59 protein-coding genes are annotated in these 54,647 nt (G+C 70.4%); 31 read left to right on the top strand and 28 right to left on the bottom strand.

Annotated features, from left to right (window positions below; all coding sequences use genetic code 11):
* The first annotated feature begins 109 nt into the window (after nucleotides 1-109).
* From bla to VF330_RS34330, 3 genes are all read left to right on the top strand, one after another.
* A complete protein-coding gene (gene bla, locus VF330_RS34320) occupies nucleotides 110-937 on the top strand; it encodes a class A beta-lactamase (protein WP_414675526.1) in 828 nt (275 codons plus the stop codon).
* A gap of 118 nt (nucleotides 938-1,055) precedes the next feature.
* Nucleotides 1,056-2,750, top strand: coding sequence for a cellulase family glycosylhydrolase (locus tag VF330_RS34325; protein WP_330855885.1), 1,695 nt, complete (start codon nucleotides 1,056-1,058; stop codon nucleotides 2,748-2,750).
* 27 nt (nucleotides 2,751-2,777) lie between these two features.
* The gene (locus VF330_RS34330) at nucleotides 2,778-3,644 is read left to right on the top strand and encodes an NAD-dependent protein deacetylase (protein ID WP_330855886.1); all 867 of its coding nucleotides are present in this window, start codon (nucleotides 2,778-2,780) and stop codon (nucleotides 3,642-3,644) included.
* On the opposite strand, the gene VF330_RS34335 is transcribed toward VF330_RS34330, so the two are convergent.
* On the bottom strand, nucleotides 3,633-3,989 hold the full coding sequence (locus VF330_RS34335; RefSeq protein ID WP_330855887.1) for an RNA-binding S4 domain-containing protein: 357 nt from the start codon (nucleotides 3,987-3,989) through the stop codon (nucleotides 3,633-3,635). The genes VF330_RS34330 and VF330_RS34335 overlap by 12 nt on opposite strands.
* 7 nt (nucleotides 3,990-3,996) lie before the next feature.
* Entirely contained in the window at nucleotides 3,997-4,599 is a 603-nt protein-coding gene (locus VF330_RS34340) for a helix-turn-helix domain-containing protein (protein ID WP_330855888.1), read from the bottom strand.
* Between the two features lie 80 nt (nucleotides 4,600-4,679).
* On the opposite strand from VF330_RS34340, the gene VF330_RS34345 reads away from it, so the two are divergent.
* A complete protein-coding gene (locus tag VF330_RS34345) occupies nucleotides 4,680-5,645 on the top strand; it encodes an NADP-dependent oxidoreductase (RefSeq protein ID WP_330855889.1) in 966 nt (321 codons plus the stop codon).
* On the opposite strand, the gene VF330_RS34350 is transcribed toward VF330_RS34345, so the two are convergent.
* A complete protein-coding gene (locus VF330_RS34350) occupies nucleotides 5,635-5,976 on the bottom strand; it encodes an STAS domain-containing protein (RefSeq protein ID WP_330855890.1) in 342 nt (113 codons plus the stop codon). The genes VF330_RS34345 and VF330_RS34350 overlap by 11 nt on opposite strands.
* Before the next feature lie 280 nt (nucleotides 5,977-6,256).
* Here VF330_RS34350 and VF330_RS34355 point away from each other — a divergent pair, with 280 nt between their 5' ends.
* The 4 genes from VF330_RS34355 (at nucleotide 6,257) to VF330_RS34370 (ending at nucleotide 11,223) form a co-directional block, all read left to right on the top strand.
* Entirely contained in the window at nucleotides 6,257-7,927 is a 1,671-nt protein-coding gene (locus tag VF330_RS34355; RefSeq protein ID WP_330855891.1) for a heme peroxidase family protein, read from the top strand.
* 58 nt (nucleotides 7,928-7,985) lie between these two features.
* Nucleotides 7,986-8,447, top strand: coding sequence for a hypothetical protein (locus tag VF330_RS34360; protein ID WP_330855892.1), 462 nt, complete (start codon nucleotides 7,986-7,988; stop codon nucleotides 8,445-8,447).
* 59 nt (nucleotides 8,448-8,506) lie between these two features.
* Nucleotides 8,507-9,727, top strand: a complete 1,221-nt coding sequence (locus VF330_RS34365) for an MFS transporter (RefSeq protein ID WP_330855893.1) — start codon at nucleotides 8,507-8,509, stop codon at nucleotides 9,725-9,727.
* A gap of 92 nt (nucleotides 9,728-9,819) precedes the next feature.
* Complete coding sequence (locus VF330_RS34370; protein WP_330855894.1) at nucleotides 9,820-11,223, top strand: serine hydrolase; 1,404 nt, start codon at nucleotides 9,820-9,822, stop codon at nucleotides 11,221-11,223.
* A gap of 22 nt (nucleotides 11,224-11,245) precedes the next feature.
* Here the strand turns inward: VF330_RS34370 and VF330_RS34375 are convergent, their stop codons facing one another.
* From VF330_RS34375 to VF330_RS34395, 5 genes are read right to left on the bottom strand one after another with little or no spacing between them, the layout of a single operon-like run.
* On the bottom strand, nucleotides 11,246-11,836 hold the full coding sequence (locus VF330_RS34375; protein WP_330855895.1) for a nitrile hydratase subunit alpha: 591 nt from the start codon (nucleotides 11,834-11,836) through the stop codon (nucleotides 11,246-11,248).
* Entirely contained in the window at nucleotides 11,829-12,095 is a 267-nt protein-coding gene (locus VF330_RS34380; RefSeq protein WP_330855896.1) for an SH3-like domain-containing protein, read from the bottom strand. The genes VF330_RS34375 and VF330_RS34380 overlap by 8 nt, the downstream gene beginning before the upstream one ends.
* Entirely contained in the window at nucleotides 12,088-12,339 is a 252-nt protein-coding gene (locus tag VF330_RS34385) for a hypothetical protein (protein ID WP_330855897.1), read from the bottom strand. Before VF330_RS34385 ends, VF330_RS34380 begins: the two co-directional genes overlap by 8 nt.
* A gap of 1 nt (nucleotide 12,340) precedes the next feature.
* Nucleotides 12,341-13,261: an epimerase gene (locus tag VF330_RS34390; RefSeq protein ID WP_330855898.1), complete on the bottom strand. Its 921-nt coding sequence runs from the start codon at nucleotides 13,259-13,261 to the stop codon at nucleotides 12,341-12,343.
* A 47-nt stretch (nucleotides 13,262-13,308) separates the two neighbouring features.
* Nucleotides 13,309-13,713: a helix-turn-helix transcriptional regulator gene (locus VF330_RS34395; protein WP_330855899.1), complete on the bottom strand. Its 405-nt coding sequence runs from the start codon at nucleotides 13,711-13,713 to the stop codon at nucleotides 13,309-13,311.
* Nucleotides 13,714-13,761: 48 nt separating this feature from the next.
* On the opposite strand from VF330_RS34395, the gene VF330_RS34400 reads away from it, so the two are divergent.
* Together VF330_RS34400 and VF330_RS34405 are read left to right on the top strand one after the other, a co-directional pair.
* A complete protein-coding gene (locus tag VF330_RS34400) occupies nucleotides 13,762-15,009 on the top strand; it encodes an MFS transporter (RefSeq protein WP_330855900.1) in 1,248 nt (415 codons plus the stop codon).
* Nucleotides 15,010-15,161: 152 nt separating this feature from the next.
* Nucleotides 15,162-15,644, top strand: a complete 483-nt coding sequence (locus tag VF330_RS34405) for a hypothetical protein (RefSeq protein ID WP_330855901.1) — start codon at nucleotides 15,162-15,164, stop codon at nucleotides 15,642-15,644.
* A 53-nt stretch (nucleotides 15,645-15,697) separates the two neighbouring features.
* Here VF330_RS34405 and VF330_RS34410 read toward each other — a convergent pair whose 3' ends face one another.
* Entirely contained in the window at nucleotides 15,698-16,105 is a 408-nt protein-coding gene (locus VF330_RS34410) for a VOC family protein (protein ID WP_330855902.1), read from the bottom strand.
* Nucleotides 16,106-16,319: 214 nt separating this feature from the next.
* Here VF330_RS34410 and VF330_RS34415 point away from each other — a divergent pair, with 214 nt between their 5' ends.
* Complete coding sequence (locus VF330_RS34415; RefSeq protein WP_330855903.1) at nucleotides 16,320-16,769, top strand: DoxX family membrane protein; 450 nt, start codon at nucleotides 16,320-16,322, stop codon at nucleotides 16,767-16,769.
* Between the two features lie 65 nt (nucleotides 16,770-16,834).
* Here the strand turns inward: VF330_RS34415 and VF330_RS34420 are convergent, their stop codons facing one another.
* Both VF330_RS34420 and VF330_RS34425 read right to left on the bottom strand, forming a co-directional pair.
* Nucleotides 16,835-17,212, bottom strand: coding sequence for a PH domain-containing protein (locus VF330_RS34420; protein ID WP_330855904.1), 378 nt, complete (start codon nucleotides 17,210-17,212; stop codon nucleotides 16,835-16,837).
* A gap of 52 nt (nucleotides 17,213-17,264) precedes the next feature.
* Nucleotides 17,265-17,804, bottom strand: coding sequence for a DUF6886 family protein (locus tag VF330_RS34425; protein ID WP_330855905.1), 540 nt, complete (start codon nucleotides 17,802-17,804; stop codon nucleotides 17,265-17,267).
* An 18-nt stretch (nucleotides 17,805-17,822) separates the two neighbouring features.
* Between VF330_RS34425 and VF330_RS34430 the strand changes: the two genes are divergently transcribed.
* The 8 genes from VF330_RS34430 to VF330_RS34465 all read left to right on the top strand — a co-directional run bounded on the left by VF330_RS34430 (nucleotide 17,823) and on the right by VF330_RS34465 (nucleotide 26,756).
* Nucleotides 17,823-18,845, top strand: coding sequence for a hypothetical protein (locus VF330_RS34430; protein ID WP_330855906.1), 1,023 nt, complete (start codon nucleotides 17,823-17,825; stop codon nucleotides 18,843-18,845).
* Between the two features lie 6 nt (nucleotides 18,846-18,851).
* Complete coding sequence (locus VF330_RS34435; protein WP_330855907.1) at nucleotides 18,852-19,028, top strand: hypothetical protein; 177 nt, start codon at nucleotides 18,852-18,854, stop codon at nucleotides 19,026-19,028.
* A gap of 353 nt (nucleotides 19,029-19,381) precedes the next feature.
* On the top strand, nucleotides 19,382-19,531 hold the full coding sequence (locus tag VF330_RS34440) for a hypothetical protein (protein WP_330855908.1): 150 nt from the start codon (nucleotides 19,382-19,384) through the stop codon (nucleotides 19,529-19,531).
* Nucleotides 19,532-19,932: 401 nt separating this feature from the next.
* On the top strand, nucleotides 19,933-20,910 hold the full coding sequence (locus tag VF330_RS34445) for an ABC transporter permease (RefSeq protein ID WP_319973463.1): 978 nt from the start codon (nucleotides 19,933-19,935) through the stop codon (nucleotides 20,908-20,910).
* 16 nt (nucleotides 20,911-20,926) lie between these two features.
* Entirely contained in the window at nucleotides 20,927-21,904 is a 978-nt protein-coding gene (locus VF330_RS34450; protein ID WP_330855909.1) for an ABC transporter permease, read from the top strand.
* Nucleotides 21,904-24,033: an ABC transporter ATP-binding protein gene (locus VF330_RS34455; protein ID WP_330855910.1), complete on the top strand. Its 2,130-nt coding sequence runs from the start codon at nucleotides 21,904-21,906 to the stop codon at nucleotides 24,031-24,033. Before VF330_RS34450 ends, VF330_RS34455 begins: the two co-directional genes overlap by 1 nt.
* An 80-nt stretch (nucleotides 24,034-24,113) precedes the next feature.
* On the top strand, nucleotides 24,114-25,808 hold the full coding sequence (locus tag VF330_RS34460) for an ABC transporter family substrate-binding protein (protein WP_330855911.1): 1,695 nt from the start codon (nucleotides 24,114-24,116) through the stop codon (nucleotides 25,806-25,808).
* A gap of 69 nt (nucleotides 25,809-25,877) precedes the next feature.
* The gene (locus VF330_RS34465; RefSeq protein ID WP_330855912.1) at nucleotides 25,878-26,756 is read left to right on the top strand and encodes a hypothetical protein; all 879 of its coding nucleotides are present in this window, start codon (nucleotides 25,878-25,880) and stop codon (nucleotides 26,754-26,756) included.
* Here the strand turns inward: VF330_RS34465 and VF330_RS34470 are convergent.
* Together VF330_RS34470 and ligD are read right to left on the bottom strand one after the other, a co-directional pair.
* On the bottom strand, nucleotides 26,753-27,691 hold the full coding sequence (locus VF330_RS34470; RefSeq protein WP_330855913.1) for an ATP-dependent DNA ligase: 939 nt from the start codon (nucleotides 27,689-27,691) through the stop codon (nucleotides 26,753-26,755). The genes VF330_RS34465 and VF330_RS34470 overlap by 4 nt on opposite strands.
* The gene (ligD, locus tag VF330_RS34475) at nucleotides 27,681-28,625 is read right to left on the bottom strand and encodes a non-homologous end-joining DNA ligase (protein WP_330855914.1); all 945 of its coding nucleotides are present in this window, start codon (nucleotides 28,623-28,625) and stop codon (nucleotides 27,681-27,683) included. Before ligD ends, VF330_RS34470 begins: the two co-directional genes overlap by 11 nt.
* Before the next feature lie 60 nt (nucleotides 28,626-28,685).
* Between ligD and VF330_RS34480 the strand changes: the two genes are divergently transcribed.
* Complete coding sequence (locus VF330_RS34480) at nucleotides 28,686-29,327, top strand: maleylpyruvate isomerase N-terminal domain-containing protein (protein WP_330855915.1); 642 nt, start codon at nucleotides 28,686-28,688, stop codon at nucleotides 29,325-29,327.
* 10 nt (nucleotides 29,328-29,337) lie between these two features.
* Here the strand turns inward: VF330_RS34480 and VF330_RS34485 are convergent, their stop codons facing one another.
* Nucleotides 29,338-29,697, bottom strand: a complete 360-nt coding sequence (locus tag VF330_RS34485) for a DUF5997 family protein (RefSeq protein ID WP_330855940.1) — start codon at nucleotides 29,695-29,697, stop codon at nucleotides 29,338-29,340.
* Nucleotides 29,698-29,753: 56 nt separating this feature from the next.
* Between VF330_RS34485 and VF330_RS34490 the strand changes: the two genes are divergently transcribed.
* Nucleotides 29,754-30,449, top strand: coding sequence for a substrate-binding domain-containing protein (locus tag VF330_RS34490; protein ID WP_330855916.1), 696 nt, complete (start codon nucleotides 29,754-29,756; stop codon nucleotides 30,447-30,449).
* 6 nt (nucleotides 30,450-30,455) lie between these two features.
* Here the strand turns inward: VF330_RS34490 and VF330_RS34495 are convergent, their stop codons facing one another.
* Nucleotides 30,456-30,869 carry a YciI family protein gene (locus VF330_RS34495; RefSeq protein ID WP_330855917.1) on the bottom strand — a complete coding sequence of 138 codons (414 nt, stop codon included), beginning with the start codon at nucleotides 30,867-30,869 and terminating at the stop codon, nucleotides 30,456-30,458.
* A gap of 126 nt (nucleotides 30,870-30,995) precedes the next feature.
* Between VF330_RS34495 and VF330_RS34500 the strand changes: the two genes are divergently transcribed.
* The gene (locus VF330_RS34500) at nucleotides 30,996-31,388 is read left to right on the top strand and encodes a CoA-binding protein (protein WP_330855918.1); all 393 of its coding nucleotides are present in this window, start codon (nucleotides 30,996-30,998) and stop codon (nucleotides 31,386-31,388) included.
* Between the two features lie 78 nt (nucleotides 31,389-31,466).
* A complete protein-coding gene (locus VF330_RS34505) occupies nucleotides 31,467-32,357 on the top strand; it encodes a ParB/RepB/Spo0J family partition protein (protein ID WP_330855919.1) in 891 nt (296 codons plus the stop codon).
* Between the two features lie 7 nt (nucleotides 32,358-32,364).
* Here the strand turns inward: VF330_RS34505 and VF330_RS34510 are convergent, their stop codons facing one another.
* Complete coding sequence (locus VF330_RS34510) at nucleotides 32,365-33,477, bottom strand: helix-turn-helix transcriptional regulator (protein ID WP_330855920.1); 1,113 nt, start codon at nucleotides 33,475-33,477, stop codon at nucleotides 32,365-32,367.
* Nucleotides 33,478-33,587: 110 nt separating this feature from the next.
* Between VF330_RS34510 and VF330_RS34515 the strand changes: the two genes are divergently transcribed.
* The gene (locus VF330_RS34515; protein ID WP_330855921.1) at nucleotides 33,588-34,169 is read left to right on the top strand and encodes an NUDIX hydrolase; all 582 of its coding nucleotides are present in this window, start codon (nucleotides 33,588-33,590) and stop codon (nucleotides 34,167-34,169) included.
* Between the two features lie 107 nt (nucleotides 34,170-34,276).
* Here VF330_RS34515 and VF330_RS34520 read toward each other — a convergent pair whose 3' ends face one another.
* Both VF330_RS34520 and VF330_RS34525 read right to left on the bottom strand, forming a co-directional pair.
* Nucleotides 34,277-34,528, bottom strand: a complete 252-nt coding sequence (locus tag VF330_RS34520) for a hypothetical protein (protein ID WP_330855922.1) — start codon at nucleotides 34,526-34,528, stop codon at nucleotides 34,277-34,279.
* On the bottom strand, nucleotides 34,510-35,469 hold the full coding sequence (locus VF330_RS34525; protein WP_330855923.1) for a hypothetical protein: 960 nt from the start codon (nucleotides 35,467-35,469) through the stop codon (nucleotides 34,510-34,512). Before VF330_RS34525 ends, VF330_RS34520 begins: the two co-directional genes overlap by 19 nt.
* 239 nt (nucleotides 35,470-35,708) lie before the next feature.
* Between VF330_RS34525 and VF330_RS34530 the strand changes: the two genes are divergently transcribed.
* Nucleotides 35,709-37,532 carry a S8 family serine peptidase gene (locus VF330_RS34530; protein WP_330855924.1) on the top strand — a complete coding sequence of 608 codons (1,824 nt, stop codon included), beginning with the start codon at nucleotides 35,709-35,711 and terminating at the stop codon, nucleotides 37,530-37,532.
* A gap of 10 nt (nucleotides 37,533-37,542) precedes the next feature.
* Here VF330_RS34530 and VF330_RS34535 read toward each other — a convergent pair whose 3' ends face one another.
* Both VF330_RS34535 and VF330_RS34540 read right to left on the bottom strand, forming a co-directional pair.
* On the bottom strand, nucleotides 37,543-38,163 hold the full coding sequence (locus tag VF330_RS34535; RefSeq protein WP_330855925.1) for an L-threonylcarbamoyladenylate synthase: 621 nt from the start codon (nucleotides 38,161-38,163) through the stop codon (nucleotides 37,543-37,545).
* Nucleotides 38,164-38,182: 19 nt separating this feature from the next.
* On the bottom strand, nucleotides 38,183-38,314 hold the full coding sequence (locus tag VF330_RS34540; RefSeq protein ID WP_330855926.1) for a hypothetical protein: 132 nt from the start codon (nucleotides 38,312-38,314) through the stop codon (nucleotides 38,183-38,185).
* 162 nt (nucleotides 38,315-38,476) lie between these two features.
* On the opposite strand from VF330_RS34540, the gene VF330_RS34545 reads away from it, so the two are divergent.
* Together VF330_RS34545 and VF330_RS34550 are read left to right on the top strand one after the other, a co-directional pair.
* The gene (locus VF330_RS34545) at nucleotides 38,477-40,123 is read left to right on the top strand and encodes a glutamate--tRNA ligase (RefSeq protein ID WP_330855927.1); all 1,647 of its coding nucleotides are present in this window, start codon (nucleotides 38,477-38,479) and stop codon (nucleotides 40,121-40,123) included.
* A 591-nt stretch (nucleotides 40,124-40,714) separates the two neighbouring features.
* A complete protein-coding gene (locus VF330_RS34550; RefSeq protein ID WP_330855928.1) occupies nucleotides 40,715-43,327 on the top strand; it encodes an exo 1,3/1,4-beta-D-glucan glucohydrolase in 2,613 nt (870 codons plus the stop codon).
* 62 nt (nucleotides 43,328-43,389) lie between these two features.
* Here VF330_RS34550 and VF330_RS34555 read toward each other — a convergent pair whose 3' ends face one another.
* Nucleotides 43,390-44,439, bottom strand: coding sequence for an aldo/keto reductase (locus tag VF330_RS34555; protein ID WP_330855929.1), 1,050 nt, complete (start codon nucleotides 44,437-44,439; stop codon nucleotides 43,390-43,392).
* Between the two features lie 108 nt (nucleotides 44,440-44,547).
* Between VF330_RS34555 and VF330_RS34560 the strand changes: the two genes are divergently transcribed.
* Together VF330_RS34560 and VF330_RS34565 are read left to right on the top strand one after the other, a co-directional pair.
* Nucleotides 44,548-45,366: a helix-turn-helix transcriptional regulator gene (locus VF330_RS34560; RefSeq protein WP_330855930.1), complete on the top strand. Its 819-nt coding sequence runs from the start codon at nucleotides 44,548-44,550 to the stop codon at nucleotides 45,364-45,366.
* 2 nt (nucleotides 45,367-45,368) lie between these two features.
* A complete protein-coding gene (locus VF330_RS34565) occupies nucleotides 45,369-46,592 on the top strand; it encodes an MFS transporter (RefSeq protein ID WP_330855931.1) in 1,224 nt (407 codons plus the stop codon).
* A gap of 10 nt (nucleotides 46,593-46,602) precedes the next feature.
* On the opposite strand, the gene VF330_RS34570 is transcribed toward VF330_RS34565, so the two are convergent.
* The 5 genes from VF330_RS34570 to VF330_RS34590 are packed head-to-tail and all read right to left on the bottom strand — an operon-like array spanning nucleotide 46,603 to nucleotide 50,359.
* Nucleotides 46,603-47,202, bottom strand: coding sequence for a YigZ family protein (locus VF330_RS34570; protein WP_330855932.1), 600 nt, complete (start codon nucleotides 47,200-47,202; stop codon nucleotides 46,603-46,605).
* 18 nt (nucleotides 47,203-47,220) lie between these two features.
* Nucleotides 47,221-48,279, bottom strand: a complete 1,059-nt coding sequence (locus VF330_RS34575; RefSeq protein ID WP_330855933.1) for an ATP-dependent DNA ligase — start codon at nucleotides 48,277-48,279, stop codon at nucleotides 47,221-47,223.
* Nucleotides 48,280-48,294: 15 nt separating this feature from the next.
* On the bottom strand, nucleotides 48,295-49,404 hold the full coding sequence (locus tag VF330_RS34580; RefSeq protein ID WP_330855934.1) for an MAB_1171c family putative transporter: 1,110 nt from the start codon (nucleotides 49,402-49,404) through the stop codon (nucleotides 48,295-48,297).
* A 1-nt stretch (nucleotide 49,405) separates the two neighbouring features.
* Nucleotides 49,406-49,918: a hypothetical protein gene (locus VF330_RS34585; RefSeq protein ID WP_330855935.1), complete on the bottom strand. Its 513-nt coding sequence runs from the start codon at nucleotides 49,916-49,918 to the stop codon at nucleotides 49,406-49,408.
* Nucleotides 49,919-49,921: 3 nt separating this feature from the next.
* Nucleotides 49,922-50,359, bottom strand: a complete 438-nt coding sequence (locus tag VF330_RS34590; protein ID WP_330855936.1) for a helix-turn-helix domain-containing protein — start codon at nucleotides 50,357-50,359, stop codon at nucleotides 49,922-49,924.
* Between the two features lie 124 nt (nucleotides 50,360-50,483).
* Between VF330_RS34590 and VF330_RS34595 the strand changes: the two genes are divergently transcribed.
* Nucleotides 50,484-50,930: a hypothetical protein gene (locus VF330_RS34595; RefSeq protein ID WP_330855937.1), complete on the top strand. Its 447-nt coding sequence runs from the start codon at nucleotides 50,484-50,486 to the stop codon at nucleotides 50,928-50,930.
* On the opposite strand, the gene VF330_RS34600 is transcribed toward VF330_RS34595, so the two are convergent.
* Nucleotides 50,909-52,138, bottom strand: coding sequence for a ThuA domain-containing protein (locus tag VF330_RS34600; protein ID WP_330855938.1), 1,230 nt, complete (start codon nucleotides 52,136-52,138; stop codon nucleotides 50,909-50,911). The genes VF330_RS34595 and VF330_RS34600 overlap by 22 nt on opposite strands.
* A gap of 104 nt (nucleotides 52,139-52,242) precedes the next feature.
* Entirely contained in the window at nucleotides 52,243-53,085 is an 843-nt protein-coding gene (locus tag VF330_RS34605; protein ID WP_330855941.1) for a lytic polysaccharide monooxygenase, read from the bottom strand.
* A 101-nt stretch (nucleotides 53,086-53,186) separates the two neighbouring features.
* Between VF330_RS34605 and ilvA the strand changes: the two genes are divergently transcribed.
* Nucleotides 53,187-54,422 (top strand): threonine ammonia-lyase IlvA, encoded by a 1,236-nt coding sequence (gene ilvA, locus VF330_RS34610; RefSeq protein ID WP_330855939.1) that lies wholly within the window; start codon nucleotides 53,187-53,189, stop codon nucleotides 54,420-54,422.
* Nucleotides 54,423-54,647 lie beyond the last annotated feature (225 nt).

Genomic DNA, 54,647 nt, shown 5'->3' on the forward strand with positions numbered 1-54,647 from the left:
TGATCTCCCGCGCGTCCTGGCATGTGGAGAGGTTTCCGAAGAAGGGGACAAGACGTTGAGTTTCAACCGACGTGCGGTGCTCGCGCTGGGTGCTGGAGCGGCACTGGCCATGGCCGTACCCGCCACGGCGCAGGCCTCACCCACCACCGGCAGGCTGCGTGAGCTCGAACGGCAGCACAACGCGCGCCTCGGCGTGTTCGCGACCGACACCGGAACCGGACGCACGGTGCTGCACCGGGCGGACGAGCTCTTCCCGATGTGCTCCACGTTCAAGACCATCGCCGCGGCCGCGGTTCTGCGCCGTGACACCGACGGGTCGTTGCTGCGCAAGGTGATCACCTACACGCAGGCCGACATCGAGAAGTCGGGCTACGGCCCGGTCACCGGTAAGCCGGAGAACCTCGCGAACGGCATGACCGTCTCGGCCCTGTGCGAGGCGACCATCACCTACAGCGACAACTGCGCGGCCAATCTGCTCCTCACCGAGCTCGGCGGCCCTACGGCGATCACCCGGTTCAGCCGCTCGATCGGCGACCCGGTGACGCGTCTCGACCGCTTCGAACCGGAGCTGAACTCCGCGGAGCCGGGCCGTGTCACCGACACGACGTCGCCGCGCGCCATCGGCCAGAGCTACGCTCGCCTCACGCTGGGCCACGCGCTCGACCGCGCGGACGCCGCGCAGCTCACGAACTGGCTGCTGGCCAACACGACCGGCGGCAAGCGCATCCGCGCCGGGCTGCCGGTGGCGTGGGGCTGGGGTGACAAGACCGGCACCGGCGAGTACGGCACGACCAACGACGTCGGCATCGCGTTCCCGCCGGACCGCGCGCCGATCGTGATCGCGGTGCTGTCGACGCGGGAGAGCGAGCCGGAGGGCGCGGCCGACGAGGTGCTGCTGGCCAAGACGGCGGAGCTGGTCGCGGCGACGTTCAGCTGACGTGACAGGGCGGCCCGTCCGAACGGGCCGCCCTGTGCGTGCGCTCGGCCCTAGCCGGAACGGGCCGGTGCCGTTACCGTCGACGTGAATCTCGTTCACGTTCCCAAAGGCGGCGGCGATGCGGCGAGCGGTTCTCCTGACGGTCCTGTTCCTCCTCGCGCTGGTGGTCACGCCCGCGAGGGCGGACTTCGACGGCACCGAGCTGCGGGTCTCGGGCGGGGTGTTCCGCGACGAGCACGGCCGCGAGGTGGTGTTGCGCGGCTTCAACGTCTCCGGCACGGCGAAGCTGGCCGAGAACCGCGGCCTGCCGTTCGCGACCGTCGCCGACGCGCGCAGGTCCGCGCAGGCGATGAAGCAGCTGACCGGGGCGAACGCCGTGCGGTTCCTGCTCACCTGGGCGTGGGTCGAGCCGCAGCGCGGCCGGATCGACCACGCCTACCTCGACGGCGTCACGGCCCAGTTGCGCGCGTTCACCGGCCTCGGCATCCGCGTGTACCTCGACTTCCACCAGGACCTCTACTCGCGGCACCTGTTCAACAAGGACAGCTGGTACACCGGCGACGGCGCACCCGCGTGGGCGGCGAGCGGGTATCCCAAGGAGTCGTGCGGGCTCTGCGTCCACTGGGGCCAGAACATGAAGAACAACAACGCCGTCACCGCCGCCATCTACGACTTCTGGCACAACCGCGACGGCGTGCAGGACTCGTTCGTCGACGCGGCCGGCGAAGCCATGAAGCACGTGCGGGAAGCCTTGCCCGCCACCGAGTTCAAGCTCGTCGTCGGCGTCGACCCGCTCAACGAGCCCTACGCCGGCAAGTACGACAGCGGCCAGACGTCGCAAACGTGGGAGCGCGACCTCCTGATGCCGTTCTACCGGCGCTTCCGGGCGGAGATGGACGAGGCGGGCTGGGCGGCGAAGCCCGCGTTCGTCGAGCCGCTGGTGTTCTGGAACCAGAACGTGGACTTCTTCGCCGAACCCGGCGGCCTCACGCTGGTGCCGCCGCTGGGCGAGCGGTTCGTGTTCAACGTGCACTTCTACGACGGCAAGGCGCAGTCCGGGATCCTCATGCCCGGCAAGGCCGCGGACGGCCAGTACGCGCAGGCGTTCGGCACGATCCGCGAACGCGCGAGAACCCTGGGCACGACCGCGATCGTCTCCGAGTTCGGGCATCCCGTCTCGGGCTTCACGTCCGACAAGAACCCGTCCGTGCTCAAGGCGATCTACCAGGGCCTCGACTCGGCGGCGCCCGGCTCGCGCTGGTGGTCGGCTCCGCGCGGCACGGTGGTCTCGGGCAGCCAGTGGCACTGGGACACGAACTACGGCCGCCACCGCGAGCTGATGAACGACAACCCCGACAAGGTCAAGACCGACGGCGACGCCATGAACGACGAGCACTTCTCGGCCGTCAAGCTCCACGCGTCCGGGGCCCCCGTGCTGAACGTCGAACGCGCGGTGGTCGACCGCGTCTACCCGCAGGCCGTCGCGGGCACCACGCTCGCGTTCACCTACGAGGACCGCGTCCACCAGACCTGGCAGCAGATCCCGCTCGCGAACGTCCGCGCGGTGGTCGGGCCGGCGCAGTTCGCCGTGCTCGTCTGGGACTCGAACGGCGGCACTGCGCCGACCGAGCTGCACCTGCCGGAGACGCTGCGTTCGCCCTTGGTGATCAGCTCGGCGTCCTCGGCGGTGCAGGGCGACCGGCTGCTGCTGAGCGGCGGCACCGGACGCCAGTTCGCGCTGGTCACAGCCTCGTCGGGCGGCAACACCGCCGCGGCGGAGGCGGAGCTGCGGCAGTGGCTGCGCACCTGGTGACTTGCGACTGGTACGTAAGCTGGTGAAGTGCGAACAAGGCCCACCCTGAGCTGGACGAACCCGGGCCCGCCGCTGCCGCGCACCGACCGCCTCGACGACGTGGTCCCGATCGTCGCCGAGGGCGGCGTCCTGGTGCTCAGCGGCGCGGGCCTGTCGACGGAGTCCGGCATCCCCGACTACCGCGGCGAGGGCGGGTCGCTGCGCAAGCACACCCCGATGACCTACGAGGAGTTCACCACCGACGAGGCGGGCAGGCGGCGCTACTGGGCCCGCAGTCACGTCGGGTGGCGCACCATCGCCCGCGCGCACCCGAACGCGGGCCACCACGCCGTCGCCCGGCTCTCGCCGAAGCTCGCCGGTGTCATCACGCAGAACGTCGACGGTCTGCACCAGGCCGCGGGCTCGCGGGACGTCGTCGAGCTGCACGGCGGCCTCGACCGGGTGATCTGCCTGGACTGCCGGCTGCTCTCGCCGCGCGTCGAGCTGGACCACCGGCTGCGCGCGGCGAACCCGGACTTCGCCGTGACCACCGACGAGATCAACCCCGACGGCGACGTGTTCCTGCCGGAGGAGCAGGTGCGCGGGTTCGAGGTCGTGCCGTGCGCGGACTGCGGTGGCGTGCTGAAGCCGGACGTCGTGTTCTTCGGTGAGAACGTGCCCCGGCCGCGCGTGGAGCAGTGCTACTCGCTCGTCGACAACGCCCGGTCGTTGCTGGTCCTCGGGTCGTCGCTGACCGTCATGTCCGGACTGAGGTTCGTGCGGCGGGCGTTCGAGGGCGGCCTGCCCGTCGTGATCGTCAACCGCGGCGAGACGCGCGGCGACCCGTTCGCGTCAGTGCGCGTCGACCTGCCGCTGGGGAAGTCGCTGACGGAGCTCGTCGACCTAGTTCTGTGACCGGAACTGGTCCAGCACGCGCCGCTCCCGCTTCGTCGGGCGTCCCGCGCCGCGGTCCCGCCGCGCGATGGGGATGTCCGGCGGGGGCGGGGGAGTGCGGTCGATGAAGCACGTGGCCGCGTCCGCCGCGCCGACCCGCTTCTGGATCACCCGCACGACCTCGACGATCTTCGTCTTGTCGCCGACGCGGGCGCGGACCTGGTCGCCGGGCACGACGGTGGTGGAGGGCTTCACCGGCTTGTCGTTGATGCGCACGTGACCGCCGCGGCACGCCTGGGCGGCGTCCGGGCGGGTCTTCGTCAGCCGGACCGCCCACAGCCAGCGGTCGATGCGCGTGGACTCCACCCCGCCATCATGGCACCTCGGAGAGCGCGGAGCCGCGCGCGGGCGGCGGGTGCGGCAACGGGTGCGCGCCCTCCGGCCGCAGGCCGTCGAACAGGATTCCCAGGTAGCGCTCCCACAGGTCCGGTGCCGCGCCCGGCAGGTGCTTGACGACGTCGTTGGGCACGCACATCAGCAACATCACGTCGGTGCCCGTGACATCGGACCGCAGCGCGCCCTCGGCCCGTGCGTGGTCGACCAGCGCACCGATGGACCGCGCCATGTGCTCCTGCGCCTCGGCCACCTCGGCGCCCAGGTCGCCGGACAGGAACGACAGGTCGAGCTGCTGGCGTTGCCGTGCGGCGTGCCTCAGGAACTCCAGGACCGCGCCGCCCGCGTCCGGCGCGCCGCACAGGTCGTCCGCGAGAGCCGCCAGCCTGGTCACGCGGTCCAGCACGATGGCCGCGACCAGGTCGTCCTTGGTGGGGAAGTGGCGGAACACCGTGCCCTTCCCCAGCCCCGCCCGGCGGGCGATCGCCGAGACGGGCGCGTCCACCCCCTGCAGGGCGAACTCCTCGATCGCCGCCGCGAGCAGCAGTTCGCGGTTCCGGACGGCGTCGGCACGCTGGGACACCGCCGCAGCCTAACAAGTTGACCGCGCGGTCCGTTTCGTGCAGGCTAAGATGACCAAGCGGTCCGTTTAGAGGGGGAAGCATGAGAGCTGTGGTGGCGAACGACTACGGTCCGCCGGAGAGCTTCGTGGTGGCCGACGTGCCGGTGCCGCGTCCCGGGCCGGGACAGCTCCAGGTCCGCATCGCCGCGGCGTCGATCAACCCGGCCGACGTCGTGCTGCCCGGCGGGGAGTACCGGACCGCCGGTGTGCCGCTGCCGTTCCCGCACGTGCCCGGCAACGACTTCGCCGGCACGGTCACGGAGGTCGGTGCCGGGGTGACGGCGTTCCGGGTGGGTGACGAGGTCTTCGGCCAGGCCGTGCCGCGCGTGCTGCGCCCGATGGCCGGCGCGACGAGGCCGTCGCTGAGCACGGGGTCGCTCGCCGAGTACGCCGTGTTCGAGGCGGACACGCCGTTGCTGACCCACCGCCCGCCCGGCCTGGACGTGGCCGACGCGGCCGCGCTGGCGACCGCCGGGCTGACCGCGCGGGCGCTCCTCGTGACGGCGCGACCGGAGCCGGGCGGGACCGCGCTGGTCGTGGGCGCGACGGGCGGTGTCGGCACGGCGCTCGTGCCGTTGCTCGCGGCCGCGGGCGTGCACGTCGTCGCCACGTCGACCGCCGCCGACGACGCGCTGCTGCGCGAGCTCGGCGCCGCGGAGACGATCGGGTACGCGGACGCCTATCCGGAGGGCGTCGACATGGCGTTCAACGTCGTGCTGCGGGGCGACCGGCTCGGCGCGGTCGCCGCGGCGGTCCGTCCTGGCGGGCGGCTGCTCACGATCACCTACCCGCCACCCGGTCCGGACCGTCCGCGCGACGACGTCGACCTGGAGTTCGTGCTGGACCTCGACGGCGCGCTCGGCGGCATGCGCGAGGTCGCCGACCTGGCCGTCAGCGGCGTGCTGCCCGCGACGATCAGCCGCCGCTACCTCCTGGACGACGGGCCGCGGGCCTGCGTCGACTTCGTGCGCGAGCACACCACGGGCAAGCTCGTCGTCACGACGTGACGGCGTCCACCGGGTCCGCTGTGGGCTTCAGGCCGAGCATCCGCGCGAGCCCCGAGAGCTCCAGCACCTTCGTCACCTGCACCGATGCCGCCGAAAGACGCAGTCCGCCCGCCGCGGCGGAGGCGCGTGCGTGGCCGCGCACGAGGGCGCTCACGCCGCTGGAGTCGCAGAACGTGACCGCGGACAGGTCCAGCACCACGTAGCGGTGGCCGTTGTCGAGGAGGCGGTCGAGGCGGGCGAGCAGTCGTTCGGAACCGGATCCGGCGAGTTCACCTGAGACGGTGACGAGGGTGGACGCGGGTGACGACCGAGTCACCGTGACTTCGAGCATTTCGGAGCAGTACCCAGTCCGCACGGGCGTGAAACCACCCTGTCGCCGTCGCCCGGCCGTGTCCTCCTGGCAGCGGTGCGTGAATTCGACGGCCGCATTCGAAGATCAGCCTTCAGTCGGTTCTCAGGAATGGTTTTCGCGCTTTCGTATCCGCGGTCCTTCGACGTTTTGGTTGTGGTCGAAAGCTTCGACGGTATTTTCGTCCGTCCGGAGACTGGCGGTGGGAGCAGGTGTCCGTCGGGGAGGACGGCCACCTGCGAAGGGACCGACAGGGGGACTCATGAGAAGGCACGTGCGCGACAGCTTCTTCGTCGTGGGCGAAGGTGTGCTGGAATTCGACGAGAAAGGTGAAGCCGTTACGCGTCCGCCCTCCACGACGGAGGAGCTGCGCCGGTTCCGGTTCTCGCGGCTGGGGCCGAAGGGACCGAGGACGGACGAGGAGACGCGGGTCGCCCTCGCGACCGCGATCACCGCGGCCGGCGCGCAGCCGGACGCGCCGGGCGTCCCGGCGGGGTTCACCTACCTCGGCCAGTTCGTCGACCACGACCTCACGATGGACCGCACCGGCACGCAGCTCGGCCAGGACGTCAACCTCGACGAGCTGCTCCAGGGCCGCTCGCCCGCGCTGGACCTCGACTCGGTCTACGGCCGGGGCCCGCGCGACAAGGACGACCAGGTGTTCTACGCCGAGGACGGCGTGAAGCTCAAGACGGGCACCACCACGCCCGTGCCGTTCCCGGACGAGGGCACCAACGTCCCGTTCGAGGGCTTCGACCTGCCGCGCCGCGGCGGGACGGCGGGCACGGCGGCGGAGCGCAGGCTGCCGCTGATCCCGGACGCCCGCAACGACGAGAACCTCGTGGTGGCGCAGACGCACCTCGCGTTCATCCGCTTCCACAACCGCGTGGTCGACGAGCTCGCGCTCACCGGCCTCACGGGCGACCGGTTGTTCCGCGCCGCCAAGGAGCTGGTGGTGCGGCACTACCAGTGGGTGCTGAAGACCGACTTCCTGCCGCGGGTCGTCGACCCCGCGATCGTGGAGGACGTCTTCACCCACGGCCGCAGGTTCTTCGAGGTGCCCGGCAGGCACTGCAGCCGGGACGACTCGCCGACCATGCCGGTCGAGTTCGCGGTCGCCTCGTACCGCTTCGGGCACAGCCAGGTCCGCGGCGCGTACCAGTGGAACCGCGTGTTCAACTCGACCGGTCCCGGCGGCATCGCGTCGTTGTTCGCGCTGTTCACGTTCACCGGCGTGGCCGGCAACTTCGACCCCGGCTCGCAGACGCCCGGTGACCTCGACGACGTCGACCGCGGCCCGCTGTTCACGTTGCCCAGCAACTGGATCGCGGACTTCCGGCGGCTCTACGACTTCACCGAGGCCGGGCGCGAGGACCTGGTGGCACCGGAGCAGTTCGGCGGCGGCAACGTCACCAAGCGGATCGACACGCTGCTGGTCGACCCGCTGACGCAGCTGCCGGCGGGCACGTTCGGCGGCCGCGGCACGGCGTTCCGCGAGATCGAGCGCAACCTCGCGTTCCGCAACCTCACCAGGGCCTCGATGATGGAGCTGGCCACCGGTCAGCAGATCGCCGAGCTGCTCGGCGCGGAGCCGCTCACCGCGGAGCAGATCCTCGACGGCGACGGAGGTGCCGTGGTCGAGGGCCTGTCCGAGGAGCAGCGGGAGCGGCTCGTCGAGGCGACGCCGTTGTGGTTCTACGTGTTGCGCGAGGCGGAGATCGGCGGCGGGCGCCTGGGCCCGGTCGGCGGCCGGATCACCGCCGAGGTCTTCCACCGCGCGATGGAGGGCAGCCGCATCTCGATCGTGCGCTCGCCGTACTGGCGGCCGACGCTCGGACCGGACTCCAGCACGTTCCGCATGGTCGACCTGCTGCTGTTCGGGTTCGAGGGCAAGGCCGACCTGCTGAACCCGCTGGGGGACCCGCGGTCCTGATCGCCCTCGCACGTCCTGTCTGACCGGGTGGTGGCAGTCAGGCAGGAGAGGGAGATCGATGTCGCGTCCAGAAACCACACGTCGCCCGAGTGCGGGCCAGCGCCTCACCCGGCTGGCGGGTGAAGCGGGGATTCCGTTGCTGCGCATCGGACTGGGGGTCGTGTACCTCTGGTTCGGCGTGCTGAAGCTGTTCCCCGGCGCCAGTCCCGCCCAGGACCTCGTGGAGCGCACGGTGTCCGCGCTGACGTTCGGGATCGTCCACGGGGACCTGGCCAGGATGAGCGCCGCGATCACCGAGATCGGGATCGCACTGGTGGTGCTGAGCTTCCGCGCGCCGGGGTGGTGCGCGGTCCTGCTGGCAGGCCACGTCGTGCTGGTGTCGACACCGCTGGTGTTGTTCCCCGGCGAGATGTGGTCCGCGCCGCTGCGGGCGTCCTTCGAAGCCCAGTACATCCTGAAGAACCTGGTGACCGTCGCCGCCGCGGTGGTCATCGCGTCATCGCGCAGGGGGGAGCGGTGACCGGGAGCCGCCCGATCGTGTCGATCGGGCGGCTCCCGCGCGTTGTACGGTGCCTGGACATGGGGGAGATGTTCGCGCCGTTGGCGCATCCGGCTTTCCGCCGTCTGCTGGCGGCCCAGGTCACCACGGTCACCGGCAACGCGATGGCGCCGATCGCGCTGGCGTTCGCGGTGCTCGACCTGACCTCGTCGGTGACGTCGCTCGGCCTCGTCGTCGCCGCCCGGTCGGTGACCAACGTGGTGTTCCTGCTGTGGGGCGGGGTGGTCGCGGACCGGTTGCCGCGCCAGTTCGTGCTCGTCGGGTCGTGCGTGGTGAGCACGGTCAGCCAGGCGTCGATCGCCGTGCTCGTGCTGACGGGGTCGGTCTCGGTGCCGTGGTTCGCGGTGTTGTCGGCGGTCAACGGGATGTCGAGCGCGTTCGCCCTGCCCGCGGCCTCGGCGCTGGTGTCGCAGACGGTGCCGGCCGAGCTGCGGCTGCGGGCGAACGCGGTGCGGCGCCTCGGGGTCAACTCCGCGAACATCGGCGGGGCGTCGCTCGGCGGCCTGCTGATCGCGTTCACCGGCCCCGGCTGGGGACTCGCGGTCGACGCGCTGTCGTTCGCGCTGGCCGGCGTGCTGTTCGCGTTCGTGCGCGTGCCCGTCACCCGTGCCGGGCGCAAGCCGCCGGTGCTGTCCGAGCTGAGGGCCGGCTGGACGGAGTTCGCGTCGCGGCAGTGGGTCTGGCTCGTGGTGGTGGCCTTCTCGTTCGTCAACGCGGCGCACGTGGGCGGTCTCATGGTCCTCGGCCCGGTGCTCGCGGACACCACGTTCGGGCGCGAGACGTGGGGTTTCGTGCTGGCCTCGCTGACCGCGGGCATGGTCGCCGGCGCGGTCGTCGCGATGAGGACGAAGGTGCGGCGCCTGCTGCTGTTCGGCGTGGCGTGCGTGGGGGCGTTCGCGGGGCTGCCGCTGGTCATGGTCGTGCATCCGGAGCCCTGGTTGCTCATGGTCACGGCGTTCGTGTGCGGGCTGGGGCTGGAGCAGTTCGGCGTGGCGTGGGAGACGTCGTTGCAGCAGCACGTGCCGGCGGACAAGCTCGCGCGCGTCTACTCCTACGACATGGTCGGGTCGTTCGTGATGGTTCCGGTGGCCCAGCTCGCGGTGGGACCGCTGTCGCACGCGTTCGGCATCTCCGCGGCCCTGCTCGGGTGCGCGGCGGTCTACCTGCTCGCCACCGCGGCGATGCTGGCCTCGCGCTCCGTGCGGTCGGTCGGCACCGACGTCGAGGCGCGAGTTCGGTGACCGGGGCAACCTCGTTCGGCTCCGCTGCGTCACCACTCCACGTGGGGCAAGATCAGTTTCCACAAGGGCCATCGCACTCACTGGGGAAGTGGATGAATCTGAAGCGGTTGACCGCGCTGTGCGCGGTGCTCTCGATCACCGGTGCCGCTCTGGCACCCTCGGCCAGCGCGGGAGGGGAGCAGCACCGCCCGCTGGCCGAGCGCCTGCGGGAGGCGATCGTCGCGCAGGACTTCAAGGACGTCATCGACCTGACGCCACCGCAGACCGGCGCCGCGCGGTCGGCGGGACAGCGCGAGAAGTACGACCCGAGCCCGGCGGAGCTCGCCGCCAAGGCCAGGACGCTGGCGGTCCAGGCGGGGAAACCGTTGCACCAGACGCCGAACATGGACGCGGCGATCATCGAGCTCGACCCGGCGGGACGCCCGGCGGCCGTGGCGAACGTGCTGCTCAGCCCGCAGTACCCGAACGGCGTCGTCGTGCCGGTCAAGCACGGGTCCCTGTCCACGGACCAGGTGCGCTACCGCTGGTGGGACGACGACGAGTGGGACGCCAACGGCGGCAAGGGCACGCGCGACGTGCTGGCCGGCAGGGAGAACGCGCCGATCGACTTCTCCTCGCCGTACCCGGCGTCGGTGTTCAAGCTGATGGTGGCGTTCGGCGTCCTGCGCCTCGCCGACCAGGGCAAGGTCGACCTCGACGCCGACTACGTCTACGACCCGGACCCGGTTCGCGAGGCGTGCGGCGGCAAGTCGACGAAGAAGGTCCGCCAGCTCTTCGACGAGATGATCACCAAGTCGCAGAACGAGTCCACCTGCGCGCTGATCAAGATGATCCACGACCTGAACTCGTGGGACGCCGTGAACTCCAGCTTCGCCGACCTCGGCATGCCGACCCTGATGGTCACCGGGACCATCCCCGGCAACGGCGGCCGCTGGATCGGCTCGAACATGAGCGGCCTCGACACCGCGAAGCTCCTGCTGCTGGTCAACGGCGGCGCGGGCGTGCTCTGGACGACGGACGCGGGCAAGCAGGTCACGAACACCGAGCTGTCGGCCTCGTCGCGGGCGTTCTTCCAGCAGACGCTGGCCGGCCAGGGCCACAACGAGATGCTGTCCACTCCGAACTGGTGCGGCCGCGACTACCCGGTGCAGGGCATCCCGCAGCAGGTCCCGGCGCGCTGGATCCAGGCGGACGGCACCGTGAAGGTCGGTGACGCCGTCTACGACCGCGACGTGCGCCCGTGCAACGAGGCCGCCGAGGTGACCTTCGCGCACAAGACCGGCTGGGTCGACACCACCGGTTCCGACGCGGGCATCGTGAAGGCGTTCCGCGGCAAGGACAAGCGCAACTACGTCGTGGTCGTGTTCTGCAACCTCGGCACCGACTACGTGGACGCCGACCGCCCGGCCGACCCGCCCGGCGTGTTCCCGGTGCTGTACACGCAGAAGTACGCGAAGCTCGGCAAGGCGATCGACACCATCATGAAGACCCTCTAGCGGGACCCGGCACCGCGGTCGCTCACACGGCCGCGGTGCCGATCAGCCCGTTGCGCGTCACCCTGCCCGCGAGCTCCTCCTCGGTGAGGTGCCCGGTGTCCTCGGGGCGGCGCGGCAGCACCATGTAGCGTGACTCGGCGTTCGCGTCCCACACCTCGATCGCGGTGGACTCGGGCAGCACGAGCCCGAACTGCTCCAGCACCTCGCGCGGGTGGCTGACGACCTTCGAGCGGTAGGCGGGGCTCTTGTACCAGGTGGGGGACGGGCCGAGCAGCGAGAGCGGGTAGCAGCTGCACAGCGTGCACACGACGACGTTGTGCACGTCCGCGGTGTTCTCGACGACGTGCAGCCGTTGCACCTGCAGACCGCCGCCCATGGACAGGCCGAGCTCGGGCAGCGCGTCGTTCGCGTTCTCCAGCAGGCGGTCCCGGAAGCCGGGGTCGGTCCAGGCCCGTGCCACGACCCGGAAACCGTTGGCGGGCTTGGCCTTCGCCGTGAACGCCTCCAGCACCTGGTCCAGCTCGCGCGGGTCCAGCAGGCCCTTCTCCTCCAGGAGCGCTTCCAGTTCCCGGACCTGGGCGGCGATCGGGGAGTCGTCGTGGTCGTCACTCATCGCCGAGGTAGTCCTCCCAGAGGGACAGCGTCACGTGGTGGTCGCCGCGGCCGAACAGTTCGCGTGCGGGGAACCGCACGAGGTACACCTGTTGTGGTTGCAGGATTCCCTGCGCGCGGAGGTCCGCGAGCGGGTGGACGCCGTCCTGTCCGACGACCGTGCCGACCCGGCCGCGCGCGTAGTGCGGCAGCCGCGTGTGGTGCTCGGGGTCCACAGCGGACGTCCGCACCCGGTCGCCCGTGCGGTAGCGCTCAGACAACGCCCTTCTCCTCGAGCAGCGTCCGGATCGCCCGGAACCAGTTCTCGTAGTAGGACGACTCGTGCGACATCGTCCGTTCGACGGCGTCGCGGAACTCGTCGAGGTTGTAGACCCGCTGCTTGATCAACGCCCGGTTCATGGCCATCACGTGCGCCTCCCAGTCGGCGTGGAACGGCGGTTCGTCCAGTTCCTCGACGACCGGCCCGAACCCGTCCAGCCCGCCCACGTCGTTGGTCCTCGGCATGTCACCTCCTGCGCTCAGCCAGATTCTGCGCCGCTTCCCGCCAGTTCGGGAACCCGAACCCGAACCCGGCCCCGGTGAGCCTGCCCGGCACCACCCGGCGGCTCTTCAGCAGCAGCTCGGTGTCGGTGCGCAGCGCGAACGCCCCGATCTCCGCCATCCAGCCGGTCGCGGGCAGCCCGGCGGGCCTGCGCCACGCCCGGCGCAGCTCGCGCATGAAGTCCCGCTGGGGCAACGGGCCGGGTGCCGCCAGGTTGACCGCGCCCTCGACCGGTTCGGAGATCAGGAACTCGACGGCGCGCACGAAGTCCTCGTCGTGGATCCACGACACGTACTGCCGGCCGCCCGCGACGGGCCCGCCGAGCCCGAGCCGCGCCAGCCACGACAGGTAGTCGAACACGCCGCCGCGGTCCGGGCTCATCACCATCGCGGCCCTCAGCGCGACCTTGCGGGTGTCCGGGGTGACGGCCTCCTCCAGCTCGGCCTCCCAGCGCTTGGCGATCTCCACGCTGTAGGCCCAGTAGCCGGGCACGTCCTTCTCGCGGCCGCCGAGGATGCCGGTCCGCTCGTCGTTCGGCGAGGTGAACCGGTGCGCGTAGATCGTCGCCGTGCTCATCTGCAGCCACACCCCCGGCGGGTTGTCGGCCTTGGCGATCGCCTCGCCCACCACCCGTGCCGAGTCGACCCGCGACCGCATCATCTGCTGGAGGTTCTCGGCGGTGTACCGGCAGCTCACGCTGCGTCCCGCCAGGTTGATGACGACGTCCGCGCCGTCGATCTCGTCCGCCCACGGGCCGAGCGTCCGGCCGTCCCACCTCACGCCGCCGCTGCGGCTGATGACCACCACCTCGTGGCCCGCCGCTGTCAAAGCGCGCCGAAGCACGGTGCCGACCTGACCGGTGCCGCCTGGAATCACGATCTTCATCTCGCCCCCTCGCGCCCGAAGCTAGCCGCCTCTTCCTGAGAGTCGTGTCAGCTGAGCGGGTGCCGCGCGACCAGCACCATCGCGTCGAGCAGCCGCCACCAGTCCTGCTCGCCCGCGTCCACGACCTGGCCGACGGCGGCGAGCGCGGCGACCACGGCCTCCGGCTCCGCGCCGAGCAGGGCCACCGCCCGGCGGAACCGGTCGGTGCGCCGCAGCTTCACCAGCGACGGCGGAAGTGCGGGAGGGGCCGGGTCCGGCTCGCCGAACGAGACGCGCAGGTCCGTGCCGAGGGCGGTGGCCAGGCGGGACAACGCGCCGGTCGTCGGGTTGCCGCGACCGTTCTCGAGGTTCGCGATGTACGGCACGGACAGGCCCGCGTCGGCGGCGACCGAGGCGACGGTGCGGCCGCTCGCCTGGCGCAGTGCGCGGATGGTCGGTCCCAGTGAGTCCACGTCGACTATCTTGACAGAACACAGGACGACTGTCTTTATCTTGTGAGTATGGGTGCCTGGGGGATTCGGGACTTCCGGTTGCTGTGGGGTGGCAGGGCGGTCAGCCAGCTCGGGTCGTGGTTGCTGGTGGTGGCGGTGCCGGCGCACGTCTACGCGGTGACGGGGTCGGTGTTCGCCACGGGGCTGACGCTGGCGGCGGAGTACCTGCCGGCGTTGGTGCTGGGGCCGGTGGCGGGGGTGCTGGTCGACCGGTGGGACCGGCGGCGGGTGATGGTCGCGGCGGACCTGCTCCGGGCCGCGGCCGTCGCGGTGATGCTGCTGGGCTCGCCGGCAGCGATCTACGCGGCCGTGGTGGCGGAGAGCGTGGGAGCCGTGCTGTTCCGGCCCGCCGCGCAGGCCCACGTGCCCGCCGTCGTGGGGACCGGACCCGCGCTCGCCGGCGCGAACTCGTGGAACGCCGCGACCGACGGGGTGGTGGGGCTCGTTGGGCCGCCGCTCGGCGGACTGCTGTTCGCGTGGGCCGGGTTCGAGGTGCTGGTGGTGCTCGACGTCGTCAGCTACCTGCTGTCGGCTGTGGCGATCTCGTTGACCCGCAAGCGGCCCGTGGTGGCTCAGGAGAGATCGGGGTCGCGGGCCGGGATCGAGGCGTTGCGGGAGCTGCCACTCGTGCGGGCGTTGCTGCCGTTGAGCGCGGTGTTCCTGGCGGCGAACGCGGCGTTGAGCGCGCTCCTCGTGCCGTTCGGAGTGCGTCACCTGGGTGGGAGTGCGCAGGTCGGGATCGTGTTGTCGGCGCTGGGGCTGGGGTTCCTCGGCGGGGCCGTGCTGGTGAGGTGGCTCGACCGGGCGCAGCCGCGGACGGTCCTCGCCGCGGCGCAGCTCGGCACGGCGGCCGGGTTCGCCGGGTTGTTCGGCGCGCGGGACCTCCTGGCCGCCGTGGTCGCGGCCGTGGTGATCGGCGTGTTCGGGTCGGTCACGGTCGTGACGCCGAAGATCGCCGTGCAACGGCTGGTGCCGAACCACCTGCTCGGCCGGATCAGCGCGCTCTTCCTCGTGGCCGAGGCGGCGGCGACGCTCGCCGGGGCGGTCATGGGCCCGTTGCTCGCGGAGGCGGTGTCGCTGCGCTTCGCGGCCATGACGGCGGCCGCGGTGGCCGCCGCGGGTGCGCTGGTCGGCGCGGTGACCGTTCCGCGGGTTGTGCTCCCCGCAAAACGCTCGAACGAACAGCTGGGCGCTGCACCTCTACCCGGCGCTCGACGCCCACCTGGACGGCCGGCCGGTCACGACGCACCTGCGTGAGCACCTCGACAGCTTCGCCCTGCTCCTCGGCGCGTCGAGAGCGTCACGGCCGACTGGGACGCACGGGCCGCGGAGGTGCTGGCGGCGACCTTGGACGCGCCGGGCTTGCCCTGATCGGGGTAACGCGGCGGAGGCAGGCTCGATGTAGGGGTGTGCGCCTCACCCTCCTCGCCGCCGCCGCGTTCCTGCTCGCCGCCTGCACCTCCACCCCGGAAGCGGCGCCGGAGCCCGTCCCGCAGGCGCCGACGACCGTCGAGCAGCCCGCCGGCACCGGCCCGACCTGCGCGAACGCCAACTCGTCCGTCGTGGGCAAGGCGCTCGGGCTGCGGCTGCAGGGTCAGCGCGAGACGGTCGACAAGGCCGTCACGACCTGCACGTACGTCGGTTCCGGCATGCCCGTCGAGGTGCGGTTCACGACGAACGCGACGGCCGCGGCGGTCGCCCAGGCCAAGCCGGAGGGCGCCAAGGCGATCACGGGCTTCCTGGACGAGGCCTGGGAGACGACGGCCGGCGGGTCGGAGACCACCCAGCACATGGTCGCCGCGCGCAAGGGCAGGACGCTGGTCGAGGTGAAGTCGCCCGCGGGCGTCGAGCCGTCGAAGAAGCTGATCACCGACCTGCTCAGCAGGATCTAGGCGGCTCGTCGAAGAACGACAGCACGCGCGCGCCGACGCCAGCCACGTCCGCGTCAGCCCTGACCGGCGAGGTTGACCATCCAGCTCACGCCGAACCTGTCGACGAGGTCGCCGTACTCGTCGCCCCACATCTGCTTCTCCAACGGGGTGCCGACCTCGCCGCCCTCGGCGAGCTTGGCGAAGTACTCGCGCAGCACCTCGTCGTCGCCCGACAGCGACACCGTGATGGCGGAACCGGACCTGAGCTCCATGCCGGGCGGCGTGTCCGCGGCCATGATCGTGTAACCGGCGTCGGTCTCCAGCTGGGCGTGCATGATCTGGTCGGCCTGCGGCGTGTCCCGCATGCCGAAGTCGCCGAAGGTGTTCATCTTCAGCTCGCCGCCGAAGACCGACTGGTAGAACTCCATCGCCTGGCGGGCCTGGCCGTCGAAGCTGAGGTACGGGTTGAGGCGAGTGGCCACCGGAATCGCTCCTTCGCGGAAGACGGGCCCGCATACTCGCAAACCCCCGGCAGGCCGACAACTCGAACTCCCCGCCGTGACCTCCGGGTCACCGTGAGCTACCTGACCTGCGCAGACGGGATTCTTCGAAGAATTCCTGGCCGTCGTGTCGATCCGGGCGGGTGCCCGTTCGACGCATCAGTGGAAGGACACGACAGCCCAGGAGGAACACGACATGACCGCGACCGTCACCACCACTGCCGCCGCGACCGCCCCCGCCGCCCGCAAGTCCGCTTTCGCCCGTCACGCCACGGCCGCGACCCGCGTGCTGACCGGTCTGCTGTTCACCGTGACCGGCCTGAACGGGTTCCTGAACTTCATGCCCGCACCGGATCCGAGCACGATGGCGCCCGCCGGCGTCGCGTTCACGGCCGCGCTCTACGCCACCGGCTACATGCTCCAGCTCGTGGCGGGCGTCCAGCTGGTCGCCGGCGTGCTGCTGGTCGTCGGCCGGTTCGTGCCGCTGGCACTGGCGATCCTCGCGCCGATGGTGGTCAACATCTTCCTGGTCCACGTGTTCCTGGAGCCGTCCGGACTCGGCATCGCCATCCTGGTCGTGCTCGCGGAGATCGGGCTGGCGTGGGCGTACCGCGACAGGTTCCGCCCGATGCTGCAGGCCCGCTAGGCACTGCGGCCGAAATCCCCCGCCGGGCCACCGGCTCGCGGGGGATTCGCGTTGTGCCGCAACGACTACCGCGCGACGAAGGTGGCGAGCAGCGCCTGCACCTCGTAGACGTCGACGCCCTTGCCGAACTGCTTGGAGATCGGCACGTCGTTGCTGGAGACCCAGATCTTGAGCTCCGCGTCCAGGTCGAAGTGCCCGGCGGTCTCGACGCTGAACTGCGTGATCGCCTTGTAGGGGATCGAGTGGTACTCGACCTTCTTGCCCGTCATGCCCTGCTTGTCGACCAGGATGAGGCGCCGGTCGGTGAACACGAACGAGTCGCGCAGCAGCTGGTACGCCGCGTGCACCGGTTCCCCCTGCGCGAGCAGCCGGCCGAACTCCTGCGCGGCCGCCCTCGGGTCGAGCTTCGACGCGTTCCCCATCATTCCGCTGAGAAGTCCCATACGTCCACGTTTACCAGGCTTTCCGGGTCCGCGGCAGGCGGTCGCGGTCCGGTCATCGCGCCGGGCGCGGCAGGGCGTTGCGGAGCCGGATGCCGCTCCAGCCGAGGGAAGAGCGCACCACCTCGTCCCAGAACGGCCACAGCCGCGGCAGCACGCGCAGCGCGATCCCGGCCTCCTCGTGCAGCGCGAACAGGTCGCCGACGCGGTCCGCGGGACCCAGCGGCCGCACCGGTTCCGTCGCCACCACGGCGACGCCGTCGTCCCCGAACGGCCGGAACGCCGCCGCGTCGAACCGGTACGCGTACAGCTCGACGGTCCGCATGCGTTCCAGCCACCCGTACTCGACGGCGTGCCCCCTGTCGCCGCAGCCCGGTCCGATGATCCGGTCGCGGTCCTCGTCCGACGACTCCGGTGTCGTCCAGGCCATCGCCCGCGGGCACTGCCGCGGGAACCAGTAGTCGGGCGCGCGGTCCGCGTCGACCGCCCAGACGTACTCGTCGGGCTGCCGCGCGGTCGCCGCCCGGTGCGGGACGAACCGCGTGATCGACGGATCCTCGGAGAAGTGCAGCACCTGACCTGGTTCCGGCCTCATGTGGTCATACTGGCCCGCATGCGGAGGCTGACGCTCGCGGTACTGCTGGTCCTCACCGGCTGCTCCTCCGGCGGCGCGGACGACGCCGCCGGGTTCACCGCCGTCGACCTGACGGCGACGCCCGAGACCTTGGCGACCCACGGCGACGCGCTGCTCATCGGCACGCGTCCGTCCGACCACCCGGAGCTGGTGCTGCGGAGCGAGGACGGGTCGCTGAGCAACTCGCGGCTGACGCCGACCACCCCGTACGGCAAGGAAGCGCACTGGTACGGCATCACCTCCGACGGCACGACGATCACCGGTGTCGGCGGCGAACGCGGTGGCGCGCACGGCAACGTCCGGTGGAGCGCCTGGACCGGGGACGCGCGGCAGATCGTCGAGAAGCCGCAGGCGTTCAGCACGTTCGGCGGGTACGGCGCGGGCGAGCTGATCGGGCCGGTGAGCACGAAGCAGGGACCGCTGGTCATCGGCACGTGGCAGAGCGCCAAGGCCGGGCTCGACATCGCCGTGTGGACCTACGCCGCCGACACGTGGAGCCGCCAGCCGTCCGAGGGCACGGTGCTGGAGAGCTCGCAGGACCTGCTGCGCTTCCCGCTCGCGGTGGCGCCGGACGGGGACGGCGCGATCGTCGTCGGCTGGCAGATCGCCAAGGGCGCCGTGAGCGCCGCGGTCTGGCGGTTCGACGGCAAGGCGTGGACCACGGCGACCCTGCCGGACGGCGACGCCGCGCTGGCCGCCCGCTGTTGGGACGGCACCTGCCAGGTCGTGGGGCGCAGCAAGGGAAAGCTCGCCTGGTGGTCCGGTCCGGAGTGGAAGAAGCTGGAGACCCCGGACGTCCCCGTGGACGACAACCGGAACCTCGCGGCACCCGTGCCCGTCAACGGCGTCCCGACGCTGTTCGTCGACCACGGCGGCGTGAAGATGGTGTCCGGCAAGGACGAACGCCCCGTCGACGGCCCGAGCGGTGAGGTCGTGGCCGCGGAGGCGGTGGGCGGCCAGGTGTTCGTGATCGCGGGCGGACGGCTCTGGCGCCTCAGGTAGGAGGCGATGATCGCGTCCGCTCGTGACGGCGTTCTGCGGGTGTTGCGGGCCTCCCGCGACGCGGGGGTGAAACGGGTCGTGCTCACCAGTGCGTTCGGTGCGGTCGGCTACGGCCATCCGCCCCGCTCGGGCCGGTGCTGGGGCAGGACGACCCGCCGTCGCTGCGCCTGGTCCGCGGCCTGATCGAGGGCGGCTGCCCGCGTGCCCGCCGTTCGGCTGCGCGCAGGTCGACGTGCGGGACGTCGCGGACCTGCACCTGCGGGCGATGACCGACCCCGCCGCGGCCGCAGCTGGGCCGCGACTTCGAGGCGTCGAGCGCCAAGGGGGAGCGGGTGCTGGGCTGGAAGGCCCGTCCGGTCGAGGACACGATCGCGGAGACCGCCGAAAGCGTCCTTGCTCAGCCGCGGTGACCCGGCGAAGAGCAGGCCAACGGGGACGAACCGCGCTTTCCGGACCCTGCGGCATTTCTCACAAGCGAACCGAACCCCCACCTCACATTCGGACACGGATTCCGGTTCTGTGCGGGTGCTCCACTCGTGCGCGTCGAACTGGTGGAGGTGTTCCGAGCACTTGTGACGCGCTTCACGACATTCGGGCTAGTCGTGGACGTCGCGGAACTGCGTCCGGGGAAGGAACAGCTGGTCTGCGGGGTGGCGGAGCCGCCGGTGCGCTGGACGGTGGCCTGAGCTGCTCCGCATCGATGCAGTAACAGCGCCGACATGAAACGCTTCGCTGCGTGAGGATCTGATTCCGATCTCATTGCGCTGCTTGTCCCACGTCTTCCGGTCTTTGCATTCACCCGGATGCGTCAGGGGCATCCGCGCCTCAACAGAACTTCGCGGCGAATACAGCGATCCGGACGCACAATGGTCACGCTTGGACACACAATTGACGAGAGTCAACTGTTGATGTGACTGTTCGCCCCGCCAATCGCCCACTCATGGGTGACTATGGCCCGGTCAGTGGGCCCCCGCGCAATGGTGGGGGTGGGCAGCGGTCCGCCGGATCGGCGGTTAATCTCTTGCAACTCGTCCACTGCAATCCAGTGCGCCGACGTCGCAACCACCGGGGAGAGGACTGAACACGGGTGGCCGGATTTCTGTTGCGGCGGTTGGTCAACTACGTGGTGCTCGCCCTCGTGGCGACGTTCCTCGCGTTCACGTTGGCCTCCGCCACCTTTGACCCGATCGGGGTGTTGCAGCAACGCAACCCACCGCCGCCCGCGGCGTCGATCGAGGCGAAGAAACGAGACCTCCACCTCGACCAGCCGATCCCGCAGCGGTTCGTCACGTGGATGGGCGGTGTGGTGCAGGGCGACTTCGGTCGCACGATCACCGACCGCCCGATCACCGACGAGCTCGGCCGGCGCATCGGCGTGAGTCTGAGGCTGTTCCTGCTCGGCATCACGATCGGCATCCTGTTCGGGGTGCTGCTCGGCGTGGTGAGCGCGATCAGGCAGTACAAGTTCAGCGACTACTTCGCGACCCTGTTCAGCTTCATACTGCTGTCCACGCCGGTGTTCGTGCTGGGCACGCTGCTGAAGATGGGTGCTCAGGGGATCAACGACTCGATCGGCTCGAACGTGCTGATCTTCGTCGGTGAGACCACACCCGGCTTCCAGGGCAACTGGTTCGAGCACCTCGGCGACCGGCTGCAGCACCTCATCGTGCCGACGCTCGCGATCGCACTCGGCCAGATCGCCTACTACAGCCGCTACCAGCGCTCGTCGATGCTCGACGTGCTCGGCAGCGACTTCCTGCGCACCGCCCAGGCGAAGGGCCTGACGCGCCGCAAGGCGTTGTTCAAGCACGGCCTGCGCACCGCGCTCATCCCGATGGCGACCCTGTTCGCGTTCGGTTTCGGCCTGCTCGTCGTCGGTGGCACGTTCACCGAGCGGATCTTCGGCTGGTTCGGCATGGGTGACTGGCTCGTCACCGGCATCTCGGCGCAGGACACGAACATCACCGCCACGGTGACGCTCTTCGTCGCGGTGTGCGTGCTGTTCTCCGGCTGGCTCGCCGACGTGCTGTACGCCGCGCTCGACCCCCGAATCCGCGTGAACTAGGCAAGGTGACGACGACGTGACCGTGATCCTCAACGAGGGCGACGCCGCCGGAACCACCGGCGCCGCCTCCGGTGGCCCCGTCGACGCGGCGCCCGAACCGGGCAAGGCGATGACGCGCGGCAGGCTGGTGCTGATCCGCTTCGCCCGGAACAAGCTGGCGCTGGTCGGCCTGGTGATCATCGTCGGGATGTACCTGATGGCGTTCGTGGGCCCGCTGCTGTCGAAGTGGACCTACGACCAGCAGGACTACTCGGCGTTCCTGGAGCCCCCGTACGCCGAGCACATCTTCGGCACCGACAAGATCGGTACCGACATGTTCGCGCTGACCATGCGCGGACTGCAGAAGTCGTTGATCATCGGCCTGCTCGTGGCGCTGATCTCGACGACCGTCGCGGCCATCGTCGGCGCGGCGGCGGGCTACTTCCTCGGAGTCGCCGACAAGGCGCTCATGTGGCTCGTCGACCTGCTGCTGGTGCTGCCGTCGTTCCTGATCATCGCGATCCTGAGCCCGTGGTTCCGCGGCAAGTCGTGGTTCCTGCTGGTGCTCATGCTCGCGGCGTTCCAGTGGATGATCACCGCCCGCATCGTGCGCGGCATGACGCTGACGCTGAAGGAGCGCGAGTTCGTCAAGGCGGCCAAGTTCATGGGCCAGCCCGCGCGCAAGATCATCGCCAAGCACATCGTGCCGAACATGGCGTCGCTGCTGATCATCGACGCGACCATCAACGTCGGCTCGGCGGTGCTCGCCGAGACGGGCCTGAGCTACTTCGGGTTCGGCGTGCAGTCGCCCGACGTCTCGCTCGGCACGCTGATCGGCGGCAACGCCGAGTCCGCGACGACCTTCCCGTGGCTGTTCCTGTTCCCGGCGGGCTTCCTCGTCGTGTTCGTGCTGGCGGTCAACTGGGTCGGCGACGGCCTGCGTGACGCGCTCGACCCCACCTCCACGCGCGTGCGCCGCAAGGAGAAGAAGGACACCAAGGAGAAGGCCGCCTGATGACCACCTCGGAGCTCCAGTTCGACACGCCGTCCGACCGTGTCGTCGAGGGACCGGTTCTGCAGGTCGAAGACCTCCACGTGTCCTTCCCCAGCGAGGCCGGCCGCGTGCGGGCCGTGCGCGGCCTGAGCTACCAGGTCTCGCCCGGCGAGGTCCTCGGCATCGTCGGCGAGTCCGGCTCGGGCAAGTCCGTGTCGTCGCTCGCCGTCATGGGCCTGCTGCCGTCCTCGGCGCGCATCACCGGCTCGATCAAGTTCCAGGGCCGCGAGCTCATCGGCCAGAGCGACACCGACCTGTCGAGGATCCGCGGCCGCCGCATCTCGATGGTGTTCCAGGACCCGCTGTCCGCGCTGACGCCGGTCTACACCGTCGGCGACCAGATCGCCGAGGCGATCCTGGTGCACAAGAAGGGCTCGGTGTCGAAGTCCGCCGCCGCCAAGCGCGCGGTGGAGCTGCTCGACCTCGTCGGCATCCCGAACGCGGCCGAGCGCGCCAAGGCGTTCCCGCACGAGTTCTCCGGCGGCATGCGGCAGCGCGCGGTGATCGCGATGGCGATCGCCAACGACCCGGACCTGATCATCGCCGACGAGCCGACCACCGCGCTCGACGTGACGGTGCAGGCCCAGGTGCTGCAGCTGCTCGAGACCGCGCAGGAGGTCACCGGCGCGGGCATCGTGATCATCACCCACGACCTCGGCGTCGTCGCCGGGTTCGCGGACCGGCTGATGGTCATGTACGCGGGCCGCGCCGTCGAGACCGGCCTGGTCGACGACATCTACCAGCAGCCGCGCATGCCGTACACGCTCGGCCTGCTCGGCTCGATCCCGCGCCTCGACGTCAGCGAGAAGCAGGCGCTGGTGCCGATCAAGGGCCAGCCGCCGTCGCTCACGGACCTGCCCCCGGGCTGCCCGTTCGCGCCGCGCTGCCCGATGGTCGTCGACGCCTGCCACACCGCCGAACCGCCGCTCGTGGACGTGGACGGCTCGGCGGAGCACCACGCCGCGTGCATCCGCACCAACGAGATCGCCGCGACCGACGCCGAGGGCGCCGAGGCCGCGGTCGAGATCTTCGGTGCCGAGGTGGCCGACGAGCCCGAGGTCGCGAAGATCCCGCGCGAGCAGCGCGAGGTCGTGCTGGGGCTCGACCAGCTCGTCAAGGAGTACGCGGTCAACAAGGGCGTGGTGTTCAAGCGCCGCGTCGGCACCGTGCACGCGGTCGACGGCATCACGTTCGACATCCGCGAGGGCGAGACGCTCGGCCTCGTCGGCGAGTCGGGCTGCGGCAAGACCACGACGCTGATGGAGATCCTCAATCTCCAGAAGCCCATGGGCGGCGAGATCTCCGTGCTCGGCACGAAGTCGTCCGAAGTGGACGCCAAGCGCCGCTTCGCGATCCGCCGCGACATGTCCGTGGTGTTCCAGGACCCGATGGCGTCGCTCGACCCGCGACTGACGATCCACGACTGCATCGCCGAGCCGATGCAGGTCCACGGCTACTCCAAGGACGACATCAACCGGCGCGTGCCGGAGCTGATGCGGCTCGTCGGCCTGCGCCCCGAGCAGCTCTCGCGCTACCCCGGCGAGTTCTCCGGCGGTCAGCGCCAGCGCATCGGCATCGCGCGGGCGCTCGCCCTCGAACCGAAGCTCGTCGTGCTCGACGAGCCCGTGTCGGCCCTGGACGTCTCCATCCAGGCGGGTGTCATCAACCTGCTGGAGGAGCTCAAGTCCAAGCTGGGCCTGGCCTACCTGTTCGTCGCCCACGACCTGTCGGTGGTGCGGCACATCGCGGACCGGGTGGCCGTCATGTACCTCGGGAAGATCATCGAGATCGGCGAGGTGGACTCGGTCTTCGAGTCGCCGCGCCACCCGTACACGCAGGCTCTGCTGTCGGCGATCCCGATCCCCGACCCCGTGAAGGAGCGCCAGCGGGAGAGGATCATCCTCACCGGCGACCTGCCGAGCCCGGCGAACCCGCCGTCCGGCTGTCGGTTCCGCACGCGCTGCTTCCTGCACGCGCAGCTGCCGCCCGAGAAGCAGCGCACGTGCATCGAGGTGGAACCACCGCGCGAGGTCCAGGCCCCCGACCACGAGGCCGCCTGCCACTTCGCCCAAGTCCGTCAGGTCCTCTGATGCATCCGTCGCTTCAGAAGACCTACGAAGGAACAGTGTCCCCGGCAACTGGTGTCCGGGCACGAGGGAGGTTCACGACAGTGAGTCGACGTACCACGGTGGGAGTGTCCGCGCTGGCCGCGGTCGTCCTCACGCTTACCGCGTGTGGGGGGCCCAGCAACAACAACGGCAACTCCGGCCTGAAGGGCGCGGACAACACGATCGGCCAGGCGGACATCAACCCGCAGGACGCGTCGAAGGTCAAGGACGGCGGCGAGTTCCGCTGGCCGGTCGACCAGTTGCCGGACAACTGGAACTACAACCAGCTCGACGGCACCAACGCCGACGGCCGCCGCATGATCGACACGGTGATGCCGAACCTGTTCAAGCAGAAGCCGGACGCGACGTTCGAGGTCAACAAGGACTACCTCGACGACGCGAAGCTCGCTTCCAGCGACCCGCAGGTCCTCGAGTTCAAGATCAACTCGAAGGCCAAGTGGTCGGACGGCACCGCGCTGTCGTGGCAGGACTTCGAGGCGATGTGGAAGTCCCTCAACGGCACCGACAAGACCTTCGAGGTCGCCGGCAGCACCGGCTACGAGGACATCGAGAAGGTCGAGAAGGGCGCCACCGACCAGGACGTCAAGGTCACCTTCAAGAAGAAGTTCGCCGAGTGGAAGGGCATCTTCTCGCCCCTCTACCCGAAGGCGATGTCCTCCTCCGCCGAGGAGTTCAACAAGGGCTGGGCCGACGCGCCGAAGATCACTGGTGGCCCGTTCAAGATCGGCACGATCGACCGCACCGGCAAGACCGTGACGGTCGTGCAGGACCCGGCGTGGTGGGGCGAGAAGCCGAAGCTCGAGAAGATCACGTTCCGCCAGGTCGACCGCACCGCGCTCGCGGACGCGCTCGCCAACGGCCAGATCGACTTCTTCGACATCGGCTCGAGCGTCGACAACTTCGCCAAGGCGAAGTCGATGCAGGGTGTGACGATCCGCCAGGCGATCACGCCGGACTACTCGCACATCACCTTCAACGGTGCGGACTCCTCGATCCTCAAGGACCCGAAGCTCCGCGTCGCGCTGACCAAGGGCATCGACACCAAGGTCATCACCAAGGCGCTGCTCGGCCAGATGCTGAAGGGTGACGCGCAGGTCACCGGCAACCACTTCTTCCTGCTCGGCTCCGCCGGCTACAAGGACAACTCGTCCGTCGCCGCGTTCGACAAGGAAGCCGCGAAGAAGCAGCTCGACGACCTGGGCTGGAAGCTCGAGGGCGAGACCCGCAAGAAGGACGGCAAGGAGCTCGTGGTCCGGTACGTCATCCCGACGCCGAACCCCGTCTCGGACCAGATCGCGAAGCTCGTGCAGTCGCAGCTCAAGGAGATCGGCGCCAAGGTCGACATCAACGCCGTCCCCTCGACCGACTTCTTCAAGCAGTACGTCAACGTCGGCAACTTCGACATGACCGGCTTCCGCTGGCTGGCCTCGGCCACGCCCGTCTCGGACAGCAAGGGCATCTACTACCTCGACCCGGCCAGCACCAACCAGAACTACGGCCGCATCGGTTCGGAAGAGGTCAACAAGCTGCTCGACCAGGCCGTCGGCGAGCTCGACGACACCAAGCGCCTGGAGCTGGCCAACGAGGCCGACAAGAAGATCTGGGAGCTGGGCCACCAGCTGCCGCTCTACCAGCTGCCCGGCGCGGTCGCGGTGAAGAGCAACGTCGCCAACTTCGGTGCCGTGGCCTACGCGAACCGTCCGTACGACTACATCCACATGGGCTTCACCGGATGATGTTCGGTTAGCTGTCGAACGGCCCGGCGGGTCTCCCGCCGGGCCGTTTCTTTCTGTCTGGAGCTCCTCGTGCCGCGTTCCCGGGTCCGTGCGTTGCGCCACGGCGTTCTCGCCACGGCGATCGTGCTGTTCGTCTGCCTCGTCGTGGCCGTGCTGTCATGGCTGTCCTATTCGGACGGTCGCGCGCGGCTGTCCGCGTTGACCTCACGTGATGTCGGCTCTGTGGTGTCGTTCGCCGACGGCGCGGTCGAGGTGCGGTGGCCGTCGGGGTCGGCGCGCGTGCCGTACGAGAACGGCGCGCGGTTCGTGGGGCGGCAGACCCAGGTGGCGTTCGACCCGGCCGACCCGTCGCGGGCGGTGATCCCCGGTTCGGACCTGTTCCTGGAGATCGACCGGTCGCTGGGCGGCGTGACGTTCTCGATCGCGGTGGCGCTGCTGGTGCTCGTCGCCGGCGGGGTGCGGGTGCTGCTGGCGCGCAGGTCGGTGCGGGCCCCGGCGGTCACGGCGTCCGTGCGGCGGATCCGGTTGCAGTCGGGCCTGATGGTGCGGTCGTGGCTGGAGATCGAGGGACGCACCGAGCGGTGGCTGCCCGTCTACTACGACCCGGTGCTCGTGACGTTGCCGTCGCCGGTGACCGTGGAGCTGCGCGGTGACCGAGTGGCCGTGGTAGACGGCGTGACGCTCTACCCGTCCGGTCGCGTCGTGACGAAGCACCCGCGCGGCCGGCGGCTCGACAACCCCGCGCAGCCCGACCCGGAGACGCGCGCCCCGCGCGGCCTGCTGGCCCAGCTGCGGGTCGACGCGGTGTTCATGGTGCCCGCGCCGTTCGTCGGCATCTTCTGGGCCTACCTGGACGGCAGCGGGTTCACCGGCTGGATCACCGCGACGGTGATCGCCGCCGTCCTGGGCCTGTGGTGGGGCGCTTTCCGCGGCTCCGACCCGTCCTAGCTCTGCTCCTCCGCCTCTTTCGCGCGCTTGCGGCGCTTGCCCTCGTGCATCGCGACGACGCGGGCGACCGGGATGGTGTGGCCCTCGGCGACGAGGTCGGCCGGCAGGCGTTGCGGCTTCGGCATGAGCTCGGTCCACGGGTCGCCGTCGAACCGCGTCCTGATCGTGAAGTCGGCCGGGGTGACGTCCCGCAACGACTCCCACGGCACGGGGAACGAGATCGGCAGGCCTTCGCGCAGCCGCGGGCTGTAGGCGGCGACGACGGTCGCGCCCCAGGCCCTGGTGGAGTCGAGGAAGACCTTCCCACCGCGTTCGGTCTTGATGTAGGCCGTGGTCGCGAGGTCGGGACCGAGCTTCTCCGCCCGCGCCGCCACCGCGCGCGTCGCCGCCGCCACGTCGTCGGGGGAGTGCTCCTCCAGCGGCACGAAGACGTGCACGCCCTTGGCACCGCTGGTCTTCACCGCGCCCTCCAGGCCGGCCTGCGCGAGCGCCTCGCGGATCAGGTGCGCCGCGCCGACCACGACGTCGAAGCCGGCGCCCTCCGGCGGGTCGACGTCGAGGACCATGTGGGTCTGGTGGTGGTCGTCGCCGAAGTGGTCGCCCAGGTAGAGCGGCACGTGGTACTCGACCGCGCGCTGGTTCGCGAACCACATCAGCGTCCGCTCGTCGTCGCAGATCGCGTACCTGATCTTGCGGTGCGAGGCCTCCGCCCAGACCTCGACGGTCTTCACGAAGGACGGCGTGTACTTCGGGACGTTCTTCTGCATGAACGGGTCCTGGCCGCGCAGGATCCGCCACACCGACAGCTGCCGCCCGGCGAGCACCGGCACGAACCGGTCGGCGACGAAGTCCAGGTACTCCACCAGGTCGCCCTTGAGCAGCCCGCCGAACAGCGGCTGGTCGAGCGACGAGAACTTGACCGGGTCACTGCTCATCGGGCACCTCGAGCTCGTCGCGGGCGGCCCACTCCAGCAGCGGCTCGATCGACCAGACCGCGTCGTCGATCCCGGCGTGCAGGTCGCCCAGTTCGGCATAGCGCTTCGGCACGGTCGCGATGGTGAACTCGCGCGGGTCGACGTCCGGGACCTCGTCCCAGCGGATCGGCGTCGACACCGTCGCCTCGGGGACGCCCCGCACCGAGTAGGCGCTCGCGATCGTGCGGTCACGCGTGTTCTGGTTGTAGTCCACGAACACCAGCTCCGGGTCGCGGTCCTTGCGCCACCACGTGGTCTCGACGTCGTCGGGCGCGCGCCGTTCGACCTCGTGCGCGAACGCCAGCGCCGCCTTGCGCACGTCCTGGAAACCGTGGTCCGGCCTGATCCGCACGTAGATGTGCAGCCCCTTCGAGCCGGACGTCTTCGGGAACCCGGTCGCGCCCAGCTCGGCCAGCACCTCCTGCACCACCAGCGCCACCCGCCGGACGCGGTCGAACGAGCACTCCGGTCCCGGGTCGAGGTCGATGCGCCACTCGTCGGGCTTCTCGGTGTCGGCCGCCCGCGAGTTCCACGGGTGGAACTCCACAGTGGACATCTGCACGGCCCAGATGACGTCGGCGAGGTGCGTGACGCTCAGCTCGTCGGCATGGCGGTTGTAGCGCGGGAAGTGCACGCGCACCGTCCGCACCCACGGCGGCGCGCCGTTCGGCAGCCGCTTCTGGTGCACCTTCTCGCCCGTCACGCCCTCGGGGAACCGGTGCAGCATGCACGGCCGCTCCCGCAGCGCCCGGACGATGCCGTCGCCGACGGACAGGTAGTAGTGCGCGAGATCCAACTTCGTCTCGCCGCGCGCCGGGAAGTAGACGCGGTCGGGGTTGGAGATCCGCACGACGCGGTCCTCGACCTCGAGCTCGACAGCCGGAGACTTGCCCATGCGGCCCAACCTAACCCGTTGCAGGCGTTTTCTCAGTGCAACGCCGGGTAGGTTGCGATCGTGGACCTGTTCTCGCGCTCGTTGTCCGATCTGCTCGACACGGTGTCCGGCCTGACCGACGACGACTTCGTGAGACCGTCCGGGTGCGACGGCTGGCTGGTGCGCGACCTGGTGTGCGACCTCGTCGTCGACGCGCAGGACGTGCTGATCACGCTGGTGACGCCCACCGCCGACCCCGTCACGCACGACGCCGTGAGCTACTGGAAGGTCGCGCACGAGCGGTCCGAAGACCCGCTGGCGGCGCTGACCGTGCGGCTCGCTGCCGCCTACGGCGAGCCGTGGCTGCTGAAGCACCACGTCGACGACGTGGGCAGGGCGGCGGTGCGCGCGGCCCAGCTGGCCGACCCGACGCTCAAGGTGAGCACCCAGGACATGGTGCTGTGCACGTCGGGCTACCTCGGCGCCTACGTGTGGGAGTGGACGCTGCACCACCTGGACCTGGTGGCGCACCTGCCCCACCTGGCCGGACCGCCCGCAGACACGCTCGCCCGGTGCCGCGAGATGCTCGACCGGATCGCCGGGCCGTTCCCCGCGGCGTGGTCCGACGTGGACGTGCTGCTCGTGGGAACGGGACGGCGCGCCCCGGCCGAGCGGGAGCGCGCCGCGCTGGGAGACCTGCGGGTCCCCGTCGTGCTGGGCTGATCCTCCCGGGTCAGTCCTGCTCCTCGGCGCGCGCCTTCTCCGCCAGGCGCGCCTCCTCGGCCTTGAACTCCTTGTAGGTCGCGCGTTCCTTCACGAGCCAGTCCGGGTTCTCGTCCTTGATCGCGTTGATCTGCTCGGTGGTGAGGGCCTCGGTGAGGCCCGCGCGCACGAGGCCCGACGTGGAGATGCCCAGCTTCTGCGCGATCAGCTGCTTGGGGTGCGGGCCGTTGCGGCGCAGGTCGCGCAGCCACTCCGGCGGGTCGGTCTGGAGCTCGGTCAGCTCGTCGCGCGACACGACGCCCGCCTGGAACTCCTCGGGGGTGGCCTCGAGGTACACGCCCAGCTTCTTCGCTGCGGTGGCGGGTTTCATGGTCTGCTGCGACTTCATGCGAAAAGGGTAACGGGCTCGTCCGGTAGCCTCGGCACGTGACCGGATCGTTCACGCTCGCGTACGTCCCAGGCGTGACGCCGGGCAAGTGGGCGCGGGTCTGGCAGGAACGCCTGCCGGAGACCCCGCTGACCCTGGTGCAGGTGACCGCGGCCGAGGCCGCGGAGAAGGTGCGCTCGGGCGAGGCCGACGCCGCGCTGCTGCGGCTGCCCGGCGACCGCGAGGACCTGCACGCCATCCCGCTCTACACCGAGACGACCGTCGTCGTGCACCCGAAGGACCAGGAGCTCGCGGACGACCTGTCCGTCGACGACCTGGCCGGGCACGTCCTGTGGCAGCCGCTCGACGACACGCTGGAGTGGGCGTCGCCGCCCGGTCAGCCGCCGGTCGAACGGCCGGCGACCACCGCGGACGCCGTCGAGGTCGTCGCCGCCGGGGTGGGGCTGCTCGTGGTGCCGCAGTCGCTGGCCCGCCTGCACCACCGCAGGGACCTGGCGTACAAGACGCTCACGGACGCGCCCCAGTCGCGCGTGGCGCTGTCGTTCCCGATCCGCGACGAGAACCCCGAGCTGGTCGAGCACCTGATCGGCATCGTCCGCGGCCGCACGGTCAACAGCACCAGGGGGCCGCAGCAGGAGCCCGCGAAGAAGCCCCAGCAGCAGCGGCGGGGTTCCGCACCCCGGCAGCAGCAGAAGCCGCCGCCCAAGCGCGCGAAGGCCCGCCGCGGTCGCTGAGCCGCCTCACTGCCCGAGCTGCTCGCGCAGGCGCTCCTCCTGGGCCTGGGTCTCCGGCGTCACGACGCCCTCGAACGCCTCGGGGCCGTGGATCTGGCGGATCTCGACCTCACCGGTCTGGAACGGGGCCTTCTTCAGCCACTCCACGGCGTCCTGCAGCGACGGCAGCTCCCAGATCCAGAAGCCGGCGATCAGCTCCTTGGTCTCGGCGAACGGCCCGTCGGTCACCGTCGTGGCGCCCTTGCCGTCGAACGCGACCCGCGCGCCCTTCGCGCTCGGGTAGAGGCCGTCGCCCGCGAGCATCACCCCGGCCTTGACGAGCTCCTCGTTGTAGTCGCCCATCGCCGTCAGCTCGGCGGCGGTGGGCAGCACGCCGTTCTCGGTGTCCTCGTTCGCCTTGACGATGACCATGAACCGCATCTCGATCTCCTCTGTCCGGATGTCGTCCGTTTCCACCCACGCGTCGATCGGCCGGGCGGGCTTTCGACAGGCGAGTCGTGATTGTGACCGGCGTCACAAACCGACGTGAGGACTACGCTCGGGGACATGCGCGAAGACGTCGACTGGATCCTCGAGAACTGCCAGGTCTGGGCCATCGTCGGGCTGTCGGACAACCCGTCCCGCGCGGCCCACGGCGTCGCCCGGTTCCTCCAGGAACGCGGCAAGAAGATCGTGCCGGTGCACCCGTCGGCCGAGACCGTGCACGGCGAGCAGGGCTACGCGACCCTGGCGGACATCCCGTTCGAGGTGGACGTCGTCGACGTGTTCCGCCGCTCCGAGGACGCGGGCCAGTTCGCCGACGAGGCCGTCGCGATCGGCGCGAAGGCCGTGTGGTTCCAGCTCGGCGTGGTCGACGACGACGCCTACCGCCGGGCCAAGGACGCCGGGCTGCACATGGTGATGGACGTCTGTCCCGCGATCGAGTGGCGCACCCGTTGAACGACTGGCTAGCCTGACCGGATCGTCCGCGGACAAATGGGGGTTTCGCGGACAGTCAGCCTGGGGGCTTGGTTTCGCATGCTCGTCGACATCAAAGCGTTGCGCCCGGCGGAGTCGCCACGACTCAGCGGCTGCGACGAGGAGTTCGTCCGTTCACTGGCGTCGTCCGGCGCCCACCTGCCACCGATCGTGGTGCACCGCGCGACCATGAGGGTCGTCGACGGCACCCACCGCCTGAAGGCGGCCGCGTTGCGCGGATGCCGGTCCGTCGAGGTCGAGTACGTCGACGGACCGGCGGAGGACGTCTTCCGCCTGTCCGTGTCCCTGAACCTGCCGACGTTGTCGACCGCCGACCGCGAGGCCGCGGCACGGCGGCTGCTGCGGTCGCACCCGCGGCGGTCCGACCGCGCCATCGCGGCCTCGACCGGTCTGGCGGCCAAGTCCGTCGGCGTGCTGCGGCGCGCGGTGGGCGGCCAGGCCGCGGTGCGGGTGGGCCGCGACGGCAAGGTCCGCCCGGTCAACTCCGCCGCGGGCCGCCGCCTGGCCGGGCAGGTGATCAGCGAACGCCCCGAGGCCTCGCTGCGCGACATCGCCCGGCTGGCCGGGGTGTCGCCCGGCACCGTCCGCGACGTGCGGCGCCGTCTGGACGCGGGCCTCGACCCCGTGCCGGAACGGATGCGGGCCGCGGAACGCGCCGAGGTGCCGGCGCCGCGGACCGGGGTGCGCACACCCGAGGCCACCCTGCCGGTGCTGCGGCGCGACCCGTCGGTGCGCTTCACCGAACACGGGCGGGTGGCCCTGCGGTGGCTGGAGGTTCACGCCGTGTCGCAGGGGGAGTGGGGCGCGGTCGTCGCCGGGATGCCGTCGCACTGCCGGGAGCTGGTGGCGGACCTGGCCCGCGGGTGCGCCGAGGCGTGGGTGGAGATGGCGGAAGCGCTGGAACAGGAGAACCGGCGCACCGCCGTCTAGAACTGTTCTAGGAGAACAGGATCTCCCTGATCTCACCCGCCACCTCGCGCCCGGCCGCCGGACGCAGCCGCGACAGCAGCTTGCTGAACGCCGTCAGGTCGATGTGCACGGTCGCCGACTGCACCTGGCGGATGTCGTCGAGCAGTCCGGCGGCCAGGTCGCACGCGTGGTCGACCTCACCGGCCTCGGCGTGGGCGAGCGCGCGGCGCAGGCCGAACCGGGTGCGGGCGCGCAGGGCGGTGGGGGCGATCAACGGCAGCTGGACGTCCAGGATCTCGGCCGCTTCCGCGTGGCGGCCGAGGTCGTGGAACGCCCAGGCGCGCGTGATCGCCACCTGGTCGACCAGACTCGTCGACCCGTAAGGGGATTCGCTGACCGTCCGGCTCAGCTCGGCCGCGCGGTCGAGGGCCTCCTCGCAGCGCAGCTCGTCGCCCGCGAGCGCGTAGCCCTGTGCTTCCCGTTGCGCCGCACCGGCTTGCACGGCGGGGGAACGGGACTTGCCCGCCAGTCGCGAAAGCCGGACCGTCGCGTGCGCGTCTCCCTTGTACAGGGCGAACTCCGCCTGGCGCACCAGCGCCCACGCCTCCAGCTCCCGGTCGCCGCCCTTCGCCGCGTAGAGGACCGCGCGCCTGGTCAGCTCGGCGGCGGAGGCGTCGTCGCCGCGTTCCTGTTCCATCCAGCCCGCGTACTCGGCGAACTTGGCCGCCAGCAACCACAGCGCCCGGCCGAGAGACAGGTCGTCGGCCGAGCGCGCCAGGTCGCTCAACGCGTCCAGCTGCGGGCGCAGGCCGGCGAGCACCACCTCCGGGCTGAGCCGGTGCCCCAGGGTGCGGTGGCCGTCGAACATCGAGTCGAAGGCGAGGAGCGTGGTGTGGTCGCTGGGAATCGGCCTGGCAGGGGCGTCCGCGAGCGCGATGAGCCGGCCGCCGGCGCCCAGTGCGTCGTCGAGGACCCTGGCCATTTCGGGGTTCGGCGCGACGTGGCCGTTCTCGATCTTGCTGAGGTGTCCCTTGCTGTAGGGGACCCTCGTGGTCATCTGATTGAGTGACAACCCGCGCTCGTTGCGCAGGCGGCGAACCTCCTGTGCGAACGTGGGCGACAACGGCTGCACCCCCTCCACGGCAGTGTGGAGGGGAAGAAACAACGAAACGGCGAATGTCCACGAATTGGCAATTCATTGACGATCAACTGGGGCCAACTGAAGCGGTGCGCGATGGTTCCATGTGAGTCATGGTGATGACGCGGTTCGACGAGGCGGCTGGTGTGGTGATGGTCTGGCAGCGCTTGACGACCAACGTGGTGCACCGGTCCCCGTGGTTCGAGGTCCGCGCGGACGACGTCGTGAGACCGGATGGCGGACACGGCACCTACACCCACGTCGTGGCGCCGGGTTCGGTCACGGTCCTCGCCATCCAGGACGACGACCAGGTCGTCCTGACCCGGCAGTGGATCTACACCCACGGCGGCACGGAGTGGCGGCTGCCCGGCGGCGCCGTCGACCGCGCCGACGCCGACCCGCTGGCCGCGGCACGTCGCGAGCTCGCGGAGGAGACGGGGCTGCGCGCGCGGTCGTGGGAGAGCCTCGGCCAGATCCACGGCGCGGACAGCCTCAGCAACCACGTCGACCACATCTTCCTCGCCACCGGCCTGACCCAGGGCGAGGCGGCCCTGGAACCGGGTGAGGCCGACCTGTGCGTGCGCACGATGCCGTTCTGCCGCGCGCTCGACCTGGTCCGCCAGGGCATGCTCCCGCACGCCGGCAGCTCGCACGCCCTGCTCGTGATGGCGCTGCGCCGCACGACCCAGAAATAGGGTTTTCCAGGGTTTCCTCATTTCGCTGGAAACAGGAAACCCGTTCTCATTCGACTGGCGGAGAGCCATTCTTGGTGCAACGGCGAGAACAACAGCCGGAAAGCCAGTCAGAATGAGAAGGTGAATTTCTCGATGAGAATGATCTGCTCACTCGCCACCGTCGTGAAGGTTGCCGCGATCTGCCTTTTCGTGGGATTCGTCGTCGGCACTTTCTTCATGGTCTCGGTGATCTGACGCGCATTCCGGACTGCGGTTCTCCCTGAGTCACCGAGGGAGGTGTCAGCCGTGGAACCGCACTTCTGCGAGAACTTCTGATCCTTGAGCTCCTGATCGTGAACGGTCAGTCGCGAGGCGTCCACTGCACGCCGTAGCCGCGGCCCTGACGAGGATGCGGGAACGAGACGTCGATCTCGCCGATCTCGTCGATGGGCAGCGACTTCGGCCAGGGCGTCAGATCATCGGTGTCGCGTGCCAGAGCCTCTTCGACGCGCCACACCGCTCCTGGCAGGTCGTCCCGGTCGAAGCGGACCCGCAACCGGAACGACTCGCACATCCGCTCTGGCCAGAACACGTAGGTGGGACGCATCGACTGTCCCCGCGGTACCCGCACCTCGAGTGCGAACTGGTGTGTTTGTCCCGCGTCGAGGGGGCGGGGCAACCGCAGCTTCATCAGGAAGCGCCGCGGGGACGGCCGTTCGTGGCCGATGAGCTCGACCCCGTGCAACACCTCCACGTCCAGATCCCCGGGAGCACCCTCGGGCGTGGGGGCCGGGATCGTGATGGACCACGCGATCTCGTTGACACCGTCGGTGTCGGCCACCACGGTCCGGCGCTCCGTGCACGCGGGCGTCGGACCGTCCAGCTTCAGCAGCGCGTCGAACTCCTTGACGTGCCAGAGTTCCGACGGCGCCACGTGCGTCGTCGAACCCGCCGGCTGCAGCGCCACCTCCACCAGGCGCTGCAGTCCGGCGTCCATCCTCCTGCGCACCGTCCGCGCGCCGCGGTCCTGTTGCCGCGCGAGCCATTCGATGCGTTCGTTGAGGAACCGGAACTGCGCTTCCTCGTGCAGTCCGAGCGGCGCCAGAACGGCGTTGCGGACCTCGACGGGGAATCCGCGCACCGCGTTCGCGACCCAGCCCTGGAGTTTCGTTCTCACGGCCTCCGCGCCGTCGGACTCCACCAGACCGCACACCTGGCGCAGCGCCGGACCGACGTGCAAGTCGATACCGGGAGTCTGCACACCGCGCCCACGGCACAACGTGCGCAGTTCTTCCATGAGCTGCTCAGGAGATACAGGCATCCGTCCTCCGCGCGGAAATGCGTTCCGTGGCATGTCGGGCATACCTGACCGGACGTTACTCCGGATGCACCATCCGGGTGAAAGTGAACGTACGTGGCCGAACGGAGTGGTCTGCACCGTCCGCATGGTGATCACCGCCGATCGACTGATGCCCCCGCTCGGTTGTGGACGGTAACGTGCTGATCACGGGCAGTGACGCCCTCCGGTCTCTGCCACCCCTGCCGATGGAGGTTGTTTTCTTGCTGCGCACACTAGTTTCGGCGTTATCGGCGTTCGCGCTGATCAGTGCGGTTCCCGCGGTCGCCGCACCGGCGGAGAGCGCTTACCTGCTGCAGTTCCGCGCCACCCTCTCCGACGCCCAGCGCCACCAGCTCCAGGGCCTCGGCGTGCGGCTCGGCGCGTTCGTCCAGGACGGCACGTACGTGGCGCGCATGACGGACACCGCGCGCGTCTCGCGGCTGGGCTACGTCAAGGACGTGCGCCCGTTCCAGGCGCAGCCGCGGATCGCGGCGCTCGGCGGCTCGTCCGCCTACCTGGTCACCCTGACCGGCCAGGACGCGCGCGACCAGCGGACCGTCGCCGCCAGGGTGAAGTCCCTGGGCGGCAGGGTGGACGTCATCTCCGCCAGCCGTGAGCACATCCTCGCCACACTCGACTCCGGCCAGGCCGCCCAGCTCGCGAAGCTGCCCGCCGTGCTCGCCATCGACCCGGTGTCCGCGCCGGAGACCGACATGGCGATCTCGCGCGAGTCGTCCGGCGCGAACCACGTCGAGGCCGTCGGCGGCTACCGCGGCCAAGGCGTGCGCGGCGAGGTCATGGACGGCGGTTTCCGCCTGACGCACCAGGAGTTCCAGGCGAAGCCCGCGCTCCAGCACACCACCAACTCGACGGACACCTCGCACGGCACCTCGACGTACGGCGAGATCTTCGCCTCCGGCGTGTCGTCCGCGCACCGCGGCCTGCTGCCGGAGGGCCAGGGCATCACGGCCGTCTACCAGCGCGGCGACCGCTACGCGCTGGCCGGTGAGCTCGTCGACCCGGCGGGGCGGTACCGGGCCGTGTTCCAGTCCAACAGCTGGGGCGACGCGCTCACCACGTCCTACAACTCGATCTCGCAGCAGATGGACAGGATCGTGTTCGACCACGACCTGCTGATCTGCCAGTCGCAGAGCAACGCCGGCACCCGCAGCTCCCGTCCCCAGGCGTGGGCGAAGAACGTGCTCTCGGTCGGCGGCCACTACCACTTCAACACCCTCGACCGGGCCGACGACAAGTGGAACAAGGGGGCGTCCATCGGCCCCGCCGCCGACGGCCGCATCAAGCCGGAGCTGTCGAACTACTACGACCGCATCGACACGACCTCGTCGGGCAGCGACTCGTCGTACACGGCGTCGTTCGGCGGCACGTCCGGCGCCACGCCGATCACCTGCGGCAACGCCGGTCTGCTGTTCCAGATGTGGGCGGACGGCGTCTTCGAGGGCGGCCCCGGCCAGGCCCGCGACGTCTTCGCCGCCCGCCCGCACGCGGCCACCGCGAAGGCCCTGCTGGTCAACACGGCCGACCAGCACCCGTTCAGCGGCACCGCGCACGACCAGACCCGCACCCACCAGGGCTGGGGCACCGCGTCCGTGCGCAACCTGTACGACCGCGCCAGGGCGGGCGGCTGGAAGCTGCCGGTCCTGGTGAACGAGACCGACCTCGTCACCACCGGCCAGACCCGCTCCTACACCGTCGAGTCCGACGGGCAGACGCCGCTGCGCGCGACGCTCGCCTACACCGACCCGGCCGGCTCGCCGACCGCGGCCAAGGCGACCGTCAACGACCTGACGCTGAAGGTCACCGCCCCCGACGGCACCGTCTACTGGGGCAACAACGGCCTGCTGGAGGGCAACTGGTCCACGCCCGGCGGCGTCGCCAACACGATCGACACCACCGAGAACGTCCTCGTCCAGGCACCCGCCGCGGGCACCTGGACGGTCGAGGTCGTCGCGACCGCCGTCAACGTCGACGGCCACGTCGAGACGAGCGAGACCGACGCCGACTACGCACTGGTCGTGTCGTAGGCGCCGGCCGCTACTCGAACCGGGCCGGGTCACCCGCGCCGTAGCGGATGATCTCGGCCTCGCCGCTGGAGAAGTCCACCACCGTGGTGGGCGTGGTGCCGCACTCGCCCGAGTCGATCACCGCGTCCACCACGTGGTCCAGCCGGTCCTTGATCTCCCAGCCGTCGACCAGCGGCTCCGCCTCGTCCGGGAGCAGCAGCGTCGAGGTGAGCAGCGGCTCGCCCATCGCCTGGAGCAGCGCCTGCGTCACGACGTGGTCGGGGATGCGCGCGCCGACGGTCTTCTTCTTCGCGTGCATCATCCGGCGCGGCACCTCCTTCGTCGCGGGCAGGATGAACGTGTAGCCGCCCGGCGTGGAGGCCTTGATCGCGCGGAACACCGCGTTGTCGACCACCACGAACTGACCCAGCTGCGCGAAGTTCTCGCACATCAGCGTGAAGTGGTGCTTGTCGTCGAGCTTGCGGATCTCCCGGATCCGGTCGATGCCGTCCTTGTTGCCCAGGCGGCAGCCGAGGGCATAGCAGGAGTCCGTCGGGTAGGCGATCAGGCCGTCCTCCTGCAGGATCCGCACGGCCTGGTCGATCGCGCGCTTCTGCGGGTTGACCGGGTGGACGTCGAGGTACTTGGCCATGCGGGGCAGGATATGCCGATCAAGGTCTGAGCAGCACTTCGACCACGCCGTCGTCGATGTCGCCGAGGCAGCCGGACCGGTCGTGCCGGACCTCGTCCGGCGGCGTGTCGCTGAACGGAAACCGCAGGTGAACAGCCTGACCGCCGGGCACCTGGCCGTAGCACCCGGTGTACCGGACAGCGCCGCGCCCGCGCCGTGTCCCGGCCGTGGGGGACGTCGGACGGGACGACCGCCTTCATGCCCAGGCGGTTGTCCCGGTGCGGCGTTGATAACCTGGGACGACTTTCTTTCCCCGGTTTGGAGACCCCCAGCGATGCTCGACCGTGCCGTCGTCGACGCCCTGTTCCCCTCGGACCTGCCAGAGCCGTCGTTCTGGGAGGAGCGGTACCCGCCGCGCGGCCTGGGCGAGAACGCGAAGGTCACCCGCCTGGGTCCGTCGCCGACGGGCTTCCTGCACATCGGCGGCCTGTACGTGGGCATGATCGACCGCGACATCGCCACCCACTCGGGCGGCTCGTACATCGTGCGCGTCGAGGACACCGACCAGGCGCGTGAGGTCTCCGGCGCCGTGGAGCAGTTCAACAAGGCGTTCGCGTACTTCGGCATCGAGCCCGACGAGGCCGACGCCGTGGGCGCCTACGGCCCGTACCACCAGTCGCAGCGCGAGCAGATCTACCTGACCTACGTCCGGGAGCTGCTGCGCACGGACAAGGCGTACCTGTGCTTCGCGACGAAGGACGAGCTCGCGGACATCACCGCACGCCAGCAGGCCACGAAGCTCCCCACCGGCTACTACGGCCGCTGGGCGATCTGGCGCGACAAGACGGCCGAGGAGGTCCAGGAGGCCCTGGACGCCGGCCGCCCGTACGTCGTCCGCTTCCGCTCGCCGGGCAAGGCGGGGGAGCGCACGCAGTTCGTGGACGCGATCCGCGGCTCCCTGGAGCACGAGGCCAACCGCAACGACGTGGTGATCCTCAAGGCCTCGGACCAGTCCCCGCGCCTGCCCACCTACCACTTCGCGCACGCGGTCGACGACCACCTGATGCGCGTGAACCTGGTGATCCGCGGCGAGGAGTGGATCTCCTCCGTCCCGACCCACCTGCAGCTCTTCGACGCCCTGGGCTTCGAGCGCGTCGAGTACGCCCACATCGCCCCCCTGATGAAGCAGCAGGGCGGCTCCCGCCGCAAGCTCTCGAAGCGCAAGGACCCGGAAGCCTCCGTCGAGTACTTCATCGAGGCGGGCTTCCCGGCCGAGGCGGTCCAGTACTACCTGCGCGGCCTGGTGAACGCCCGCCTGGCCGAGCTCCCGCTGCAGGAGGCCCTCGAGGCCCCCGTCTCCCTGGCGGAGTGCGGCGTGGCGGGCCCGCTCGTCGACCTCGTGAAGCTCGACGACATCTGCGCCGACTACGTCGCCACCCTCTCGGGCGAGGAGATCATCTCCCGCGTCACCGAGTGGGCGAGGTCCTACGACCAGGAGCTGGTGACCGTCCTGGAGACCTCCCGAGCCGAGGCCCTGGCCGCCCTCCAGGTGGAGCGCGGCCCGGAGGTCGCCAACCCGCGCAAGGACCTCCGCAAGTGGTCGGACTTCCGCACCGCCTACGGCTTCTTCTTCTCCTCGCTCTTCCCCGTGGTCTCGGACCGCACCGACGAGCGCCTCGGCGGCCTCTCCCCGGACCTCATCGCGGCCTTCGCGGCGGACTTCGCCGACGGCTACGCCGACCTGGAGGACGGCCAGGAGTGGTTCGGCCAGATCCGCGAGCTGGCGACGAAGCACGGCTTCGCCCCGAACCCCAAGGAGTACAAGAAGAACCCGGACGCCTACCCCGGCTCCATCCGCGAGGCGGCGCAGCTGATCCGCGTGGCCCTCACCGGCTCGAAGGCGAGCCCGGACCTGCACGCGGTGGCCCGCACGCTGGGCACGGACGAGGTGCTGCGCAGGGTGCGAGCCCTGGCAGGCTGACCAGAGCGGCAACGGCCCCCGGTTCCGCGGAACCGGGGGCTTTTCCTTTGACGCCAAGGCAAGCCCCCAGGCGCACAGCCCCAGACACACTTCCCGCGGGTACGCCCCTCGAACGCGATGCCGAAGGCGAGCCGACAAAACCCCCGCACGCACTTCCAAGCGATGCCGAAGGCGAGCAGTCACCCCTGACGCCGATTAGAGCCGGTGAACCCACCCGCTTTGTGCGATTGGGGCTTGACTTTGGGTGCGAGGTGCTACCCCTAGTGGGCTCGGCCGGTCGCGAAGCGTCCGGCCTTTTCCGGCCGACCACAGCGCCTCGCAAGGGCCCCGAAGTCAAGCCCCAATCGCTATCGACGCGCCAGCGGCGATGTACCCCGCTCTTTCGTCCGGGGGTGCATGACCACGCTGGAACAGGCACGGAAACCAACGCAACAGGACCACACTGGAACCCCACCCGACCAACGAAACACCCCAAAACCCAACACGACCACCCAAGCCCGATACGCCACTTTCGTCCCGAAAGTTTCCGGAACAAAGTCATGAGAGCGTTCCCATTGACGTGGACGTAACACGCCGTTGAGGATCGGCGGCATGCATTGGAGAAGCACTCTCGCCGCGGTGCTGGGGCTGACGCTCGCCGCCAGCGCGACATCGGCGGCGACATCCGTCGCCGCCGCACAGGAAGAGCGGCACGGACCGAAGCAGACGGTGATCGGGCAGCCCAAGACCGAGCACGGGTGCGCCCGCATCGAGAAGTCCCTGCCCACGCTGAAGGACTGGCCGCGCATCGACAGCCAGCTCGACGGCGACCGCAAGGACGAGGCCCGCATCAAGGCCATCCTCAAGGACATGACGCTGGCCGAGAAGGTCGGCCAGATGACGCAGCCCGAGATCGGCCAGATCACGCCGGCCGACGTCACGACGTACGGGTTCGGGTCCGTGCTCAACGGTGGCGGCAGCTTCCCCGGCGGCAACAAGCACGCCGCGCCGCAGGACTGGCTGGCGCTCGCCGACGCCTACTGGGAGGCCTCGAAGGCCTCGCGCACCAAGATCCCCGTCATCTGGGGCATCGACGCGGTGCACGGCAACAACAACGTCTTCGGCGCGACGGTGTTCCCCCACAACATCGGTCTCGGCGCCGCGCACGACCCCTGCCTCGTCCGCGACATCCACGAGGCCACGGCCGAGCAGATCCGCGCCACCGGGCAGGACTGGGCGTTCGCGCCCACCCTCGCCGTGGTGCAGGACGACCGCTGGGGCCGCACCTACGAGGGCTACTCCGAGGACCCGCGGATCACGCGCGCCTACGGGTTCGAGGCCGTCAAGGGCTTGCAGGACAACGCGAAGAAGCGCATCGGCGAGGACGGCGTGATCGCCACCGCCAAGCACTTCCTCGGTGACGGCGGCACGACCGGTGGCAAGGACCAGGGCGTCAACCCCTCCACCGAGCAGCAGATGATCAACGTCCACGGGCAGGGCTACTACGGGGCTCTGGCCGCGGGTGCACAGACCGTGATGGTCTCGTTCAACAGCTGGACGAACGACGTCATCAACGAGGGCAAGCTGCACGGCAGCAAGTACGCGCAGACCGGCATCCTCAAGGAGAAGATGGGCTTCGACGGCCTGCTCGTCTCCGACTGGAACGGCATCGGCCAGGTCACCGGCTGCACGAACTCCAGCTGTGCGCAGGCCATCAACGCCGGCATGGACATCGTCATGGTGCCCGGCGAGTGGAAGGCCTTCATCACCAACACGATCGCGCAGGTCGAGTCCGGGCAGATCCCGATGGCCCGCATCGACGACGCGGTCACCCGCATCCTGCGCGTCAAGCTGCGCGCCGGCACGTTCGAGGCTCCCAAGCCGTCGAAGCGCGACCACGCCGGTGAGCAGAAGGCGCTGCAGCACAAGGAACTCGCCCGCGAGGCCGTGCGCGAGTCCGCCGTGCTGCTGAAGAACAACAAGCGCGTGCTGCCGCTCTCCAGCCGCAGCAAGGTCCTCGTCGTCGGCAAGACGGCGGACAACATCTCCAACCAGACCGGCGGCTGGACGCTGTCCTGGCAGGGCACCGGCAACACCAACGCCGACTTCCCCAACGCCACCAGCATCCTCAAGGGCATCCAGAACGCCCTGGGCACCGCGAACGTCACGTTCTCGGAGACCGCGGACGGCGTGGACGCGTCGCAGTTCGACGCCGTCATCGCCGTCATCGGTGAGACGCCGTACGCGGAGGGCGTCGGCGACCTCGGCAAGCGCTCGTTCGAGACCGCCCGCCTGTACCCGCAGGACCTCGCCGTGCTGGACAAGGTCTCCGGCAAGGGCAAGCCCGTGGTCACCGTCTACGTCGGCGGCCGCGCCATGTACATGAACAAGGAGATCAACCGCTCCGACGCGTTCGTGTCCGCCTGGCTGCCGGGCAGCGAGGGCCAGGGCATCGCGGACCTGCTGATCAAGGGCCGCCACAACGGCTTCACCGGCAAGCTCTCCTACTCGTGGCCGGCCGAGGCCTGCCCCGCGCTGCCGGGTGAGCCCGCCAAGACGCCGCTGTTCAAGCTCGGCTACGGCCTGCGCGACTGGCAGACCGGCACCGTCGGCAAGCTCGACGAGACGAGCCCCGGCGGCACCTGCTCCGGCGGTGGCGGCGGCACGGCGACCGAGGACCTCGAGGTCTTCAACCGCACGGACGTCGCGCCGTACAAGAGCTACATCGGTTCCGCCGAGAACTGGGGCGGCACCGAGATCGGCCCCGACGGCCAGGCCTCGCACGCCGAGATCAACGTCGTGCAGTCCGACGTCAACGTCCAGCAGGACGCGCTGAAGACGACGTGGACCGGTACTGGCCCCGGCCAGGTGTACCTGCAGAGCCCGACCGGCAGCGACCTGCGTGGCTACGGCAACGCCAACGCGGCCATCGAGTTCGACGTGATCGTGCACCAGGCCCCGGCCAACCGCACGGTCGTCAGCGCGCACTGCATGTACCCGTGCCTCGCGGAGATCGACGCCACGCAGGCGTTCCGCGACCTCCCGATCGGGCAGAAGGCGACCGTGAAGATCTCGGTCAACTGCTTCTCCGACAAGGGACTGGACCTGGAGAACGTCAACACGCCGTTCCTGGTCTACACGGACGGCCCGTTCCAGGCGTCGTTCGCGAACGTGCGGTGGGTGCCCAAGGCGGGCACCGATCCGGACGTCATCCCCTGCACGTAGAGCACCACCAGCCCCGTGGGCGCGCTTCCCGGAAAGCACCGGGGAGCGCGCCCACGGGCGTCTCAGCGGCTTTCCAGCACCACATCGCCCATGGTCACCGCGCGGACGTGGTCCCCGGCGAGCAGGTCGTGCGGGTAGCCGAGGTCGATCGCGCTGACGGCGTCGAGCCGGGCGAGCTGGTCGTCGGTGAGGACGACCTCCAGCGCGGCCAGGTTCGCCTCCAGCTGCTCGGGCGTGCGCGCACCGATGACGGGTGCCGTCACGCCCGGCTGCCGCAGGTTCCACGCCAGCGCGACCTGTGCCGGGGTGCGGCCGACCTCGTCGGCGACCTCCCGCACGACGTCGGCGATGCCCAGGGTGCGTTCGGTGACCATGCCCAGACCGGCGTTGAAGCTGCGCCGGCTGCTCTCGCTCGTGTCGGGCGCGGTCAGGTCCGCACGGCTGTACTTGCCGCTCAGCACGCCCCCGCCCAGCGGCGAGAACGGGGCCACGCCGAGCCCCATCGCCCGCGCCATCGGGATCAGGTCGCGCTCGGCGCCCCGGTTGATCAGGCTGTACTCGACCTGCAGGGCCACCAGCGGCGACCAGCCGCGCAGGTCGGCGATCGCCTGCATGCGCGAGACCTCCCACGCCGGGGCGGTCGACACCGCCGCGTACAGGACCTTGCCCTGCCGCACGAGGTCGTCGAGGCCGCGCAGCACCTCCTCGACGGGCGTGGTGACGTCCCAGACGTGGATGTAGAACAGGTCGACGTAGTCGGTGTCCAGCTGCCGCAGGCTGTTCTCGAGCGACGCGACCATGTTCTTGCGGTGGGCGCCGCCGGCGTTCGGGTCGCCGGGCCTGCGGTGCGTCGCGTACTTCGTCGCCAGCACCAGGCTTTCGCGCCGCCCGCGGGTGAACTCGCCCAGCAGCCGCTCGGAGTCGCCGTAGCCGGCGGCGGTGTCGATGAAGTTGCCGCCGCGCTCGACGTAGGTGTCGAACAGCCTGCGCGCGTCGTCCTGCTCCGCGCCCCAGCCCCAGTCGGTGCCGAACGTGGCCGTGCCCAGCGACAACGGCGACACCCGCAGCCCCGAGCGGCCCAGCAGCCGGTAGGTGTCCAGGGTGAGTGACATCAGGTCCTCCTGTGCTCGTCGTGCCGCCAGCCTCCGCCGGGCGCGAGCAGGGGGTAAGGGAAGGCACTTCCTGGGAACAGCGTTCCCACCCACGCCGTTGGACCAGGGGTGATCACCAGCACCGACGAGCTGGCCGCGTTCCTGCGCAGCCGGCGCGAACGCCTCGACCCGCGCGACCTCGGCCTGCCGACGCACCGCCGGTCGCGGCGGACCCCCGGCCTGCGCCGCGAGGAGGTCGCCGAGCTGGCCGGGATCAGCGTCGACTACGTCGTGCGCCTCGAACAGGCCCGCGGGCTGCGGCCGTCGGCGGACGTGGTGGAGGCGTTGGCCAGGGCGTTGAGGCTGCACCCCGACGAACGCGCCTACCTCTTCGGACTGACCCGGCACCGTCCGCGGGACACGGACAAGCCCGCTTCCACCGCCGAGCCGTCGCTGGCGCGGCTGGTCGAGGACCTGTCACCGCGCCCGGCCATGCTGCTGAACCACCGCTACGACGTCCTCGCGTGGAACGACGAGATGGCGCGGCTGTTCCTCGACTTCGGCACCCTGCCGCCGTCGCGGCGCAACGCGATCTGGGTGTGCCTGATGCACCCGCACATGCGTGAGCTGTACGTCGACCGCGAACGCGTCGTGCGGGAAGGGGTCGCGCACCTGCGCACCGCATGGGCCGCGCATCCCGACGACCAGGTGCTGAACGACCTGATCGCCGAATGCCTCGCGGGCGACGAGGAGTTCGCCCGGCTCTGGTCCACCCAGGACGTGAAGGTCAACGCCCGCGGGCGGAAACTCCTCGACCACCCGCGCGTCGGCGTCATCGAGGTCCAGTTCGAGACGCTCCGGCCGGTGCAGGACCCCGACCAGCTGCTGGTGGTCCACCGGGCATCGGACGACGCGAGCCAGTCCGCTTTGGACGCTCTGCAGGCCTAGCGGTGGGGCTGGGCAGTCGTTTCCACCGGCTCTTCGGCGCCACCCTGGTGTCGGCCGTCGGCACCGGCATGCACGCCGCCGCGTTGCCCCTGCTGGTGCTGCAGAGCACCGGCAACCCGCTGGCGCTGAGCGCCGTCGTCGTGGCCGCCGAGATCCCCTGGGTGCTGCTGTCGCTGCACGCCGGCGTCGTGGTGGACCGGCTGGACCGCCGGCGCGTGATGGTGTGGGCCGACCTGGGCCGGTTCGCCGTCCTGGCCGCGCTCGTGGTGCTGGTCCTGACCGAGCGGGTGAACCTGGTGTGGCTGGTGCTCGCGGCGTTCCTGCTGGGCGTCGGCCAGGTCTTCTTCGACATCGCCGCCCAGTCGGCCATCCCCGACTTCGTGTCCCGTGACCCGCGCGGACTCGCGACGGCGAACGGGCGGGTCGCCGCGGCGGAGAGCGTCGGCGAGGACTTCGCCGGGCCCCCGCTCGGCTCCGCGCTGTTCGGCGTGGGGACCGTCCTGCCGTTCGCCGGCAACGCCCTCTCGTTCGCCGCCAGCGGCCTGCTGATCTTCTCCATCCGGCCGGACGCCGGGAAGAAGGTGTCCGGGGCTCCGCGCGCAAGCATGCGGAGCGAGATCGCCGCGGGCATCCGCTGGTTGTTCGGCAACCGGACCCTGCGGGCGCTGGCCGTGGTCTCGTGTCTCGGCAACGTCGCCGCCACCGCTCAGTTCGCGATGCTCGCACTGCTGGCCACGGAGGTCCTCGACCTTCCTGACTTCGGTTTCGGTCTGCTGCTGACCGCCACCGCCATCGGTGCGACCCTCGGGGGACTGACCGCCGCGGCCGCCGCCAGGCGGCTCGGCCCCGGCACGGTGATGATCGTCGGCAAGGCCGGCGTGGGCGTGGCGATCCTGGTTCTGGGACTCGCCGCCGAGGCGTGGGTCGCGGCCGCGATGATGGCGGTGACCGGTGCGCTGATGACCGCGGAGAAGGTCGTGGTGAGCACGTTGCGCCAGCAGATCGTGCCCGCGGAGCTCCTGGGGAGGGTGCTCTCGTCGAGCAGGCTGGTGGTCATGGCCGGAGGCCCGGTCGGTGCGGCACTCGGTGGCGTTCTCGCCGGTGTGTTCGCCGTCCAGGTCTCCTACGTCGTCGCCGGCGGGTTTCTCGTCCTGGTGGCGCTGGCGTTCTACCCGGTGCTGAACAACCGTGCTCTGGCAGGCGCCGCGGACGAACAGGCGGCGTGAGAGGACCAGCTCAGCTGTCGAGGTCGACGGGTTCGCCCCGGATCGCCGTGACCGCGCCACCGGTCTGCGCGGCGAGCCACACCTCGAACTCGTCAGGGTCCTTGGTGTGCACGGTGAACGTGACGTCGTGGCCGTACTCGGCGTCCGCGACGTGGTACCCGGCCGCGCGCAACGCGTTCTCCAGCTTGCCAGCCTGGTCGTGGTCGACGGCGAGCAGCACGGTCTCGTGCCGCTCCCGGGTCAGCGTGCCCAGCGCGTCGACCGCCTCCGACACCGCCCGCCCGTACGCGCGCACCAGCCCGCCCGCGCCGAGCTTGATCCCGCCGTAGTAGCGGGTGACGACGACGGCGGTGTCCACGAGATCCCTGCGCGTCAACACTTCCAGCATCGGCACACCGGCCGTTCCCGCGGGTTCGCCGTCGTCGGACGAGCGCTGCGTGTCGGCCGTGCGGAACGCCGTGCAGTTGTGCGTGGCCTGCCAGTGCTCCTTGCGGACGCGCGCGAAGAACTCGGACGCCTCGGCGTCGGAGGTCACGCGGGCGACGTGGCACAGGAACCGCGACCGCTGGATCTCGATCTCGTGCGTGCCGTTCCGCCTGATCACCTTCACGGTTCGATTGTCCGCCCCTCAGGTTGATCTGCGCCGCTCCGCCTCACCGAACAGCGCGTCCAGTTCGGCGGGAGGCACCTCCTCCAACTGCTCGAAGGTGCACTCCGCGGGGTCTTTGTCGGGGCGGAACCGCACCAGCCGGGCCGTGTGGCGGAACCGCCCGCCCTGCACGTGCTCGTACCGCACCTCGGCCACCCGCGCCGGCTCCAGCAGCACGACCTGGAGCTGCTTCTCCGGGTTCCACCGGCTGTTCATACCGGGCCCCTCGTAGGTCGCCCACGCCGCCCACGGGTGGTCGGCGGGGTCGAGCAACGGCTTCAGCTCGTCGACCAGCTCACGCCGCCGGGCCGCGGTGAAGCTGCTGGCCACACCCACGTTGTGCAGCTCGCCGTCCCGGTGGAGCCCGAGCACCAGCGACCCGACGCTCTCACCGTCCTTGTGCAGCCGGTAGCCCGCGACGACGCAGTCGGCCGTCCGCTCGTGCTTGACCTTGAACATCACGCGCTTGTCCGGCTCGTACACGCCGTCCAAAGCCTTCACCATCACACCGTCGAAGCCCGCGCCCTCGAACCGCGTGAACCAGTCCTGCGCGACGTCCGGGTCCGTCGTGGACGGTGTCAGGTAGAACCCGGGAACCGGCGAGACGACCTCCTCCAGCCGTGCGCGCCGGTCGCCCAGCGGCAGGCCCGTCAGGTCGTCGTCACCGCACGCCAGCAGGTCGAACGCGACGAAGCTCGCCGGCGTCTCGACCGACAGCTTCCGCACCCGCGACGCGGCGGGGTGCAGCCGCAGCTGGAGCGTGTCGAAGCTCAGCCCGTCGGGCGTGACCAGCACGATCTCGCCGTCGACGACGCACCGCGGCGGCAGCGCGTCCTTCAGCAGCGCGACGACCTCGGGGAAGTACCTGGTCAGCGGCTTGTCGTTGCGCGAGCCCAGCTCGACCTCGTCGCCGTCGCGGAACACGATGCAGCGGAAGCCGTCCCACTTGGGCTCGTAGGCGAGGCCGTCCCCGCGCGGCAGCTCGGGCACGGACTTCGCGAGCATCGGCTTCACCGGCGGCATCACGGGCAGGTCCACCCACGGACCATAGGCTCAGCGCAGGGAAGCCGCGAGCTTTTCCAGTTCCCGCACGTCCGCGTCCATGCCGTCGTCCTCCGGCACGGCCAGCGCGATCGGCCGCCGCAACGTCACCACGCCCGACCTGCGCGTCTCCAGCCCGGCGCGGAGCCGTTCGGCCAGCGGCAGCTCGGCAGGCGTCTCGGCGACGTACGGGCTGATCCGCACCAGCCCGTCGCGGCACTCGATCACCCGCCGGTAGTACCGCCGGTGCACCCCGCGCAACGACACCGCGTCGCGCCGCGACGGCACCCGGTGCAGGGCGTCCTCGGGGAACGACTGGTGCAGCAGCGTCCACAGCGGAGCGAGCCGGTGGTAGGCGCGCAGGTGCCGCAGCCACAGCTTCGAGGCGGCGACCCGCATGGCGACGATGGGGTAGACGACCCCGACCACGCACAGCAGCACGCCCGGCAGCAGGAAGAACACCGCGGCGGTGAGCAGCCAGCGGGGGAGCGGCTGGCCGAAGTAGCGGGAGATGTTCGACGACACGAAGATCGCGTCGGCCGGCACCAGCAGCGCGAGGCCCGTCGAGGTGATCAGCAGGCCCCTGCGCAGCCGCGGTTCGGCGCCGCGCGCGTAGCGGCGCGCCCACACGAACATCGTCGCGAAGCCGTAGAGCAGGTAGCCGTTGCCCAGCGAGTAGAAGACCGTGATCGCCAGGACGCCCGTCGGACCGCCGCCGAGCGAGTTCGGCACGCGTGCCGCCGCCACCCTCAGGTCGTCGGGGATCGACAGCACCGCCCACGTCATGACGCCGATGCACAACGCCAGCGGCACGAGCTGGAGCAGCGCCTGCCGGCGGGCACGGGCGTCGTCGAGGGCGGAGAACAGGAAGAAGCAGATCAGGCCGTAGACGCCGACCTGGAGCATCGAGTGCTGGACGAGCTGGCAGACCATCGGGTCGAGCCCGAGGAACCACCGGCCGCCCGCCGCCGCCCTGCCGAACGGGTAGCCGACCGCCCAGCCCGCCACCAGCGCCGTCACCGAACGCAGGCGCGGGTCGTGCGGCCGGCGAACCAGCAGGTACAGCACCACCGCGAGCGCCGAGAACGCGACGATGCCCTGGGTCTCCTTCAGGTACTCCACGTCAGAGCCACCCCAGCCGGTCGGCGAGCGAGGACGACATCCGGCGCGCCGGGCCTTCCGAGGCCCGCGGAGCGACCTCGTCCAGCACGGACGCCCATTCCAGGATGATCGTCGCGACCGTCTCGGCCTCGCGCTCGTGCGCGCTGTCGTAGGAGGTGCGCCGCAACGCCCGCCGCACCGCGTCCGGGTCGAGGTCCGGGTACAGGCCCGTGAGCAGGTCGTCGTCCTGCTCGCCGCTCGTGTGACCGGCCAGCAGGTGGCCCAGCTCGTGCAGGATGATGTGGTTCTGGTGCGCCTTCGACGTCTCCTGCTGGTACAGGATGTAGTCGGCCTTCGCGGTGGCGATCCACACGCCGTACGGGCCGGGCACCGGGATCGGGTGCGCGATCAGCCGGATCGGCCTGCCGCGCTGCTCACCGACGCGGCGGCAGAGCTCGGAGACGTCGAGCGGCGGCTGGATGTCCAGCTCGTTGAGCAGGCGGCGGCACCGCTTGCGCAGATCTCGTTCGGCCACGGGTCACCCCTCGCCGCGTTCGGCCTGTTCCTGCCGGTAGACGACGTCGAGCAGCTCCATCACCAGCCGGCGGCGGTCCGGCGACAGCTCGCCCGCCCGCATCGCCATCAGCTGCGCGTCGCTGCCGGAGGCGATCTCGTCGAGCCGGCTCTGCCGGTCCTGCAACGACCTCAGCTGCTCGTCGACGCGGTCGGTGACCTCGTCGTCGAAGAAGTAGCTCACGGGCACGCCGAAGAAGCCTGCCAGTGCCTGCAGGTGCTTGAACGTCGGGTTGTCCTTCTTGCCCTTGCGCAGCTGCCAGATGTAGCTCTGGGAGATCGTCACGCCGGTCTCCGCGATGGCCGCGGCGACGTGCTCGTTGCTGTGCTCCTGCCCCGACCGGGCCGTGTACCGGGCGAAGAGGTGGTTCAGCCTGTCCGCCAGGGACCGTTCCCCCGCCATCACCGGCTCCCCGCCCTCGTCTCCACCCAGGGAAATCCCGTCCCCGGTGCCGGGATTTTCACCAGTTGAAACCCCGCTCTTGCCCAACATAGACTCCACGCCGTGGCCGTCTCAACTGCGGAGGGTGTTCGCGCGACCGGGCACGGTCACGCCCGTCCACCCGGCCGGCACGTCGCGGAGGTCCTGGGACATGGCGCTGGCTGAACGACAGGGCGACTTCCACCGGGCCGTGATGGACGTCGTCTACGAGACCATGGACCAGCTGGCGCGGCAGGACTCACCGCCCCACGAGGTCGTCGAGCTGCGCGAACGCCTGCGCGAGGCGCTGCCGTGGTGGCGGGGGCTGCTGCGGGTGCACGAGCCGAACGACCGCCACCGCTGCAAGTCGTGCCGCACCTGGTACGGCAGCCACCGGGCGTGGCCCTGCCCGGTGTGGCGGGACGCGGTGCAGGCGTTGCACCAGCTCAACGACATGTACGGCTTCCTGGCCGCGTCCCACCCGGCCTCCGCGCACGGGAGACCGGGGGAACGCGTGACCGTGACCTGGCCTCAGCCCAGCCGGAACGACTGAGCAGCCGACCCGGTGCAGGTCGCCTGGACCAGCTGCACGCCGTCGGTCGATCCGGCGGGTGCGGACAGGCACTTGCCGGAGTGGCGTGCCGTCAGCGTCGAGTAGCCGTCGCTTCCCGTCGTGACGCGCCACTGCTGGTTGGTGCCACCCGTGTAGTCCCACAGCTGGATGCCTGCGCCGTCGGCGACCGACACGTCGGTCACGTCCAGCACCTTCAGCGGGTCGTTGCGGTACTCCAGCCGCGAGTAGCCGTCGGTGGTCGCCACCGCGCGGAAGTTCTGCGCCGTGGTGCCGTTGCAGGCGTACTGCTGGATCACCGTGCCGTTGGTCAGGCCCGCCGCCTTGGCGTCGACGCACTTGCCGTTGCCGCGGTTGACCGCCGTCTTCCACTCGCCCTGCGGCGGGGGAGTGCCACCACCGCCGAGCCAGAGCAGGCTGTCGATGAGGAACGTGTTCTGCGTCGCGCTCGCGAAGGTCGACGACAGCGGCTTGTTGGCCGCGTAGTCCATCGCGTTGTGGCCGAAGTTCGCGTAGACCATCTTGAAGTTCTTGTTGGTCCACATGATCGGGTAGTAGCCGCTGCGCCACTGCTGGTTGGGGTCGGTGCCGAGCGGGAAGCTCGACGGGTCGACGCTCGCCAGCACCTGGATGTTCGAGTTCTGCCGCAGGTCGCGGTCCCAGCTGTACCACTCGCTCACCGCGGAGGTGAACTTCTCCGGCAGCCGCGCGGTCGACGGGTGGCCGCGGGTCTCGACCTTCAGCACCGCCGTGGTCGGGCCCCACGTGTTGCTGACGAAGTTGCCCTTCGCCAGGAACGTGTTGTGGTACCACGACCACTCGTTCGCGTTCTGGGTGAACGCGCTGACGTGGAAGCCGAAGAAACCGCCACCGGCCTCCATGTACCGCTGGAAACCCGCGCGGGTGGCGGACCCGGTCGGCGCGTCGTCGAGGAAGACCACGACCTGCGCCTGCGCGGGGGTGAGGTTGTTGAGGCGGTTCCAGTCCGTCGTCGCCTCGTAGGTGAAGCCGTTCTCCTGGCCCGCGCGGCTCAGCCAGGGGTTGGCCTCGTTGACGAACGCGATGTGCGCGGCGTCCCACGTGCCGTTGTAGAACGCCAGGACCTTGAACGGTGCCGCGTGTGCCGGGACACCGGCCGGGACGAGCGTCGCGGCGACCAAAGCCAGCAACGCCAACAGTTTACGAGCCATGCAGGCACACCTTCGTCTCGCAGGGGTTGCGCGCCCGAAGATCACCCTAGTAGTGGTCTAGACCTGATGGGGACCGGTACCGTCCCGGTCCCGGACCGGGACGTTCACAGAATTCTTCTGCGCCACAACATGATCCCGCCCAGCGCCGCCAGACCGCCCAGGGCCGCGACGACGGCCGCGATGCCGATTCTCGTTGCGGTGGAGGGAGGTTGTTCGGCCTTCGACGCAACGGGGACGGGCCGCGGGGTGCTCGGCTTCGGCAGCGTGCTCGCGGGCGCGGACTTCACCGGGGGAGCCGCGGCGGGCTGGGACGTCGCGTGGCGGGTCGCCGGTGGCTGGGTCGCGGTGGGAGGTGCGGCGGCGGGCGGTGCTGCCGCGGGCTGGGCCGCCGGTGCCGCGATCTCCACGTCCGTGCACGAGTAGTAGGTGTCCGGGGTGTCGGTGTTCTGCCAGACCGTGTAGATCAGGTGCCGGCCGGTCCGGTCCTTCGGGAGCTGCACCGCGAACTCGTAGGCGCCGTTGACGAGCGGGGGAGACGGCACGGACAGGAACTGCTCCAGGTCGGCCCACCGCAGCGGCTGGGCCGGCGTGTAGCCCGTGCGCGTCGCGTAGAACCGGAACGAGCCCTGGTGCGGGATCGTCGCCCGGTAGGTGAAGCCGGTGCTCTTCAGCTTGGTTGCCGGCCACTGCGCCGACGGCAGGTCGAGACCGGCGTATTTGGCGATCCCGGCGCTGCAGAGCTTGCCGTCGGGAACCCGCGACGAGTCGCGGCCCGCGACGTTCGGCAGGCGGATGTTGTCCCACTCAGTGGACGGCAACCCCGCCGCGATAGCGCTGCGACAGGGCGAGGATGATGCTGTGGGTTGTCCTGGTGAGCACAGATAAGCCCTGCTCGCGGGGTCCGTGGGCGCGCCATGAGCGTGCGCGGGGACCACAGCGAGCATCATGAGCAGCGCTATCACGCCCACAAGGCGAAACACAGGCACCTCCCCTGTCCTTCTAGGGGTACGCGTGCCAGACCCGAGTCGTTCACGGAAGATGTATTGACATGTCCTTCGCTGATGAGGTGTCCGCGGCAGCAGCCCGGCTGGGCGGAGTCGCGCGCACGACGCCGCTCGAGGTGAACCAGCGCCTGTCCGAGCGGACCGGCGCGCGAGTGTGGCTCAAGCGCGAGGACCTCCAGGTCGGTCGTTCGTACAAGCTGCGCGGAGCGTTCAACCTGCTCTGCCAGACCGAGTTCGCCTTCGGCGGTGCCGTCTGCGCCTCCGCCGGCAACCACGGCCAGGGCATGGCCTACGCCTGCCGCCGCCTGGGCATCGAGGGCCGCGTGCACGTGCCGCGCACCACCCCGCGCCAGAAACGCGACCGCATCCACGCCCTGGGCCAGGGCATGGTGCAGCTGGTCGTCGACGGCGACACCTACGACGACGCCGCGGCGCTGGCCAAGCAGTACGCGCTGGACACGGGCGCGACCCTCGTCCCGGCCTTCGACGACCCGCGCACGGTCGCGGGCCAGGGCACCGTGGGCCTGGAGATCGTCCAGCAGCTCGGCGGCGCCCCCGACGTGGTCGTGGTGCCCATCGGCGGCGGAGGCCTGCTCTCGGGCGTCGGCACGTGGTTCAAGGAACGCTTCCCGCGCACCCGCATCATCGGCGTCGAACCGGCCGGCGCGGCCAGCATGATCGCCGCCATCCAGGCGGGCGGCCCGGTGACCCTGCCCGAGGTCGACTCGTTCGTCGACGGCGCCGCGGTCCGCAGGGCGGGCGACGTGACGTACCCGATGGTGCGCGACAGCGGCGCCGAGCTGCTGACCGTGTCCGAGGGCGCCGTCTGCACGGAGATGCTGGAGCTGTACCAGATCGACGGCATCATCGCGGAGCCCGCGGGGGCCCTGGCCTCCGCAGCGCTGCTGGAGGAGATCTCCGTGGCGCCGGACGCCACCGTCGTGTGCCTGCTCTCGGGCGGCAACAACGACGTCTCCCGCTACGCCGAGGTCGTCGAGCGCTCGATGATCCACCGCGGCCTGAAGCACTGGTTCCTGGTGGAGTTCCCGCAGGAGCCGGGCGCGCTGCGGCGGTTCCTCGACGACGTGCTCGGCAAGGACGACGACATCGTGCAGTTCGAGTACATGAAGCGCGACAACCGGGAGACCGGGGCCGCGCTGGTGTGCATCGAGCTGGGGCGGCGGGAGGACTACGACCTGCTGTGGGGCCGGATGAAGGAGTCCCCGTTGAAGATCCAGCACGTGGAGCCCGGGTCTACGGCGTACCGGTTCCTGATCTGAGCTGGGACCGGGGTTCTGTTTCAGCGTGGTCCTGTTGCGTTGGTTGCGTGCCTGTTCCAGCGTGGTCGTGCAACTCGGACGAAAGACTGGGGTTCATCGCCGCTGCGCGACGATCCGCGATTGGGGCTTGACTTCGGGGCCCTTGCGAGGCGCTGGGTCGGCCGGAAAAGGCCGGTAGCTTCGCGACCGGCCGAGCCACTAGTGGTAGCACCTCGCACCCAAAGT

Source organism: Lentzea sp. (genome assembly GCF_036380075.1).
Lineage (GTDB): Bacteria > Actinomycetota > Actinomycetes > Mycobacteriales > Pseudonocardiaceae > Lentzea.

Bases quoted from the DNA above. Each gene is read 5' to 3' on its own strand.
- bla (WP_414675526.1), top strand. From the start codon at position 110: ATGGCCGTACCCGCCACGGCGCAGGCCTCACCCACCACCGGCAGGCTG.
- VF330_RS34325 (WP_330855885.1), top strand. From the start codon at position 1,056: ATGCGGCGAGCGGTTCTCCTGACGGTCCTGTTCCTCCTCGCGCTGGTG.
- VF330_RS34345 (WP_330855889.1), top strand. From the start codon at position 4,680: ATGAGAGCTGTGGTGGCGAACGACTACGGTCCGCCGGAGAGCTTCGTG.
- VF330_RS34350 (WP_330855890.1), bottom strand. From the start codon at position 5,976: ATGCTCGAAGTCACGGTGACTCGGTCGTCACCCGCGTCCACCCTCGTC.
- VF330_RS34355 (WP_330855891.1), top strand. From the start codon at position 6,257: ATGAGAAGGCACGTGCGCGACAGCTTCTTCGTCGTGGGCGAAGGTGTG.
- VF330_RS34360 (WP_330855892.1), top strand. From the start codon at position 7,986: ATGTCGCGTCCAGAAACCACACGTCGCCCGAGTGCGGGCCAGCGCCTC.
- VF330_RS34365 (WP_330855893.1), top strand. From the start codon at position 8,507: ATGGGGGAGATGTTCGCGCCGTTGGCGCATCCGGCTTTCCGCCGTCTG.
- VF330_RS34370 (WP_330855894.1), top strand. From the start codon at position 9,820: ATGAATCTGAAGCGGTTGACCGCGCTGTGCGCGGTGCTCTCGATCACC.
- VF330_RS34375 (WP_330855895.1), bottom strand. From the start codon at position 11,836: ATGAGTGACGACCACGACGACTCCCCGATCGCCGCCCAGGTCCGGGAA.
- VF330_RS34385 (WP_330855897.1), bottom strand. From the start codon at position 12,339: ATGCCGAGGACCAACGACGTGGGCGGGCTGGACGGGTTCGGGCCGGTC.
- VF330_RS34390 (WP_330855898.1), bottom strand. From the start codon at position 13,261: ATGAAGATCGTGATTCCAGGCGGCACCGGTCAGGTCGGCACCGTGCTT.
- VF330_RS34400 (WP_330855900.1), top strand. From the start codon at position 13,762: ATGGGTGCCTGGGGGATTCGGGACTTCCGGTTGCTGTGGGGTGGCAGG.
- VF330_RS34415 (WP_330855903.1), top strand. From the start codon at position 16,320: ATGACCGCGACCGTCACCACCACTGCCGCCGCGACCGCCCCCGCCGCC.
- VF330_RS34420 (WP_330855904.1), bottom strand. From the start codon at position 17,212: ATGGGACTTCTCAGCGGAATGATGGGGAACGCGTCGAAGCTCGACCCG.
- VF330_RS34425 (WP_330855905.1), bottom strand. From the start codon at position 17,804: ATGAGGCCGGAACCAGGTCAGGTGCTGCACTTCTCCGAGGATCCGTCG.
- VF330_RS34430 (WP_330855906.1), top strand. From the start codon at position 17,823: ATGCGGAGGCTGACGCTCGCGGTACTGCTGGTCCTCACCGGCTGCTCC.
- VF330_RS34435 (WP_330855907.1), top strand. From the start codon at position 18,852: ATGATCGCGTCCGCTCGTGACGGCGTTCTGCGGGTGTTGCGGGCCTCC.
- VF330_RS34455 (WP_330855910.1), top strand. From the start codon at position 21,904: ATGACCACCTCGGAGCTCCAGTTCGACACGCCGTCCGACCGTGTCGTC.
- VF330_RS34470 (WP_330855913.1), bottom strand. From the start codon at position 27,691: ATGAGCAGTGACCCGGTCAAGTTCTCGTCGCTCGACCAGCCGCTGTTC.
- ligD (WP_330855914.1), bottom strand. From the start codon at position 28,625: ATGGGCAAGTCTCCGGCTGTCGAGCTCGAGGTCGAGGACCGCGTCGTG.
- VF330_RS34485 (WP_330855940.1), bottom strand. From the start codon at position 29,697: ATGAAACCCGCCACCGCAGCGAAGAAGCTGGGCGTGTACCTCGAGGCC.
- VF330_RS34495 (WP_330855917.1), bottom strand. From the start codon at position 30,869: ATGCGGTTCATGGTCATCGTCAAGGCGAACGAGGACACCGAGAACGGC.
- VF330_RS34500 (WP_330855918.1), top strand. From the start codon at position 30,996: ATGCGCGAAGACGTCGACTGGATCCTCGAGAACTGCCAGGTCTGGGCC.
- VF330_RS34505 (WP_330855919.1), top strand. From the start codon at position 31,467: ATGCTCGTCGACATCAAAGCGTTGCGCCCGGCGGAGTCGCCACGACTC.
- VF330_RS34515 (WP_330855921.1), top strand. From the start codon at position 33,588: ATGGTGATGACGCGGTTCGACGAGGCGGCTGGTGTGGTGATGGTCTGG.
- VF330_RS34525 (WP_330855923.1), bottom strand. From the start codon at position 35,469: ATGCCTGTATCTCCTGAGCAGCTCATGGAAGAACTGCGCACGTTGTGC.
- VF330_RS34535 (WP_330855925.1), bottom strand. From the start codon at position 38,163: ATGGCCAAGTACCTCGACGTCCACCCGGTCAACCCGCAGAAGCGCGCG.
- VF330_RS34545 (WP_330855927.1), top strand. From the start codon at position 38,477: ATGCTCGACCGTGCCGTCGTCGACGCCCTGTTCCCCTCGGACCTGCCA.
- VF330_RS34550 (WP_330855928.1), top strand. From the start codon at position 40,715: ATGCATTGGAGAAGCACTCTCGCCGCGGTGCTGGGGCTGACGCTCGCC.
- VF330_RS34555 (WP_330855929.1), bottom strand. From the start codon at position 44,439: ATGTCACTCACCCTGGACACCTACCGGCTGCTGGGCCGCTCGGGGCTG.
- VF330_RS34590 (WP_330855936.1), bottom strand. From the start codon at position 50,359: ATGGCGGGGGAACGGTCCCTGGCGGACAGGCTGAACCACCTCTTCGCC.
- VF330_RS34600 (WP_330855938.1), bottom strand. From the start codon at position 52,138: ATGGCTCGTAAACTGTTGGCGTTGCTGGCTTTGGTCGCCGCGACGCTC.
- VF330_RS34605 (WP_330855941.1), bottom strand. From the start codon at position 53,085: ATGATGCTCGCTGTGGTCCCCGCGCACGCTCATGGCGCGCCCACGGAC.
- ilvA (WP_330855939.1), top strand. From the start codon at position 53,187: ATGTCCTTCGCTGATGAGGTGTCCGCGGCAGCAGCCCGGCTGGGCGGA.